The following is a 57,671-nucleotide window of genomic DNA, read 5'->3' as shown; positions in this document are numbered from 1 at the left end:
ATCTTTCATTGGGAAGCCAATCACATAAGGCTTAATCAAACGAGGGCTGACATAGTGATAAACGTTTAATAGAGGCATGTCTTGGTCAAGTTGAGCCTCGGCTTTGTTGTATAAATCGACACGCTGTTCAGGCGTCACGCCAGGTTTTAGAGTTTGTGCCATCAGGCTATCAAAGTTGGCATTTGAGTATTTGCCGTGATTATTACTGTTGCCCGTTTTTGAGATATTTAAGAAGGTTGAGGCCTCATTGTAGTCACCACACCAGCCAGCACGAGCGATCTGATAGGTACCATTACGGCGTGTATCAAGGTAGGTTTTCCATTCTTTATTAATCAAACTGACATCGACGAAGCCAAGCGATTGTTTCCACAGCGAGGCTACTGCGAGCGCCGTTTTCTTATGCAGGTCGTTGGTGTTGTATAGCAGCTCAAATTTCAGTGGATTGCTCTCACTATAGCCCGCTTCATTCAGCAGTTTTTTGGCTTCTGCAAGACGCTTCTCTTGATCCCACGTTGACCATTCTGGCGTGTTTTTTACGCCGCCATTGGTCGCCGTTGGCGTTAGCTGATAGGCGGCAGTCTGCCCTTGACCGATGACTTTATCCACCACTGTGTCACGATCTAGCGCCAAGGCGAGCGCACGGCGCACTTTGACATCATCAAATGGTGGCTTGACGGTATTAAACTCATAATAGTAGGTACATAGATAAGGAGAAACGTTTAGCTCATCGCCCAGCTGCTCTTTTAGCGACGCGAATTGCTCAGTCGGAATCTCATTGTAGGTCATGTCAATCTCACCTGCTTGATAGCGTGCCACGTCGGTCGTACTTGAGGGGATCGCTAGCATGGTGACAGTATCAATTTTGGTATTGGCATCATCATAATAAGCTGGGTTACGCGTCAAGACGATTTGGTCGTTGACTTGCCACTTACTGACTTTGTAAGGGCCGTTGACCACGATATTGGCAGGGTCTGTCCATTTATCACCAAATTCTTCGACTGTCTTTTGGTGGACGGGCTTGACCGAGTTATGAATCATCATGTCTGGGAAGTAAGGGACAGGCTCTGATAAAGTCACTTGCAATGTTTTGTCATTGATTGCTTTTACGCCAAGGGTGTCTATACCCGCTTTGCCCTCAACGATTTGCTCAGCGCCCACAATCTTGGCATCGACCAAATAGCTCGAATAAGGGGACGCAGTGTTCGGATCGACCAGACGACGCAAGCTATAAACAAAATCTTCTGCCGTCACAGGATCGCCATTTGACCACTTGGCATCGCGCAGCTTAAACGTCCATACTTTATTGTCAGGACTCTCCCAACTGGTCGCCATACCTGGAATGGTTTTGCCATCCGCATCCGTATTGGTCAGTCCCTCAAACATCTGACGGTCGATACCCGCTTCAGGAACGCCAGATACTTTGTGCGGATCAAGCGACTCTGGCTCAGCGGCATTATTGACAACCAACTCTTGAGTATCGGCCAATACATTTGGATCGATGTTTGATGATTGACTGGCAGTGCCATCGTTTGCCGATTTATCACTACAGCCCGTCATAAACATAGCAAGAACAAGGGAGGTGGGTAAAAACACAGACGTTAAAAGGCGATTAGAAGGGCGCATCATGTAATATCCTAACGGGTAAGTGGTTGAGCGGATTCACTCACTTTCAGTAAGTCCATTTAATTTATTCCGTATGCTGGTACTATCCACTCCATTAATCATTCTAAAAATGATCATTTTGTCGACCGCTCTCGTAACAACGACCATCACAGCAACGACTGCTGCACTGCTCATAAAACCGCTGTTTTGCACAGACTTGAAGGCGATATATATGGACAAAAGTTAATATATGAATACGATACCACTTATCGTTTTATTCAATTTTTAGCATATAAATATTGAACAAAAAACCCAGAATAGAGGCTTATCAGTACTAACAGAGTAACTTTGGATAATCATCAGTAACATCCTAGATAACTATTAGTAATGAAAAACAATGTGAATGTCAATGATTTTTAATGGGCTTTGGTCGACTATGAATATCAAAAAGAGATAAATAAAATATTTTTTCTGGACAAAAATCAGATGGAACCTTAATTCTCGTAAATATTTTTTTATCCAATTATTACCTTTCATCAGCAATATACTACCGTTGATAAATTTTTAATCATTGCGACTGATTCTACATTTTTAGCTAGCAACTATTGCTTTTATCTTAGATAACTAAAGGGAATTAGAGAAAGCATCTCAAAAAATCTTGTAAATTTTTCTTATAATATTGTTTTTCATAACTAATTATTAGTTATGCAAGGTTTAGGATTATGATTATTTAACAGTCATAGAATAATTCAATAAAAAACCAGACTTATTTTCTATATTAAAATAGTCTTATTGTCTTATTTTCCCTTTCTTTTATTTCATAAAACTTACATAAAATCATGGTAAAGGCATTTTATGGCGAAATATATTTTTTTAGCTACTTGGCTGAACGCTTATATCTGCGCCTATTTAATCCAACAACATTTGCTCAGTTGTATTGAGTTTTATGAAACGTACATAAGACAATCGATAATAGATATCACTGCCTCATAAAAACAGATAAGATAGTCTTCAAACTGTTTTAAATGAGAGCGTGCTATGACTCACCCACAGCGCACTATTGAGCATCTGCTAAAAAACGGTGTTCTCCCATTCAAACACGCCGATGCAGCGGCAAGTCATCTTGGCGTCTACCCCAGTAGGCGGACATGGCTGACGTTTTTTGATAAAGTGCTGCTGATTATTGGGGCGATCGCACTAGTCTTGTCGTTGGTCTTTTTTGTGGCTTATAACTGGCAAAACCTTGGCAAAATGGGCAAGTTTGCGCTGGTCGAAGGCGCGTTAGTCGTGACCATCGCCTGCTATGTTGGTCTGTGTTTTAAACGACGATTTCAGCTTATTCGCCAGTTATTATTGCTTATCGCGAGCATCATTACTGGTAGCTTGCTGGCATTATTTGGGCAGGTTTATCAGACGGGCGCAGACACGTGGCAGTTATTTTTTATGTGGGCGTTGCTTATCACACCGTGGGTCGTCATCGCGCGTTTTCCTGCGCTGTGGTTATTGTGGCTCGGTCTGATTAACGCCTGCTTGTTAGTGTATTTTGATATCGCAGGTTTGGCGTTTATCGTAGATGGCTTTCAAGATATATTTCAAGTTACGATTTTAACCTTGGTGAACCTTATCGCGCTGTACGGTTGGCTCATCAGCTTTGAGCATAACCGCGCCATCCTTTCTGGTAATTTTTCTAATACGCCTACTCATAAAAATGACACTGCTCATGGCATAAGAGATATACAAGCAAAATCCAGCTTGCACTGGAGTACATATGTCGTCGGTCTAGCCAGCACCTGCTTCACCACGTACCTTGCCCTTATCACCGTTTGGGGTGATCGTCCTATTTCAGCAACCCTTATTTCACTTATCTTGTGGCTCAGCTGGTGTGGTTTTATGCTTTGGCAATTTTACCAGCGACGTATTGATCTGTTGATGCTCACTTATCTGGCATTTTCTCTCATTACTGTGGTGATATTTTGGGCAAGTAGATGGTTATTGGACATGTTTGATGAAGGTGGCTTTTTAGTATTGGCACTGCTACTGATTGGTATAAGTTCAGCCGCAGTCGTCTGGCTGCGCAAAGTTGCCCACTTGGATAGTAAAGCAAAAACCAATGCGGTTCAGGGAGGCGCTAATCATGAGTAAAAATAAACAAGCATTGATAGCGCTTCAAGAGCTGGGATTGATTGAGACAAACGCGAATGCGATTGATAAAAGTGGACAAACAGACCTAGCCAATGGTGATTCGCAAGAGGACACACCTTGGTTTCTACAGCTGTTTTTTGGCTTCAGTGGCCTGTTAGCCAGCCTATTTTTTATTGGCTTTTTGACCTTTATATTAGACAGTACAGGTGCGCTTGATAGCGCAGTGGCAATAGGCATCATTGGCCTGTTATTAAACGTGAGTGGATTTCTCTTATTTAAGTATGAGCGTCGCCGCGATAATGTGTTTTTAAACAGCCTAGCCTTGATGATTAGCGTTGCGGGTCAGTCATACGTCATATACGCCTTGAGCGAAAGCGGTATTGCAACGCCTTTTAGTGTGTGGATATTTTTATTGCTGCAAAGCGCCTTAACGCTTATCGTTCCAAGCTTTATGTACCGCTTACTCAGTAGCGTAGTGACATTTGGCTGCGTGGTCTATTTACTCAATTATTATTATTTGCCTGAGATCAGTTTGGGTTTATTGGCACTGGTTGCGGTTGTCAGTCATTTACAGCGTTATAAATTATTGCAGCGTGTGCCTACCAAGTGGCGGGCAGGCAGTTTAGAGATTATAAAAGCCGTTGGTTATGCCAGCGCGCTCATGCTGCTATGTGTGTCTGTCTACTTTATCGCTGCTGAATATGGTCGTGGTTTTGATAGTGATGGCGAGCCTTTTAACTATAATTATTATCTGGCGCAAGGGCTGCTCACGCTTGCCAGCCTCTACGCCGCTTATCTGATTTTGAAGCGTTACCATATTAAATGGCAATCCGCGGTAGGGTTGATTATTGGTGGCGCTATCGCAATAATTGGTTTTATCTCGATTTATGTCTCAGGCTTACTGGCCACCAGTTTGATCATCGTGATTGCCATGGCCAATGGTCAGCGCACCTTACTTGGCATCGGTATTTTTGCTTTGGTTTGCTACGTGTTTTGGTACTACTATCAACTCGATACCTCATTATTGATCAAATCTGCTTCCATGCTCATCGTCGGTATGGTGCTATTGCTTGTGCGCTTTTTACTTATTAAACGGTATTTTGCAGAGAGTCTTACTGATCGTGCGAGTGATAGTCAGGAGCGTTTATTATGAAAAATAATATTTTGACTAAGCGCTTGAGTAAGGCAACCTCATCTACTCATTGGACACAAAGACGCACTGTGGCCATCGCTATTGCTGTACTTGGCTTACTCACTGTTTTGATCTTTATCAACTTCAAAGTAATGACACATGAGACGCATCTTGCCAGCGGTGAAACGGTCTTGTTAGAACTCGCCCCTGTTGATCCACGCGGGTTTATGCAAGGCGATTACATGACGCTCAGCTATGCGTTAGAAAATGAGATTTTGGACACGCTAGAAAAAAACCGTACGCGTGATAAAGCGACTGATGGATACGTGATAGTGGCATTGGACAACCATAACGTTGGGCACTTTGTGCGTTTGTCTGACGATTATAAGCCCAATGATTTAGCTGCTAATCAAAAGGCAATTCACTATCGTCTGCGTCATGGCTCGGTAAAGCTTGCGACCAATGCCTTTTTCTTTCAAGAAGGTCATAGCGAGGCGTTTGAAGCAGCGGAATACGGACAGTTCCGCGTCAATGACAAAGGTGAGCCACTGCTAGCAAATTTGGTCAATGAGCAATTTGAAGTGATTGATCCAAAAAATCTGGGTAAGAGAACTGGTCAGTCAGTAGACTAAACGAGTGCTACTGTGCGCCTGTGAGCAACTGACAACGTTACTTAACCAAATGATTACTGATAACGGCAAGGCGGACTTGTTACTGTGGTGAACAGATTTCGCGCCTTTGCCTTTATATAATTGGCCTTTATACAATTTGTCTTTATATAATTTGTCCTGACATAATGTGGCGCGTTTATCCTCAATAATCGGCTTAGCAAAGTACGATTACTCAAACAAAAATAAATAAAGGAAACTGTCATGCGCAGCGCAACTTATAATACCTTTGGTAAACCCGCTGAAGTACTTAGCCTCGGCGACACCCCTATCCCAGAGCCAAAAGCGGACGAAGTACGCGTCAAAACGGTACTGGCCTCTATTCATAATCATGATCTGCTGACCATTCGTGGTCAATACGGCTTTAAGCCAGAGTTGCCAGCCATTGCTGGTAGCGAAGCGGTTGGCGTTATCGATGCCATTGGCGATGATGTGAAAGACTTAAAAGTGGGTCAACGCGTCGCGGCGGCCAGTGTACAAGCGACTTGGGCCGAGTATTTTGTCGCCTCAAAAGACATGGTGTTTACGGTGCCTGATAGCTTAGAAGATTCAATCGCCGCGCAGCTTATCGCTATGCCGCTGAGTGCCTTGATGCTGATTGAGTTTTTAGAGCTAAAAAACGGGCAATGGGTCATTCATAACGCAGCCAATGGCGCAGTTGGCAAATCTCTTGCCATGCTGGCAGCAGCTCGCGGTATCAAAACCATCAACCTTGTCCGTAGTGCTGATGCGGTAGAAGAGCTAGACGCACTCGATATTAAAAACAACATCAACACCTCAGATGACGACTGGAAAGACCAAGTCCGTAAACTGATTGGCGATGACAAGATCAGCGCGGCAGTTGATTCTGTTGGTGGCGAGTCAAGTAACGACTTATTGTCACTACTGGGTCACGGTGGCACTTTTGCCTCGTTCGGTATCATGTCAGGCAAGCCAATGGCGCTAGACCCTACCAATATCATCTTTAAACAAGTGACCATTAAAGGTTTCTGGGGCAGTAAAATCAGTCAAGAAATGAGCGTTGAAAACAAACAACGCTTGATCGATGAGCTGATCGAACGCGCCACTGCTGGCAACCTAAAACTGCCTGTGGAAGCGACATTTGATTTGGCAGATATCAAAAAAGCGGTCGATGGTGATTTGCAGTCAAGTAAAAATGGTAAGGTGCTATTAAAGCCTTAATGATTGGCTACCCTGGACACGATTGCTAAAACCAATATCGTCAAAACACATACAAAAGCCCACGATATCGTGGGCTTTTTTTGTTTTAATGGTAACGGTAAGCCGCTAATGAGGCAGCCCATTCAATTTAAAAAGAGTGCCGCGCTGCTGGAGTGAATTTTTTGATGCCTCTGTCGGCAAAGCCGCAGCAAGCGAGGATAATTTATACCCGTATAACGCTTTTTTGTTTTACTCTTTTTTTTTGAACGGATTATAAGTATTAATATTAACCATAAATAAGGATACAACCATGTCTAATAATACAACGTCTAACAATACCACTTTTAAAGCCTTGGTCGTCGAAGAGACCAGTGACGGCAACTTTAACAAAAGCATTCAAGAACGCAGCATCAGTGATTTACCTGACAACGATTTGCTCATCGAAGTGCATTATTCATCACTCAACTATAAAGATGCGATGTCGGCATCGGGTAATAAGATGATTACCAAAAACTATCCGCATACGCCCGGTATTGATGCTGCCGGAATCGTGGTCAGCGACAAATCGGGCACTTTTAAAAAAGGACAACAGGTACTGGTATTCGGCTATGATTTGGGTATGGAGACGCCGGGCGGTTTGGGTCAAAGGATTTCAATTCCAGTAGAGTGGGCGCTACCCTGCCCACCGTCCTTGACCTTAAAAGAAGCCATGTGCTACGGCACGGGTGGCTTAACCGCAGCACTTTGTATTCAAAAATTAGAAAAAATAGGCGCAAAACCCAGCGATGGCCCAGTCGCGGTTACTGGCGCAACAGGCGGCGTAGGCAGTATCAGCATCGCGATTTTGAAACAGTTGGGCTACGAGATCATTGCCTTCTCTGGCAAACCAGAACAAAGCGAGCATTTAAAAAACTTGGGCGCAAGCGAAGTGCGTCATCGCGATACGATTAATGAGGTGGGTAAAAAACCTGTCGGTCGCGAATTATGGGCAAACGCCATTGATACCTTGGGCGGTGATTATTTGGCAAACTTACTCAAACAAACCAAGTCGGGCGGCGCGGTATCTGCTTGCGGCTTAGCCTCATCAACAGAGCTTGACATGACCGTGCTGCCGTTTATCATTCGCGGCATCTCTTTACTGGGCATCGATTCTGTGACGATACCTTTGTCTGAAAAGCAGGAAATTTGGGCACGTGTCGCAACCGATATGAAGCTGCCTGATATTGAGCAATACTGTGAAGAGATTACCTTGGAGCAGACGCCAGAATACCTAGAGCGCTTCATTGCCAATAAGGTTGTGGGTCGTTATGTGGTGAATGTGAAAGGTTAAGTTTAGAACAGTTGATGTTGGTAAGTAAAGGCAGCATTCCTTTTGGGGTGCTGCTTTTTTTGGACCAGAAGCTATTGTGAAATGATAAAGTTAGAATCTGATATCCGTGTATAGTCTATTAAAGGTTAGTACAACTTCAAAAATAGGGGGTTTTCATTGTTTAAAATAGGACAAATCTACAATCGTCGTTCTGAAATTCACGATATATATAAAGGGCAACAATATGGTGGTATATCAACACCCATCAAATATCCATATATATTTATTTTCACAAGTAATGCTGGTGAAAAATACGGTTATGTCGATAAATTCAGTCCTAACGGCACTTTCCAATACACTGGTGAAGGTCAAGAAAACGATATGAGAATGACCAAGGGCAATTTAGCCATACATGATCATCAAAAAAATAACAAAGAAATCCTACTCTTTGAATCAACGTCAAAAAGCTTTGTACGATTTTTAGGCAAGTGTAATTATCTCTCTCACCATATCGAAGAGCGACCTGACAGAAACGGTAAAGCTCGTAATGCTATTATCTTTCATTTAGATATAATTAATACTCAAACTATTCTTACAACTCAAATAATAAAAACTAATGTAGTTGAAGAACCCAAAGCAATTTATATAGCTGGGCCAACTAAACGTGATTCTTTACAACAGTTACGAGATATAGCTCTAAGTTCAACACCTATCCAAGCAAGTATCGAAGAAAAGCTTTTGTCTATTCGAAATCGTAGCAATGCAATCAAATTGTATGCAAAGAAAAGAGCAAATGGTATATGTGAAGGATGTAGTGGAAAAGCTCCGTTTCAAACTAAGTCAGGCCCATATCTTGAAGTTCATCATTTAACGAGAATAGCGGACGGCGGTGCTGATCAACCTCAAAATGTAATTGCACTATGTCCTACTTGCCATCGCAAGGCACATTACTCTTTAGAGTATTTAGAGTTTAATAACGAATTAGTACGTAAAGTTAATATTATTGAAGCTAATATTGATCAATAATATATCTAGAAGTTAACCAAAAAAAACACCCAACCAAGTTGAGTGTTTTTTAGCTATCTATCATTTAATCACAAGCTCAAACCTATCACTCTACCCAATACCAATCAGGACCCAAAAAATAACTTATTAATACTGACATCGTAACAAGCAATATCGTAAAACCGATAGCACCCAGCCACGATGTACCACCCGCTTTAGCGAGTCTTTCTCTTACTATATTTGAGTCGCAGTTGGACGACGTTATCTTTTTGATACGTTGAATACTGTGATTAAGATAAAAGTAATTACCAAAAAGACCTGTAATGACAATTCCTACACCGAGAAAGAGTGAGTTGCTCAATACATTGTATGTCTGCTCACCGAGTACATACATCAACACTGTATCTAAGAGCGATATACCAAGCATCACAAAAAACGCAATTTTATACATTTTCCGATAAGAGAGCCAAGATATGCCCAATAAAACCCCAGCTAGATTGAATTTTGGGCGCGGCGTGTCTTTTTTATCTAATGTTAAACGTGGCTGACTATTCTCAAACCATTTCTCACGATAATAACTGTCATACTTTTCACCGACAAAAGTTGCCAATAACGTATCTGCGGTATCAGAGTCAGCAGGTGATCCATGTTGTACGTTTTGCGCTTCTTTTGAGATATTGATGGGCGTTAATGGCGGCGGCGTTTGTGCTTGAGTATTAGCAAGGCGTTGGTCACAGTTTGAACAAATCAGAGCGTCGCGTGAGTTTTCTTGACCGCAATTAGTACACTGCATTGTATCCCTTATTATTATTAATCATGATAATTTTAGTGTTATCTTTAATATTTTTAGTAAATTAAAGTCGGTTAATTAAACATGGCCATATTATAAGTAATTAAAACAAATGTTCAATAAAAAAGAGAACCTATTAATATCTTATTTATTTTAAGCAAAAAAAACACCCAACCAAGTTAAGTGTTTTTTAATAATCTTTTACAGTTGCACTAAGACTTAAAGCGTACTGATGATCTCATTTAACTTTTGATTAAACGTCTCATCTGTGACGACACCCGCTTCTGAATCAAAATTATCAAAGAAATTAGGTAATGACAACGCGCCTTTTACATCGGCTGCAAAGTAAGGCGCTGAACCTTGGGCAGCGGCCAATACGCTTTGCGCGCCGCCTGGGCCGGGTGAGGTAGACAGCATAATAACGGGTTTATTTTGGAAGACTTTCATGTCTATGCGTGATGTCCAGTCAAATAGGTTTTTGTAGGCAGAGGTATAAGAGCCGTTGTACTCAGCAAATGAGATGACGATGGCATCCGCTTCATTGATAGCCTGATAAAAATCATGAGCAAGCGAAGGGATACCTGTTTCGTTTTCGCGCGCTTCGCTAAAGATTGGCATCTCAAAATCGTGGATGTCGAGCAATGTGATATCAGCATCACTGATTTGCTGAGCGGCATAAAGTGCCAGTTTTTTATTGATTGAATTGATACTATTGCTGGTACCAAAGGCAGTTACTTTCATTTTAAAGTCCTTGTGATCTGTGAACGGTTAAATTATGGAGCAAAATTCATTATGTGAGATGAGGCGTATTACAGCTTCAAACAGAGGCGTAAGGTCTATCAATTTTATGTATGTAGACGATATCATACCGTTTGCGCTCTTAACATTGCTGCGCTTGCGAGTGCCAAGACGACAGTAAACCCTGCTGTTAGCAGATAAAAATGACTATAAGCCAATATTGAGATAAGCGCGGACGATATCAATGGCGATACAAATTGCCCGATAAAAATGCTGCTCGTCAGTACGCCCGACGCCAGTCCACGTTTATCGCTTGGGACTAGTGCAAGGCCAGTGACCATAAAGTTGGGCATTACTAGGCCCATACAGACACCCATCAAGGCGCAGCCAACAATCACGCCACCAAATGTCGCGGCCTGTGACAATACCACCATGCCAGCACCCATCGCCAGAAACCCGACGAGTGCCACGCCATAGTTTTGGATTTTATTCACAAGTTTGCCAAAGCTGATCCCTGCTATCGCAGCAGCAAGCGTGCCCGCCCCCATGGCTAAACCTGATTTACTTGGATCAGAGATCCCGATATCTACCATAAAAAACGGTATCTGAGTCGGTAAGATATAGAAGATGACCAAATGACAAAAAAGAACAAGTGCGCAGCCAATCAGTGGCCATTTCCAATTGGTTTGCGTTTTAGTATTTACCAGACTATTGACTTGTTGCGGCTCATGCTCATGGCTAGTAAGGGGTGTGTCTTTAATGGCAACAAACACCAATGGCACCAATAAAAGAGCGGCAGCGTAAATAAAAAACGGCAACCGCGCGCTGATATTGGCCAAATACCCTGCGGTAACGATGAATACGATGCCACCGATATTAGAGAACGACTGCTGAAATCCCATAAACTGACTTCTTTGTGCACCAGAAAAATAATCGGTGATGAGTGCAGTAACGGCGGTCATCAGTCCCGCGACGCAAATACCCAAAATCGCACGACTAATAATGATGGCCTCTAAACTTGAGAGCAGTGCTCCTGCTGCACCTGATAACGCGAATACAGCGGTTGAGAGAAGCAACTGCTTGCGCCGGCCAAATTTATCTGCCGTCCATCCCAATATAGGCGCAAAAATAACCACAAACAGCGCGGGTATTGGTAGTAGCATCTTGACCAACAGATCAGCGGATGGCGTACCCACAAACTCACGCGCCAAACCCGGTAAAGCGGGTGCAATCGTAGCATTGGACATGACCGTTAAGGTGGAGAGCAAAAGCAGGCAGAGGGCGCTTGGTGCCAGTAGGTTAATTTTCACAGACACCGCTCATCTTTGATTGCTTGTTTTGTGGGTAGCATGGCTTGAGTTCCTGTTGATTTGCCGCTATTCTGCTACCTAAACCTAAGTTGAGGTCAAGCAAAAAATGAAAAAAAAGTTGATACCCGAATGGATATCGGTCGGTGTACTCAGTGAAAGAACAGGCGTATCGGTGTCTGCGCTACATTTTTATGAGAGAAAAGGGCTGATAAAAAGCCAAAGAAATACCTCAAACCACAGACAATACCCAAAACAGGTGATTCGCATCGTCTCTATAATCCAAGTGGCGCAGCGGACAGGGTTTTCACTCGAGGAGATTTTATTAGAGCTACAAGTGCTGCCCAACCATACCCGCATCACGCTTGAAGATTGGGAAGCACTTGGCATCAGATGGCAAGATGAGCTTGATCGCAAGATTGCGCAGTTGACTGAATTAAAAAACATGATGACCGATTGCATTGGCTACGGCTGCCTATCGCTTGAGCGCTGTAAGTTACTAAATCCTTACGATGAATTGGGTAAAAAAGGCGCAGGCCCACGTTTGATGACGCTATAAGAAATACCGCCATTTAATGAAGCTTTAACAACGATAATGACGCAGCTCTATTTAGATAGCACACACTAGGCTCGATACTTTTGACAACATCGACGAAAAAATGGCTTTACTCAACCCGAGAACCTCATCTAATTGAATAATGATTAATTACCCAATCAGCCAACCCTGCTACAGTAGCAATATTCTTCATAATTATTAATAGTCAGACGGAAACACCATGATAACTTGGCAGCTCAAATCTTTTGTTGAATTAACGACAATCCAGTTGTATGAACTCTTGAAACTCAGAGTTGATGTGTTTGTGGTTGAACAAAAATGTCCTTATCCTGAATTGGATGGTAAAGATCATCAAAAAGACGTTTATCACTTGTTAGGATATAAAGGTGACAAGTTTGTCGCCTGTACCCGCCTATTACCGAAAGGCGTGAGTTATCCATCAGTCAGTATTGGCCGAGTGGCGATTTCAGTAGATCATCGAGGTGGCGGCATTGGTCATCGACTGTTAGAGGAATCATTGAAAACCTGTGAATCTTTGTGGCCTAACGAATCTATTGAGATTGGTGCTCAAGAGTATTTAGCAGCATTTTACGAGCGCCATGGATTTGTCAGAACTTCAGATATGTATTTAGAAGATGACATTCCGCATATTGATATGATTTTGGAAAAATAACTGTTCTTACCTTTATATTGAGCGTTGAGGTATTTCTTTTTGTCATCAACTTCTCATCATTAGTAACTTTCCCAGATATAAAAAAAGCCCACATTCACGTGGGCTCTTTTATTCACAACAAGCAAGATCTTACAAGATAATTATTCCCACTCAATCGTCGCAGGCGGCTTGCTCGACACATCATACGTCACGCGTGAGACGTCTTTAATCTCATTCATGATGCGGTTTGATACGGTTTCGATCAGCTCATAAGGCAGATGAGCAAAGCGTGCCGTCATAAAGTCAACAGTCTCAACCGCCCGTAACGCAATCACCCACGCATAGCGGCGACCATCACCGACCACACCAACCGATTTAATCGGCTGAAATACAGCAAACGCTTGCGCCGTTTTTTCATACCAGCCTGAACGCTCAAGCTCTTGCATGAAGATAGCATCCGCCAAACGCAGGATATCGGCGTATTCTTTTTTGACTTCGCCAAGGATACGCACGCCCAAACCCGGACCTGGGAACGGATGACGATAGATCATTTTTTCTGGTAGTCCTAAGGTGATACCCAATTTGCGTACTTCGTCCTTAAACAAATCACGTAGTGGTTCCACCAACTCAAACGCCAAGTCGTCTGGCAAGCCGCCCACATTATGATGGCTCTTGATGACGTGCGCTTTGCCTTGATGCGACTTCGCTGATTCGATCACGTCAGGATAGATCGTACCTTGCGCCAAGAACTCAACGACTTTGCCATCGCTTTGCTCGCTCACTTCGCGCGCACTATTGGCAAATACGTCGATAAAGGTTTTGCCAATGATTTTGCGTTTTTTCTCTGGGTCCGACTCACCGGCCAGCGCATCCAAGAATAAATCTTCGGCATCGACGCGGATGACTTTAACACCCATGTTTTCGGCAAACACTTGCATGACCTGATCGCCTTCATGCAGACGTAAGAGACCATTATCAACGAATACACAAGTCAGCTGATCGCCAATGGCTTTGTGCAAAATTGCTGCGACCACTGAGCTATCAACGCCGCCTGACAGACCGAGTAATACTTGCTTGTCACCGATTTGCTCTTTTAACTGAGCCACACGCATATCGATGATGTTGTCTGGAGTCCACTCACCAGCACATTCGCATATCTGATGAACGAAACGACTGAGTAACGCCTGACCTTGCAAAGTATGCGTCACTTCAGGGTGGAATTGTAGACCATAATATTGCTTATCATCATTGGCCATAATCGCAATCGGACAGCTTGGCGTACTGGCAACGATGTCAAAACCTTCTGGCGCTTCAATCACTTTATCGCCATGACTCATCCACACATTGAGCTTGGCTGACTGTCCATCTGTGCGGCTGTCTTCGATGCCTTCGGTCAAATGCGAATGACCTGTCACCTCAATAGTCGCTGCGCCAAACTCATGAATGTCGCTGGCATGCACTTGTCCACCAAAACGATCCGCCATCGCTTGCATACCGTAGCAGATGCCCAATACTGGCACGCCCAAGTCAAACACGGCGTCATTGATACGTGGACTGTTTTCTGCATGTACGCTTTCAGGGCCACCCGATAAGATAACGCCTTTTGCGCCAAAATCGATGATGCGCTGGCTGTCGATATCATAAGGGAACATCTCACAAAACACACCAGAGTCGCGCACACGGCGGGCGATTAGCTGGCTATATTGTGAGCCAAAATCGAGGATTAAGATGCGGTCTTCTTTGATTGCAGGAGTAGCAGCGGCAGTGGTCATAAATTGATGTCCGTCAATAGAGAAATTGGTGCCCTATTTTAACAAGTTTAAGCACCATCAGGGTTACTTCATCAGCAAAATTTCGTTATTCGGCTTTTTTCCTAAATAAAGTTGTTAAGTAGCGCTTATCAGACTCATTTCATCCACTTTATACACTCATAATTTATTGCCCATAGGTTACTACTCATTTTTTGTAGCATGTGAGATATTTATTTAAATTTGGTTTTTTATGAGTCTTTTAAGCTGACAGTTACCGCTCTGCTAATATTCTAATTTTATCTCGGGTTGAAATTTTTACTTACAAATTAATATATTCTATTCCCTGATTTGACGGTGTTTTGTTAAAAATAATGGGTGATTAATAGTCGAATCTTGTTATATAACCGTGTACAGTAATGAAGTGAATATAGATTCTAGCAACTGCGGATGGTGCGGCAACTTTGACACAAAACCATCCCATGATACCAGTTGCTTACGTTTTGATATTTCACATTGGGTTGGCTTTTTAATCGCAGGACAGCGTTTAGGCCAGTCCAATACAGCTCCTTTAGTTACGTGACCAACTCTGCCAGACGGTCGTTAGGTTATTCACAGTCGAAGTGTCTTGAGACCAAGCGCACTAAGACCTCTGTTACATCCAACCAAACCAGCTACGAAGCCACTAACGCTTTTAAAAAGGATAAGAAACAATGAAAATGGAATTATTACCGCGTACAGTACTAAAGATCAGTACCCTCTCCCTTGCAATCGCCGCCGCTTCTTTCACTACTTCCACCGTCATGGCCGCTGAATGCCAACTCAGTGATGGCACTAATGGAGGCGCAACCAGTAATGGCGCCACTGCGCTTGCTTGTGGCAATGCAGCTGTCGCTGGCGGAGCTAACGATACTGTAGCCATCGGTAATGCTGCCATTGCAACTGGCGACTCTACAACTGCGGTCGGCGGTGAAGCGTTCACTGGAACTGTCGCTGCGGGCACTAACTTAAACGCAGGCTCTCTTACTTCTACTGGTGGTACGCCAGGTGCTACTGCCATTGGTTGGCGCGCAACAGCGACCGCAGAAAGAGCTACGGCAGTCGGTCATTTGGCCAGTGCTTCTGGCATTCGATCTACCGCAGTTGGTGAAGATGCTTTTGCTGGCGGGGCCAACGATACGGTGGCTGTCGGTAACAAAACTCAGGCCAATGGCAACTCTACAACAGCCATTGGCGGCGAAGCCTTCACTGGAACGGTAGCAGCAGGCACTGACTTAAACGCAGGCGGTCTTACTTCTACAGGCGAAACGGCAGGAGCTACGGCTATCGGTTGGCGTGCAACGGCTACCGCCGAGCGTGCTCAAGCATTCGGTCATTTAGCCAGTGCTTCTGGCGTTCGCTCGACCGCAGTCGGTGAAGACGCTAATGCCAGCTCAAACAATGCCATTGCTATCGGCAATCAATCAGTAGCCTCAGGTTTGGATGCCGTTGCAATAGGCGGAGATAGAAGTGGTATACGTCAAACCACTGCTTCTGGTACATCTTCAACAGCTATTGGCGCTCAAGCGCAAGCTACTCAGGCAGGCGCGACCGCCATTGGTTGGCAATCAACGGCAAGCGGTGTTCGTGCTCAAGCCTTTGGTCATCTGGCATCAGCAACTGGCGAGCGCTCAACCGCAGTCGGTGAAGCCGCAGTTGCTCAAGGCGAGCGTTCAGTTTCTCTCGGTAATGAAGCTGTCGCTGGCGGCACCAACGATACCGTTGCCATCGGTAACCTAGCCAATGCAGGTCTAAATTCAGCCACGGCTGTTGGTGGTCAAGCAAACGCGGCTGGTCTTGGCTCAACCTCTATCGGCTGGCAATCAGCTGCCACGGCTGAACGCGCTCAAGCATTCGGTCATTTAGCCAAAGCCACTGGCGAGCGCTCAACCGCAGTCGGCGAAGCTGCTACCGCACAAGGCGCAGGCTCTGTAGCGCTAGGCAATAAATCCACTGCCAGCGGTACAAACAGTATCGCTATCGGTAATGGCGCAAGTGCGGCAGGTGACAATCAAATCGCTTTGGGTAACGCAGGCCAGCTCCAAGCCAGTACAGGCTCACAGACAGGTGGCACCAATATAGTGACTACTGATGCAAACGGTACTTTGGGCACCAGCGTTGCCGTGGACTCACTGGCTACTAGAGTTCAACTGGCAAACACTGACGCTCAAGTTGCGAATTTTGGCGCAGCGACAGCCAATAACACCAGACAAATTGATGATTTGCGCAGCCAATACAATCGTCAAGAAGACCGTTTAGATGAAGCAGAAGATGGTATCGCGATGGCACTATCGATGGAAACCCCTGTTATCCCTTCAGGCAAGAGATACGCGATGGGATTTGGCACGGGTTATTACAATAGCAGCACTGCTGTGAGCGCTTCTTTTGCTGGACGAGCAAGTGACAATGTGACGATTTCAGCTGGCGCGGGCTATGGTACTGATACTGGTAAAGTAGGCGCGCGCGGCGGGGTGACTTTTTCTTGGTAAGCCGATTATAACTATCTACTGAACTGATAAGTAGGTATGAGTAAACCCCAATAGCTAAGAATGACTTTTATCAAACTAACAATAAAGCCCTTAGCGTCCAACAAAGCCCTTAGCGCTCAACAAAACCCTTAGCGCTTTTTATAAAAGGATCAACATTATGCAAATGGATTTTTCACCGCGTTTAGCACTAAAGATCAGTACGCTTGCACTTGCCATGGCTACCGCTTCTTTTGGTACTACCGCTGTAATAGCGGCTGAATGTCAACTCAATGACGCAAATGCTAAGACTATCTCAGGTGCGACTAGCAATGTCAAAATCGCCCTCGCTTGCGGCAATCAAGCAAGCGCTGGCGGCACCAATGATACGGTTGCGGTCGGTAACCAAGCCAAAGCGGGTATGAATTCCGCCACAGCTGTTGGTGGTCAAGCCAATGCAGCCGGTCTAGGCTCAACGTCTATCGGCTGGCAATCAAAAGCAACCGCTGAACGCGCGCAAGCGTTTGGTCACTTGGCCGATGCCAGTGGCGTACGAGCGACCGCAGTCGGTGAAGCCGCAATGGCTGGCGGAACCAACGATACGGTTGCTGTCGGTAATAAAGCCAATGCTGGCCTTAACTCTGCCACTGCCGTTGGTGGTCAAGCCAATGCAGCGGGCCTAGGCTCAACCTCTATCGGTTGGCAATCAGAAGCCACGGCTGAACGCGCACAAGCATTTGGTCATTTAGCCAAAGCTACTGGCGTACGTGCAACCGCAGTCGGTGAAGCGGCCGCTGCAAAAGGCGAATCTTCTATTGCAATTGGTAATATTGCAGCTGCGGGTGGTTTGAACAGCATTGCTATCGGTAATGGAGTCACAGCTGCCAATAAAAACCAGATCGTCTTAGGTAATGCAGGCCAAGTTAAATCTAGTACAGCGTCACAATCAGGAACAGTCAGCATAGTGACTATTGATGAAAACGGCACTTTAGGTACGATGCTTGTTGATTATTACAAGTCAGCTAAGTAAGCCGATTACAACTATCGACTTAACCTATCTGTCTATAAAGACAAGGCACAGTAGATAGTAGATACTTTAGTTAAGATAAATAAAAAACCCTGCCATGGCAGGGTTTTTTGTAGTTGATACTTCATAAAATCGATACGCAATATCATAATGCATGACTGGTACAAATTTTTATGGCTTGCTATGCCTACGTTGACAGAGACGACAAAAAATCTCTCCCTTTCACGCTGCCTCTTTTTTATAGTACCTGTTTTTTATAGTACCTGACTATAGCTAAATCTATGAGTGCTTCGAGTCATGACTCAAAGCTTTATGAATACGATTTAACCCTTCTGTCAGTAACGCTTTGGGACATGCCACATTAAGGCGCATTTTAAGATGCCCTTCCTTACCATAGTTGATACCCGCATTAAGCTCAACCTTAGCGGCTCTTAGCGTGTCATAAAGCCATTGATCGTCCTGCGCATACGCTGAACAATCCAGCCAAATCAAATACGAGGCTTCTGGTCGCATAACCTTGATATCAGGTAAGTGCTCCTCTAAAAAGCGCACGGTAAAATCAATATTGGCTTCAATATAAGCAAGCGCCTGCGCCAACCAGGCATCGCCTTGCTCGTAAGCACTGCGCATCGCGGTATAAGCAAATAAATTCAACTCGTACTCATCGTTTAAGTGCTGCTGCTGGCTGATTTTCTTAATCAATTCGTCATCTTTGGCAAATATCATCGAGCCTTTAATACCAGCGATGTTAAAGGTTTTGGTCATCGAAGTCAGGCTGACCACCTTGTGCTCATAGCCTGCTGCTAACGTTAAAAAAGGCGTAAATGTGTGACCGCTCGAAGTCAAATCTTGGTGAATCTCATCGCTGACAATCGCCACATTGTGTTTTTTGCAAATCGCAAGAAACGCTTCCAGCTCTTCGGTTGTCCATACGCGCCCGCCCGGATTGTGCGGATTACAGAGCAGATAAAGTTTTACGTTATGCTGGGTAATCTTGGCTTCGATATCAGCCAAATCCAGACGATACTTCCCCTCGACTTCTTTTAGTGCTGAGGTCACAAGCGTGCGACCATTTTGCTCAACCTTACTCATAAACGGCGCATAGATAGGATCATTGATCAGTACCGCGTCCCCTACCTCGGTAAAGATGTTCATCATTAGCGCCAAACTCGGTACAACCCCTGGAGAAAACAAAATGTTCTTTTTATTAAGTGCCAAGTCATAACGACTACCATGCCAGCCAATGGTCGCGTCATATAGTGCCTCAGTGGGTTTGGTATAACCCAATATGCCATGCTGTACCACTTGTTCAATCGCTTCTAAGATCGGCGGCGCGGCCTTAAAGTCCATATCTGCCACCCATAGCGGAATCGTGTCATCGCTATAGTGCCATTTGACCGATCCTGTACCCACTCTGTCGACGACCTCATCAAAGTTGTATTGCACTCGCCTTCTCCTCAATTAAAAATAATGTTTTAGGGTATATCTTAGACTATCATAAGGATACAAAATCAAATAATGGATGACAGCATGAAAGATTTAGACTTCAAGGATCATTTTTCCAAAGGTTCTGAAAATTATGCTGCCTACCGTCCTTCATACCCTACTGATTTAGTGGATGAGCTTGCTGATTTATGTCCAACTCAAAGCCGTGTTCTAGACTGTGGTTGCGGTACAGGACAGCTTTCTGTGCTCTTAGCCAAAAGGTTTGCAGAAGTGATCGCCACCGATGCCAGCTCTGCGCAAATCGCCAAAGCCAAACAAAAAGACAATGTAATCTATCGAACAGCGCTGGCTGAACAAAGTGGCTTGGCTGATGCATCCGTTGATTTGATCACCGTCGCTCAAGCCGCCCATTGGCTAGACTTAGATAAATTCTATAAAGAAGTGGCGCGCGTTGCTAAGCCTAATGGCATTTTGGCTTTGATTACCTACGGTGTTTTACACGTAGAGGGCGCAGTGGATACCCTCGTGCAAGAGTTCTATTACCAAACCATTGCACCCTATTGGCCTGCAGAACGACGGCATGTAGAGGACGGTTATCAAAGCTTACCTTTCCCATTTACAGAGATCAAAGTACCTGCTGTCACTATGCAAGAATTCTGGAATTTAGATGAACTCATGGGGTATTTTAATACGTGGTCAGCCGTCAAAGAAGCCAAAAAGGTACTGGGCTTTAATCCAGTGGATCAGCTTCGAATCACGTTATTGCCTGAATGGGGAAATCCTGACAGCAAGAAAAAAGTCTCTTGGCCTTTGTCCATTCGGGCTGGAGAAGTAAAACGCTAATCGCTTTCATTCATGATCGCGTCCTTCTCGTCTTTTAAAACCTAATACTATTGGCTCATAGTGGTGTACACTCAAAATATCAATCACGGAGACAGATGATGACCCTACCTGACCAAAAGCCGCAGACGGATACGCACGCTTACGTCCTAACGAAATCCGATATAGACAATACCCCCGAAACCAAACACGTCCATCAGTTCAATGAGCAAGCCATTCGCCATACCGTCTCGTTAAGTGACATTGTCGGTCTCACAAAATGCGGCCTGCACCTCGTGCGGGTTGAGGCAGGCGATGAGACGACGACGCATCACTATCATGAAGAGTCAGATGAGTTCATCTATATGCTGTCAGGCGAGTTGTCGCTGCGCTATGGCGATGAGCAGTATCAATTGCGCGCTGGTGACTTTGTGGGATTCCCTGCGCATGGCGCGCCGCACTCCATGCGCAATGATAGCGATGCCGATGCCACCTATCTAATGGGCGGCAGCCGGCCTGATATTGACATTACCCTGTATCCAGAGATTAAGCGCAAGATGTATAACATCCATGGCAAAAAAGAGTATGTGGATTTTGAGGATTTGGGTGAGGTTTGAGGTGTGTAATGGTAGAAAGTAGCCAATCCTGCCATCCGCTATTATCTGCTTATCTAGGCTTAGCGCATCTATTGTAAGGACAAAAAATTGTATTTTTAGCTCAATTCATATCAGCTATTTAGTTTAACATTTATCTAATTGGATAATGTACTATAAGTTAAGAAATGATCAATATCATACATATTAATTGAAAGGAAAAGATATGGATGTCGTAGGTGCCCGTTGGTGGAAATTTGATATTCATACTCATACTCCTGCTTCCTTCGATTATGGAAAAGGCGATAAAACTTTAAAAGACATCTCACCTAAAGATTGGTTAATAGGTTTCATAGAACACGGAATAGAATGTGTAGCAGTAACTGACCACAATAGTGGTAGTTGGATAGATTTGTTAAAACAAGCTGCTAGTGAACTAAGAGATGAAGGTAAGATAATACATGTATTTCCTGGTGTAGAAATTACTGCTAATTCAAATATTCATGTACTCGGAATATTTGATCCATCCTGTACATCATCAGATATAGAAGCAGTTATTACTCATTCAAGGTTCAAAGGTACAAGAGGAGATAGTGACGCGGTTGCAGAGTTAAGCGCAGAACAGATTATCAAAGTGATAAAGAGTGAAGGAGGTATTGCGATACCTGCACATATCGATTTAAAATCTGGCATCTGTACTCAAGATTCTTCTCACACAATAAAACAAATATGTGAAGTAGCTCAAGCAGTTGAAATCATTTTTCCTGATCAAGAGCGAGAAGAAGCTCCTTTATCTAGATATAGAAATACGAACATAGTTCTACCATCCGTTATAGGTTCAGATGCTCATCATCCGAACAGTATAAACCGAGCTTTTACTTGGTTCAAAATGTCAACTCCTTCTATAGAAGGTTTGAGGCTCGCTTTGATAAATCATCAATCATACGTTCAGATTCTGAAAACCAAAATCCTAATCAAACTTCAAACACTAGGCTTCAATCAATCACTATAAGTAATACAAAGTACGCTGGTCGTTCTACTCCTTTAACCATATCTTTTAGCCCATGGCTCAATACTTTGATCGGTGGTAGAGGAAGTGGCAAATCTTCAGTATTAGAGTTTATAAGATTAGGTATGGATAGAGCTCGTGATATTCAAAACTTAAATCCTAACAATGAAGTTCGCAGAACCTTTGAAAACTTTATAAAGGTTTGCAATACAAAAGGTTCAGATGGTGTGTTATTAGAAGACACTCATATTGTATGCCTATATCATAAAGATTCAGCACTGTATTCACTTGAGTGGAGTCAGGTTGATCCCAAAGTAGAAATCAAAAAGAAGGTAGAAGATAACTGGATTGTAGAAGATGGAGATGCTCACTCTCGTTTTCCAGTAAAAATATTTAGTCAAAAACAGGTCTATGATTTTGCAAAAAATCCTAATGCTCTTCTCAACTTAATAGACCAGTCTTCAAGTGTACAATATAAAGAATGGAACATGCGATGGGGAGATGAAATCAGTCGTTATTACTCATTATGCGCACAAAAGAGAGAACTAGAACTTCAAATATCTCATAAGCCAACTCTAGTAGGTCAGCTGGCAGATATCGAGCAAAAAATATCTGTTCTAGAAAACTCTTCACATCAAGAAGTATTAACCAAATATCAGAACTACGCAAATAAAAGTAGGATTATTTCAGAATATCAAAGTAGTATTGTAAATTTTTCTAATCTATTTACTAATTTAATCGATGAGCAATCGCCTAAACTAAACCTGAGTGAGTTTAAACCTGTATTAGAAAGCGAAGTTGAAATAGCCAGTCACTTGGAGCTTCTTTCAGAACAGTTAGAAACTTTCAAACAAGATATGCTAAATAACATTTACACCTTAGAAAGTCAGCTCGAAGCTTTCGACAAAAGCTATAGTCAAAGTAACTTCATATCTGAAAAATCAGCAGCTGTAGCTGCTCAGACAAACCTTAGTCAAACCTTTATAAGTCAAGGTATAGAAAGTTCTAATCAATACGAAAGCTTAATAGATACCAAGTTGTCTTTAGAAAAAAGTATCGACTCATTGAATAAAGTTGAAAAAAGAATTCAAGAAGTAAATGATCAGATTCAAAATTCGTACCAATCAATCATCGATATAAGAATTGAACTGACAGAAAACAGAATAGAATTTCTAAATAGGTATATAAATGGCAACGATGCAATCCAAATTCAGATACTCCCACTGTGTGATAGGTATCATTTAGAGATATAATCGGTAAAACTGATAACACTTTTGTTTCAGACATATATGACTCTGATAAAGAGTCAGGAATGCTTTACGAATTGAATAAAGAGTTAGAAGCTGTAGGTAAAATGAACACCTCTAGTATTGAAGATATATTTGCAATTTTGGATGCACTCAAAATGTCTCTTACAACAGATTCTTTAGATGAAGCATCTAACTTAAGGTTAAGTAAGCGTTTCAAGGACTTACTGAATAATCTAAATCCGTCTACTAAAGACTCAATTCAAACTTGGTTTCCAGAAGATAATCTTACAATAAAGTTCCATGATGGAAGAAGGTTTAAAGATGTAGCTCATGGGTCTGCTGGTCAGAAAGCTTCTGCTATACTTTCATTTCTTTTATCATATGGATCAGAGCCTCTGATTCTAGATCAGCCTGAGGATGACCTTGATAATGGTTTGATCTCAAGCCTGATTGTTTCGAAACTTCATGAGTCGAAGAAAGAAAGGCAGATAATCATTGTAACGCACAATCCTAATATAGTAGTTAATGGAGACTCTGAATACGTTGTTGCACTTGAGGAGAGAGGACAGATTAATATAAATGCATCTGGAGCTCTACAAGAAGTAAATGTTAGAGAAAATGTTTGCGAAATAATGGAGGGTGGTAAGATAGCATTGCAAAAACGGTATAACCGTATGTTCAGCATTTGATTATTTTATTAGATAACTACTTAACAAGCTCAGATAAATTAAGTAGTTATCTATACATTGCAAAAAAATTATCAATTACTAAAGTATAATCTCATATTTAACGCCCCCTAAACTCAGCTTTTCTTCTTTCAACCTTGCAGCGAGTACAATCTCAACTTACACCTCAAAATCTTGAACCCCTAACAGCCAAACAAAATCGCTTACCCAATCTATTATCGAAACAAGACTATTTCGTACTCTTTGCGTTCATCTGATCGACAATCGCTTCTAATTCATAATAATTAGATAAGACTTTTACCTTATTTACTTTCCTTAATTTGATCGCTAACTCAATGCTATCAAAGCGATTGTCATCAAACACCGCGTTATATATCTGCTGCAATATTCTCTTTTGGATAGCGAGGAACTCCTCCTGATAAGGCATGGCTTTTAACTTATGAATCGAAAAGAACAGCAGCGCCAAAGGCACTAGCATTACGTACTTATCCACACCATCTTGTAATGGTAGCAGCGGGATACAAACCATCAGCACGACAGGCAACACCCAAAGGATAAAGCGCCATTTTTTTTCATAAAAACGGATCTGTTTTCTGACGGCAATATACTCTTTCAGCTCTACAAAGTTCCGTTTTTTTGCGATATTGATATAAAAGTAATCTTCTCGTATGCCATGTTTAAAGACTTGCCGTAAGCCAACATATTTTAGCCTATCAATGTTGAAGCGCTCTTCCATAAAATCAAAAGGTATCCAGCGCAGTAATTTTTCACGCAAAACATCTGACATGCCACCTTCTTTATTAATGGACTTCAGAAACATGACCACTGACAAGCTGAGCATAAAAGTCAAAAACAGCAAAAATAATAGTAAATAAAAATGATCAGTCATAAGTGGTCGTTAGCCCTTGTGGCTCTGTTAGCATAGTTATAAAATCTTAGAATCTGAGCTTCATATATCACAAACGATGATCGCGTTACTTTCCTTTAAACTCAGCTTCCCTTCTCTCCACCATTGCCATCGCACCCTCACGCGCATCTTCTGAATAAAACAGATCTGGCAGATAGCTATGAATATTGGCCAGTGCCGCGCCGACGCCACTACGGCTGACATCTTGTGCTGACGACAGTAGGCCTTGTACACCTAGTGGCGCTGCTTGACAGATTTCTTTGGCAATCGTGAGCGCACGCTCGTATTCGGTGCCATTTTCGACCACTTCACTGACCAGATTGAGCCGATCCGCCGTCTGTGCATCAAATGCTTTGCCTGTGAGCAGATACGGCATGGCTTTTTGCCAGCCTGCTGCCGCGACAAATCGGACGGTTGCGCCGCCGAACGGCATGATACCGCGCAGTACTTCCATTTGTGCAAAGTTGCAGTTGTCACTTGCGATGACCACGTCACTGTTGAGCATCAGCTCAATACCAGCGGTAAAGCACGTGCCTTGTACCGCGACGACGACAGGTTTGCAGCGCAATTGACCACTGATGCCCCACGGATCGATTTGACCGTCATCAAACTCAAACGCGCCTTTGTCCCACTTGTCTTGTAGCTCCATTAAATCCAGACCGGCGGTGAAGTGCTCGCCATGCGCGAAGATGAGCGCACAGCGTAGATGATCGTCGTTTTCGTAGTCAGTGAGGGCGTCAGACAATTGGCCAATCATATGGCTGTCGAACGCATTGCGCTTGTCCGCGCGATTGAGTCCGATTAGGCAAATATGCCCTTGTATGTCATAAGTGATGCGATTGTCAGTGCGTTGGTCAGGGCGTTGATTGTGGTCTTTAGTCATGACTTGATCCTTGTCGAAACCAGTGTTGTTGAGCAGGGGGTATCGTCCGTTATGACGAACATAGTTTTAATACTGCCCTTTAATATAGACACCCTCGCGTGAGAACACAAGCAGTAAAGCTGCGATGTAAAAAGCATATTTTCGATAAAATCGCACCTTATTATCAGTTGACCTTACCCATGAGAAGTGCAACTATCATTGAGTCTTTATGGCGTCGATTTATTTTTTGGCAGAGTGGTATAAAGGGATAACGGTCTTATGGAATTTTGGCACGGCTTTTTGCTTATCACGGGCGTTCATTTGCTGGCAGCTGCCTCACCCGGCCCTGATTTTGTTTTGGTATCGCAGCAAACCTTATCAAAAGGTCGACGCACTGGCCTGATTTGTAGTCTCGGTATTACGTTTGGTTTGGGCATACACATCATCTATTCTGTATTGGGACTGGCGACTATCATCGCTCATTCGCAGCCGCTACTGACTGCTATTAAATGGTTGGGCGGTGGTTATCTGATTTATCTAGGGTGGCAAGGCATTCAAGCCAAACCCAAAAAGCCTATAGACTTAACAAATCCAATAGAGTCAGTAGCGAAAACAGAATCGACCACAAAGGTTTCACAAAAAACGCTTACCGACCAGACAATACCTGCTCGCAAAGACATAGCAATCAACGTAGCGTCCGACAAAACTGACTCGGCAGTTGCCATTCTACGCCGTGGCTTCTTTTGTAATGTGTTTAACCCAAAAGCGCCCGTGTATTTCGTCGCAATATTTACCTTAGTATTGTCACCCAATATACCAATCTGGCAATTGGCCATTTATGGTGTGTGGATGATGGTGTTGCAGATGGCATGGTTTAGCACGGTGGTCATGTTGCTCTCTATCCCTGCCATCCATCGCCGCTTTCAACGTTTTGAGCATTGGATAGACCGTGTATTAGGGTCAGCGATGATTGTGTTAGGATTAAATCTTATTTTACGCAGTCGATAAGCCGCTAGTCACTCGTGAAATCTGCTAAACTGACTCATTATATTCAGACATCAAAGCCCTATATTATGACAAGTAAGCCCTCAAACCAAAAACACAGAAACAGAGCGCCTGCCACCGCCAAAAAGCTCGGCCAGCTGCATCCGCGTAACCCGCACCAAGGTCGTTATGACTTTGCAATATTGACTCGCGCTTTGCCTGAGCTTGCCGACCATACCATTGCTAACCCGAATGGCGAGCCGACGATTAATTTCTCGGATCACCAAGCCGTACGCGTACTTAATAAAGCCCTATTAGCGCATTATTATGGCGTCAAATTTTGGGACATTCCAGAAGGCTACTTGTGTCCGCCTATCCCGGGACGTGCCGATTATATTCATTATATTGCCGATCTTCTTGCCCAAACCAGTCACGTAAATGCGGACAATACACCGCCAACGGGCAAAGAGATTCATGCCCTTGATATCGGCACAGGTGCCAGTGCTATTTATCCAATTATTGGCAGCCAAAGCTACGGCTGGCGCTTCACGGCAAGCGACATCGATCCCGTTTCGGTTAACACAGCAGCGCTCATTTGTGAGGCCAATCCAAAGCTAAAAAGCGCGGTGAAAGTAAAACTACAACCTGAACCAAAAGTGATCTTTAAAAACATCATTGGTCGCCAAGATTATTTTGACGTGGTCGTCTGTAACCCTCCTTTCCATGCGTCACTTGAAGAAGCGATGGAAGCCAACAGTCGTAAGCAGCACAATCTGCAAAGACATCGTGGCAAAAACGAAAATGAAAAAATAAGTCGCCATTCATCAAAAGAAGGCAATGCCGCACAGAACCTAAACTTCGGTGGTCAGCATAAAGAGTTGTGGAGTGAGGGTGGCGAGATTGCTTTTTTGACTAAGATGGCAAAAGAGAGTCAAGATTTCGCAGAACACGTCGGCTGGTTTACCACGCTTGTATCAAAATCTGAAAACGTAAAACCTTTGCAGCTTTTATTAAAACAGCTGGATGTGGCGCAAATGCGTATTATTGAGATGAGCCAGGGTCAGAAGAATACGCGCGTACTTGCATGGCGTTTCCACACTGACGAGGCATAGCTCACGTAGTCGATCTATTTTAAAAAGAGTATGATTCTACTGGAATGAATTTTACGAAACATCTTTCACGCTTGTGAGCAGCTAGTGAGGAAAATTTGTACCAGTCACGCATTATAATGTTGTGTATCGATTTTATTGAGTATCAACTATAATTACAAATACTGTATTTAAAAAGTTTCACGTGAAACAAAAAAGCACCGTTTTGACGATCAAAGCGGTGCTTTTTTATGAGTAAATTAAAAAATATAAAATCACTTAGCTAAAAAACATTACCTTTGAGCCGATAGCGATAAGCACCAACCCGCCCACTGCTTCCGCTTTTTCTTCTAACCATGTACCAGAGCGCCAGCCCAGATAGACGCCAAACGAGCAAAACCCTGCCGTTACAGCTGCAATAATTAAGCATGCAAGCCAAGCATTCAGCGCCAATAGGTTTAAAGTGAATCCTGCAGCCATCGCATCAATGCTCGTCGCAATTGAGAGCGTAAACATGGTGTGGTGATTGATACGTTTGTAATCGTCGTCGCTGATTACTCCGGTATTGCCACTAGCAGCGTTTGTAGTACTGATAGCAATATCACTATTGCTGGCATTCTCTGAGGCATCTTCTTTGTCATCGCTAAACACTTCGTACAGCATTTTGCCACCTAGTGCGATGAGAATGATACCACCAATCCAAGGCGCAGCAGCAGCTATCCACCCTAACAATACTGCACCCAATAAATACCCAATCAGTGGCATGATGCCCTGTGCAATCCCGAAATATAATGCCGCATAAATAGCCAATCGCCAAACGTATTGACGGCTTTGTTTTTGAGATTTAGCACCCAGTCCAATCGCGACAGCAAACGTATCCATCGCCAGCGCCACAGCGAGTAACAACACTTCTATCATTTTATCCTTCTCTTATCTTAAATGGTTAATACGATACGTTCTATAAAATGCAGTTTCACGTGAAACAAAAATACCGCCTTGGGGACCAAAGCGGTATTTTTATAGACAATCAAGAACAGTCACAGTATCTAGTCAGCACACCTAGATGTCTAAGTTAGAAACCGTCAATGCATTTTCTTCAATAAAGATACGACGTGGCTCAACATGATCTCCCATCAAACAGGTAAACATATGATCAGCAGCGATCGCGTCTTCAATGGTAACGCGCAGCATACGGCGATTTTCAGGGTCCATTGTCGTATCCCAAAGCTGGTCAGCATTCATCTCACCCAGCCCTTTATAACGCTGAATAGCCAAACCACGACGCGCATCAAGCATCATTTGTTGCCACAGATAATCAAAGTCACGTATTGGCATGTCTTTTGTCGTACCTGCACTGGCTTCACGGCGGATAAAGGCATCGTCCGCCAGTAAGGTATTCCACTCGCTTGATAAACGCAGCAGCTTACTGTATTCACCAGAATTAATAAAGCTAGAATCTAACAGATAATGATGCGCCAACTGATGCACATAGACCGTGACGCGTGGTAACCACTGTGCCTTAGTAGACAATGCTTCGCTATCAGAACCTACTTCAACTTCTACTTCTGGTTTCATGCCCAATAAATCGGCAGCAGCGGCATCCATATTTTTTGGCTGAGGTGCATGGATATTGACCAGTTCAATTTCAGGGCTTAGATCACTACCGAAATGATCAAGCTGGGTCTGCATGGTCTCTTTCCATGCTTGCATGGCAGACTTATCATGCGTCATGTCCGTACTGAGCTTCGGCGTATGCGTCAACGCATCCAAAAGCACAGCTGGGAAACGTATCTGCAAACGCGCTTTGATCAGCTGCGTCTGGTTATAGTCATTTAGTAAGGTTTCAAGCGCTTGACCTGTGATGGCAGGCGCATCTGCACTGATATGCAGCTTAGTATTGTCAATAGTTGACGACAATAAGTAGGCTTTAAGTGCTTCATCGTCTTTTAAATACAGCTCTTGACGACCTTTTTTCACCTTATACAGCGGTGGCTGGGCAATATAAACATAGCCACGTTCGATCAGCTCAGGCGTTTGACGGAAAAAGAACGTCAATAGCAAGGTACGAATGTGTGAACCATCCACATCGGCATCGGTCATGATGATGATTTTATGGTAGCGGACTTTATCAGGGTTGTATTCATCAGGGCCAATACTGCACCCAAGCGCAGTAATCAAGTTACCCACTTCAGCAGACGATAGCATCTTATCAAAACGGGCACGCTCTACGTTTAGGATTTTACCTTTTAGGGGCAAGATAGCCTGAGTTTTACGGCTACGGCCTTGCTTGGCTGAGCCACCTGCTGAGTCACCCTCCACAATGTATAGCTCTGACAATGCCGGATCTTTTTCTTGGCAATCCGCCAATTTACCTGGCAGCCCTGCGATGTCTAATGTGGTCTTGCGACGTGTCATCTCACGCGCTTTGCGAGCTGCATCACGAGCGCGAGCCGCATCAAGAATCTTGTTGGCAATCGCTTTACCTGCACTTGGGTTTTCTAACAAGTAGTCATTGAACTTATCGCTCATCGCTGATTCAACCGCCGATTTTACTTCGCTCGACACCAGCTTGTCTTTGGTCTGACTTGAAAATTTTGGATCAGGGACTTTTACAGAAACGATGGCGGTCAATCCTTCGCGCGCATCATCGCCAGTCGCGACGACCTTCTCTTTTTTGAACAAGTTTTCACGATCTATATAGCTGTTTAGACCGCGTGTTAGTGCAGATCTGAAACCTGATAGATGCGTACCACCATCGCGCTGCGGGATGTTGTTTGTGAAACACAATACTTTTTCATTATAAGTGTCTGTCCATTGCAGCGCGACTTCAACACTGATGCCGTCATCTTGTTCACTGTTGAAATGAAACACTTCATTGACGCCATCTTTGCCAGCATTGATATAGCTGACGAACTCTAATAGACCGCCTTTGTGCTCGAACTCGTGACGCTTATCAATGCGCTCGTCGGTCAAAACAATACGCACGCCTGAGTTTAGGAACGACAGCTCACGCAAACGCTTGGCCAAAATATCGTACTCGAAGATAGTACCCGTAAAGACATCAGCACTTGGGTAAAAACGAATCTGCGTACCCGTTTTGTCCGTGGCTTCCATCTGCTGGATATCTGCGTCTGGCACACCATCAGTGTACGTTTGATGATAATGATAGCCTTCACGCCAGATGTTCATCTCAAGCTTTTTCGACAAGGCATTAACAACCGATACCCCAACGCCGTGTAGGCCGCCTGATACTTTATAACTGTTATCATCGAACTTACCACCAGCATGAAGAACTGTCATGATGACCTGTGCTGCTGACACGCCTTCTTCTGGATGGACATCGACGGGCACGCCGCGACCATTGTCCATCACACTGACAGACTCATCTTCATGGATGATAATATCAATCTGGTCACAATGACCAGCAAGTGCCTCATCAATAGAGTTGTCCACCACCTCAAAGACCATATGATGTAGACCAGTCCCATCATCCGTATCGCCGATATACATACCTGGGCGCACGCGTACCGCCTCTAACCCACGCAATACACGAATGTCTTTGGAGCTATAATCAGAAGGTAACGCTGCAGGAACAATCGTTTCGGCAACGCTGTCTGATATCAATTGTTCGTGGTCTGTAGGTAATGAATCACTCATGTGTATTCCTTAATCTAGCCATAATCAGCGGTTTGTCATTGGCGCATCATTAAGATGCTACTCAATAACGTTATTTGGACGTAATTTTTATTGTGAAAACCTTGGAGAAGTATCCTGAATAGGTCGCTATTAACTGTTGCTATTGATCTAGGCATCTTGAGAGATGATCTATATTCAAAAATATATCAGTCAGCGCTATGGCTTCTCATATTGGCTTTCTTTCTTTACTATTATTCAAACTAAAAGACAGTCAATAAAACCTATAGATATCAACCATCTAAAATCTGCCAAACCAAAAAAAGCATGGCATAACGTCATAAAATAACTTGCTGAGAATAGGACAAAAATAAAGTCGTATTTTAGCATTTTTTTGCTTCTAAGTCACTGTTTACTGGCAGTTTTATGGCTATTAAACGGCTCTCTACAGACGATGAACAGTATAAGAGGATAATAGACTGAGTAGGGAAAAATATGGAGGATTGGCTAGGCGTTAACGAAGTCAAAAAAAGCATCAAACAGTCAATTTATCTCAAAGATAATGCTATGCAAATAAGATAAAATCGTTGAGCATTAGGACTGCAAACAGAAGAGTAACCCAAAGGTATTTATCTGGGTATAACGCTACTCTGATGAGGTTCATTCAATTTTGGATTGACTATAAAACGATAATTTACATTGATTTAAGTCAGTGAAATCTGACCTTGTTTCACATGAAACATACTAGGCTCTGACCACAGCTCTTGAACCAAAGGTAATATATCATCGGTCAAGCTGGTCATAAATACCTGACACGGCAGTTGCGCTAACGTTGATAACAAAATGTTTACCGCTCTATCATCAAGCTCTGCGGTGATATCATCTAGCAATACCACGGGCGTAATTTGCGGCTTAAAGTGGTCATTGGATCTTTTTTCATTAAGTAATAACGGCAACTGTGACAGACGCAGCGCTGTGATTAACAGCTTTTTTTCACCGCGAGAAAGTACATTTGCCGCTTGTTCTTTTAATACGGGCAACGCCCTATTTACATCAGTCTCTGACACAGGACTGGTGATAGTTGTCTGTGGATCATTCGATTTTACTGTATCAGTAGAGCGCCAATGTACGTGAGTATCTGCACGATGATTACCAATACGGGTATAGCCCAGTTGCAAATCCTGCTCTAATCGCTCATTCAACTGCACATCAAGTGCGATACTGGTGTCGTAGCCAGCGTTATAACTCAAGCTTAATTGTTCAGCGTAGCTAGGCAGTAACTGTGCAATACTTTCAGAAAAATAGGGCTGCCATTCTACAAATATGCGTTCACGATAATGATGGATAAGCGCCGCATGATTGCTCAGTCCTTTGTCCCATGATTTCAGCTCAGCGAGCTGTACTTGGGTCAGGTGGCGCGTCTTTTTTAGCAAACTATTGCGCTGTTTTAATAGACGCTGATATGCAACCCACTGTGGATGGAAACCCTGTTTCATGTGAAACACTAGCCAATCTAACAGCTGTCGACGACTGGCACTACCCTGCTCTAGCATGTCCATTGTCGATGGATCTATCAATAAAGTGGGTAGCTGTTCGGTTAAGATGCTTTGGTTGTAGACAGTGGTTTGATTGAGGCGTAGTACTGTTGTGGCGTCCGCTTGCTTTTGGATGGCCAACGTACTACCGTCATTGATCTTAGCGTGGACAGTAGCAGAATCTTGGTGATGCTGAATATAGCGTTTTGGCTGATGATGGCGGAAGCTCTTACCTCTTGATAACAAGAAGATCGCTTCAAGCAAAGAGGTTTTACCACTGCCATTAGCGCCAATAATGACATTGCAAGAAGCAGAATGCAGCGTGACTTGTGTCAGATTGCGAAGGTGTGAAATTTGTAGACGTTCAATCATGATATCGACAGCCGCCTATTGAGGTTATCTATTTTTAAAAGGCAAAAGTTTGTTTTATAACAATGAGATAAGAATGCTTAAGTAGTGGGGATTTGTGGCAGAGAAGCTAAATGTCGTTTGGTTCAGCCTACTCTGCCACTCAACAATGAGTCTTAAAAAACACTATATACGCATTGGCATAATGACATACTGATGGAACTCATCGTTTAGCTGATTGACCAGTACAGACGCATTAGATTGACTCATGTGCATTTGTAAGTCACCTTGAATGACACCTAGTACGTCCTGCAAGTACGCAGCGTTAAATGACAGCTCCATCGGCTCACCCTGATACTTCGCTTGTATCATCTCAACCGCCTCATCTTGCTCAGCGTTATTGGCACGTACTTCTACCATGCCGTCACTAGCAAAATTAAATACCACACCACGAGATTTTTCATTACTTAAGATAGCCACACGGCGCAGGACATCTGCCATTTTTTCTTGATTAAATAAAGCCAGCTTGTCAGTGTTGCTTGGCATGACACGGCGATAGTCAGGAAACTTACCATCAATCAAACGTGCGGTAAAAGTAACCATCAAGTTTTGATTCATCTGCCCTGCACTATCAACTTCGCCAAATGGCAAACTGACTTGCAAAAACTCACGGCCAAAACTTAAGGTGACCTGATTGTCTTGATCGCCAAGCATTTTACCCAGTTCAGTGGCCAATCGCTCAAGTTCAATCACAGCCTTACGTGGCAAAATAGATTGCATGTTGAGATCGGCACTCACGTCGATGACACTGCGTGCCAACGCCAGTCTGTGACCATCGGTCGCAACCGTCGTCAACTGCTGCTGTGAAACATCGAATAACATACCTGTCAGATAATAACGGACATCTTGAATCGCCATCGCAAACTGAGTCTTGTGGATCAAATCGATAAGACGATTTCGGCTGATAGTCAATGGTGTAATGTTTTCTGGATTGCCCAAACTTGGATAATCTTCACTAGGCAATGTGCCTAAGGTAAAACGACTCTTACCGCTGGTCAGTAGACAGCGCTCATTTGCTTGAGTGGCAAGATTGATCTGTGCTTGTGATGGCAATGACTTACAGATATCTTTTAACTTAGTGGCAGGCAGTGTGGTCGTACCTGCCTCAACACAAGCACCTACAGGCAATTTCAATGTCGACGTCAGCTCTACTTCTAAATCAGAAGCTGTCAAAATAAGCGTTGACTCGGATAGCTGTAGCTTGATGTTGCCCAAAATAACCATGTTATGGCGCTTATCAGCGGCCTTGGCAATCAAGTTAATGGCTTTTAGTAACGACTCTCGATTGATCGATAATTGCATGCTTAATTACTCTTGTTGGTTACTCTTACTTGGATGATTCTTTTTATGTATAAATTTAAAATAGTGGCTTAATAATACCTTGTCTGCTAACGATAATCCATTAGGTATCTGTTCGCTTATATATCCAATATTATAAACCATTTATCACTATAGCTGAGTTACTCTAAAACTGACACAGTGCTACTGAGGTAAGTTTTTTGCAGCCTTTTAACCTGCTTGCAACATGAGCGCTAGCGTCTTGTAATCTTTGTCAAATGAAGGGTCTGCTACTCTTAGCTCATTCACTTTATCGCAAGCATGCATCACTGTCGTGTGATCACGCCCACCAAACGACTGACCGATTTCAGGAAAACTATCGCCCGTCAATTCACGTGACAACGCCATTGCTATCTGGCGCGGCCTAGCAATACTGCGCGTGCGCTTTCGTCCCATAATATCTTTTACTGTCACATCATAATATTCAGCGACAACTTTACGGATATTATCCATATTCACGGCTTGGACACGCATGGCAACGATGTCTTTTAACGCATATTGCACCATCTCAAGCGTAATCTGAGCACCCGTCAAATTGGCATTGGCAAAGACTTGGTTTAACGCGCCTTCCAAACGCCTGACATTAGAAACCACATTTTGAGCGATAAACAACGCGCATTCTTTTGGCAGGGTCATGCCATAAGAGGCCGCTTTTTTTTGTAAAATCTGTACACGAGTATCAATCTCAGGTGGATCGACGGCGACGGTTAATCCCCAAGAAAAGCGTGATCTAAATCGCTCGTCAAACTCAGTCATTTGCGAAGGATGACGATCAGAGGCCAAAATCAGTTGTTTGTCACCGCTGGTAAAATCAGCAAATAAAGTCAAAAACTCATTACTACTTTTTGTCTTTCCTGCTAAGACATGAATATCATCTACAATCAATAAATCTACTTTTTTAATTTTCTTTTTAAAATCTTCTATTTTATTATTTCTTAATGAATAAACCAATTGATTAATAAATTTTTCAGAAGTGAAATAATAAAAACTTTGATTATTTTTTAAATAGCGATGTGCTACAGAATGCATTAAATGCGTTTTTCCTAAACCAGAAGGTCCATATATAAATAGAGGATTGTGTCGATTTTTTGATTGACGCTTACCAAGCTCATAACAAGCTTTGTAAGCCAGATTGTTGGACTTGCCTGTGACAAATGTTTCAAAAGTAAAGTCAGGGTTCAGATAGCTCAACGATTTTGCATCTGCTGACTCGATAGATTCTGCATGACGCATATTGGCATCAATGTCTGCTTTTGCATTGTTATGATGAATGGTTTCAAATTTATGATCTGAAGGGGTAGGGGAGGGCTTATCTTCTACAAACAAAAACCCAGACTGCGTTTGACTATGGTCGTCTCTATCACGATCAGCATTATCGACGCGTACGATGACTTCTTCAATACTACCTTGACTGTGCTTGGCAACCAACTGCTGAATATCTTGCAGATGGTTCTTTTTGATATAAGTCACAAAGTAATCGTTAGGGGCAAGTATGATAAGCGTTTGCGCTTCTTGGTGTGCCGACAACGGCCTCAGCCACATAGTAAATACGTTGTCTTTAACGTTATACCGTAAGTCGTTGAGACATTTATCCCAAATATTTGCTGTGTCTATCATGAACAATACTGACCCTATAATTCAAAACAATAGAAGCGTCTAAACGAATTAAGCCATGACTTAAATCCGAACGCTATCGATAATTATTAAACCAAAAAACGCTTAGCAAACTGCAAAAAATCGTCTGTCAAACAGGATGCTAATCTAACACAATCAGCCTGTGGATAACACCTTGTTTTTTGTGGATAAGGCTGTGGATAGTTTTGGGGATAAGTACAATAGTTAAGTTATCCATATTTAACCCACAGGTTATCCACAGGCTTACCCATAGCCTAGTGTTTTGATAATAAAAGCAAATTGATACTTAACCACAGATAATACAGGTCCCAATAACAACAATATCTATATATATTAATTAAATTATTATTATAGAGTTCGAAACAAACTGTGGATAACTTCTAAAAAAGACTGAATCACTCTCTATTTCTAAATACTTAATTCAACAGTAACAAATAGACCTCAATTAAAATCATTCTTAGTTCTCAGCAAAATATACAGCTATGTGCATATCCCAAATAAGTTTATTGACCAAAATCATATGGGGTGATATAATCCTCCGTTATTACGAATTTAGTCCATTATTTTGATAGGTGAGTTATGAAACGTACATTCCAACCAAGCGTGATCAAGCGTAAACGTACTCACGGTTTCCGTGCTCGTATGGCAACTAAAAAAGGCCGTCAGGTCTTAGCCCGTCGCCGCGCTAAAGGACGTCATCGTCTTACTGTATAATCAGTAAATGATGATAAGCATGGCTAGTAACGCTTGTTGTGTTCCTGTCATCTATAGATCGCGATAGTTAAGCATCACAACTGATACGTAGCCATATATTAAAAGCGCCCACATAGGCGCTTTTTTTGTCTCTATCGTTTACTATTATTCCTAATTTTGTCATTTGCTCTTATACTAGGTTGTAATATGCCCAATACCGTTCCAGCGACACCTACCGCCTGCTTCACCAAAGAGCAGCGTCTGCTCACACCAGCAGCGTTTCGTGATGTTTTTGACGCCCCTGAGCGTAAACTACATCAGAGTCATCTAATGGCCTTTGTACGTGCTAACACTCACAATAGACCGCGAGTTGGTATGGCCATCACGAAGCGCAAGGTACCGACGGCTGTCGCTCGAAATCTTATCAAACGTCAAATACGTGAGCATTTTCGTATCAAAGCTTTTAAAATAGAAAACAAAGACATTGTTTTTATTGTTAAAAAATCTATAAAAGATATAGATAATAAAGAATTAAAAAATCAAATAAATAATATTTTTAAAAAATTAGAAAAAAAATAAAATGAATTTTATTTTAAATAACAAAAATAAAATTTTTAATAAAGTTTTATTTAAAATAATTATTTTTTATCAAAAAGTAATAAGCCCTATATTGCCTGCTCGTTGTCGATACTATCCAACTTGTTCAAATTATGGCAAACAAGCGTTGGCATGGCATGGCGTTCGAGTAGGTGGTTGGTTGCTATTGAAGCGTATTGGTAGATGTCACCCTTTAGGTGGATATGGTGTTGATTTTGTTCCTGTACCTTTATCGTCTTACTATTATAATTATCTGTCTTCTACCGCTTTAAACAATTTAAGAGGTCGAGGACTGGGTGTATATCGAGACAATAACAGCTATGTTTCACGCCTCAATGACTTAATGAGGTCAGAGCCGAGTTAGACACTGCTTAGTTTGAATGAGTTACCCACAAGTTATCCACACTCTTGGTATCATTCAAAGCAGATTTTTAGTAAAATGATGCACATTTTATGTAGATGACCATCAATACGGTTGTTAAGTATGAGGATAATTGGGTTGGACGGTTATGACACATGCCCTAATTTTTCATTCCCTAATTTTTTAATCTAGGAAAGGTTTATGCAAAAGATATTTCGGGTGATGATCATCATTGCGATGCTAATCACCGCTTATCTGCTGATTTTGGCATGGCGAGATGATTATGCCGATGCGCCAGCTGTAGATGCGGTGCCAGGAACGACCACGTCAATAGGTGCTGACATCCCTTCTACGACGGGTGCTGCGGGAGATATTCCGGTACAGACGCTACCTGTTGATAATGGTACTGTGACTGCTACCCCTGCTCCTGCTGCAGACACTGGTTTGATCACAGTAACGACTGATCGTTATGACATCCAAATCAATCCAGAAGGCGGCGACATTGTTTATGCAGCGCTCAAACAATATGATGCGACGCTCAATAGCGATAAGCCTTTCGTATTGCTAGAAAACAATAGCAATCGTGTGTATGTAGCACAATCTGGTCTCATTGGTCCAAACGGTATTGATACAGCAGAAGGCCGCGCTATTTATAGCCATACTGCAAACAATTATGTAATGGAAGAAGGGCAACAAACGTTGTCTGTACCGCTGACATATAAAAAAGACGGTGTGACAGTCACGAAGACTTTTACCTTTACAGAAAACAAGTACCCGATTGATATCAGCTATCAAATCCAAAATGCCTCTACAAATGCATGGCAAGGTCAGATGTTTGCGCAGCTCAAGCGTGATGACAGTAAAGACCCTGGTATGTCAGATAAAGGCGCGCTAAGCATGGCGACTTATTTGGGCGGTGCTTGGGGTACGCCTGAAGATCCTTACAACAAGCTAAAATTTGGTAAGTTTGGCGATGGCGAGTTGAACACGACCAGTGATGAAGGTTGGGTCGGCATCGTGCAGCATTACTTTGTCTCTGCATGGACACCTGAGAACTTTACAGGTAAGTTCTTTAGTCGTGAAGCTGGTAATGATTACTTTATTGGTTTCAATAGCCAGCCGGTAAATGTCGCACCAAACAAGCAAATTACTTTGAACGCCACATTATATGCGGGTCCAAAAGTACAGTCTGAGCTCAAAGACGTCGCAGTAGGTATGAATAAGACGGTTGATTATGGTCTGCTTTGGCCAATATCTAAGGTCTTGTTTGCTATCTTGGATGGTGTTCATAAGGTCGTTGGTAACTGGGGTTGGTCAATTATTATTCTGACTATCTTGGTTAAGATTGCGTTGATGTGGTTCTCTAATAAGAGTTACTATTCAATGGCGAAGATGCGCGCTATCGCACCAAGGCTCAAAACGCTTAAAGAAGAGCATGGCGATGATCGAATGAAGATGTCCCAAGAGATGATGGCCATCTATAAAGAAGAGAAGGTCAATCCGATGGCGGGTTGCTTGCCTATCTTGATGCAAATGCCGATTTTCTTAGCGCTATACTGGGTGTTGGTCGAAAGTGTCGAGCTGCGCCATGCGCCTTGGATATTATGGATTCAAGATTTATCAGCGATGGATCCATGGTTCATTTTACCATTGCTCATGGGTGCATCGATGTTTGTACAGCAGCAGCTGAATCCACAGCCAGCTGATCCGATGCAAGCAAAAGTAATGAAGTTTTTACCGATTATTTTCACTGCTTTCATGTTGTTCTTCCCAGCAGGTTTGGTGCTTTACTGGACAGTGAATAATCTGTTTAGTATGACTCAGCAATATATCGTGAATAGAAAAGTCGAAGAAGAGCAAAAGCGTCGTACCGTGAAAGTGATTGATTAATCAGCAGTCAGTTGACATTACGATAGACAAAGATAAATAGAACCATCGCGTAAGCGGTGGTTTTTTTATGCCTGATAGTTACAGATCGTATTTCATTACTAGCTAATAGAGGACCTAAAATAAAAGCAAAGCAGGTTAAGTATAGAGACTAGTATGATCAATCCACTATGAAAGTGGTAAATACCTTCATAATGTTTTACGGGCGTAAATTTTCCTTACTGGCTATTCGCAAGCGTGACAGATGCTTCGTAAACTTCCCTCCAGTAGAACCATGCTTTTTTTTAATGGATCGACTATAGAGTTATGTAGGCATCTGACCATACAAAGTTTGCTTTGTCAGTCTGAGCTCAGCCGTCTATAATGGGGTTTTTAGCTATTGAGAGTGATTGTGGATTCTTTAGAGATGGCGTTAACCGTATCTAATTCGTCTGAAAAGCCAAACGCAACTGGACTCGCTACGATTGCTGCCATTGCAACGCCACTAGGCCGTGGAGGCGTAGGTATCATACGTCTGTCAGGCACACGTGCTTATGCCATTGCTTGCGCCCTTACTGGTAAGTCAGCATTCACGCCGCGTATGGCAAGTTTTTGCCGCTTTTATCAAGCCGATGGTACGGTCATTGACGAAGGGTTGGTATTGTACTTCAAAGGGCCGCATTCGTTTACTGGCGAAGATGTGATTGAGCTACAAGGTCATGGTGGCATAATTTTACAGAATCAATTGCTGGCACGTGTCTTTGAGCTGGGCGCAAAACAGGCGAGCGCTGGAGAGTTTTCTTATCGTGCGTTTGATAATGATAAGTTAGACTTGGTACAGGCAGAAGCCATCGCTGATGCTATTGATGCCACCAGTGCCGCCGCTGCCAGTAGCGCCATTCGCTCACTAAGCGGTGAGTTTTCCCAAAAGATTAATCAGTTATTAGAGCAGCTTATCCACCTGCGTTTGCATGTTGAAGCGGCGATTGATTTCCCTGATGAAGAAGACGTAGACTTTTTGTCTGACGGCGTCATACAAGCAAAACTTGAACAAACCCAAGCAAAAATTCAACAAGTATTGGCGACAGCCAAACAAGGTCAGCTGTTGCGTGATGGTATACATGTCGTATTAGCTGGCAGACCCAATGCAGGCAAATCTAGCTTACTCAATCGTCTGGCAGGACAAGAGCGAGCGATCGTGACTGATGTGGCTGGTACCACGCGTGACACGCTGCAAGAGACAGTCGTGCTCAATGGTTTGACTCTGCATTTGACCGATACAGCAGGACTGCGTGAAACTGAGGATACAGTTGAGCGCATTGGTATTGAGCGAGCGCGTACTGCCATTACTCAAGCTGATATGTTGCTGATGGTCTATGATGTGACACGTGATCTTAAAGAAGAGAGTACGCCACTAGAGCTTGCTGAACAGTTATTTGGTGAGCTGCCAGCGCCCAAACGTTTATTAATTATCGCGAATAAAAGTGATTTATTAAACGATAATGATAGCGCAAAAACCGCTTCTCCCTCACAAATTGAGATAAAAAACCGTGGTTATGAACAAGTGAATGTTTCATGTGAAACAGGCGCTGGTATCGACGCACTGGTTGAAACGTTATGTGCTAAAGTAGGTTTTCATCCACCAGAAAACAGCTTAATCGCTCGTACAAGGCATTTAGATGCACTGCGTCGGACAGCTGAGTATCTAGCAGAAGCGCATGAGCAGCTTACTGTGTTTATGGCGGGAGAGCTGGTGGCAGATAGCCTACGCCAAGCCCAGCATAGTTTGGGAGAGATCACGGGTGAGTTTAGCGCTGATGACTTATTGGGTAAGATATTTGGTAGCTTTTGTATTGGTAAGTAACGTTTTTATTTTCAAATAATGAAAGTTATTGCTTTGAAACTGTAATAAGGAAATGGTAATGCACTGTCCGTATTGTAATGCATCAGACACGAAGGTAATTGACTCGCGTCTAGCTGCGGAAGGTGCTCAAGTACGCCGCCGCCGTTCTTGTAATAGCTGCCAAGAGCGTTTTACGACCTTTGAGATGGTAGAGGTGGTAATGCCAAGGATCATCAAATCGAGTGGTAAAATTGAGCCTTATGACAATGAAAAATTGCGTCGCTCTATTTTATTACCGCTACAAAAGCGTCCGATCACTATTGACGAGCAAGAAGCGATGATTAGCCGTGTTGAAAAACGCGTCAGACAAATGGGTGAGCGTGAGGTCAGCAGTAAGGTTTTGGGTGAAATTATCATGAGTGAGCTCAAGGCGTTGGATGATGTTGCTTACGTACGCTTTGCTAGTGTGTATCGCGATTTTCAAGATATCGATGCTTTTCATCAAGAGATTGCCAATATTCGCCCAAATGAGAAATAGCAAGCAGTTGGAGTTATACCTAAATACTCAGCCACTGCTCAATCGTATAAGTTCACTTTAAATTTCTTTGAACCACAATCCTATAGACATCATTTATCCAATCTGATTAAGCCGCCTTTATGTTGACCCAAAACCACGCTCAAGATGCTCAAGACCGCTACTTTATGATGCTTGCCATCCAGCAAGCCAAGCGCGGCCTTTATACCACAAGACCCAACCCAGCAGTTGGCTGTGTCATCGTCCAATCAGAGTCAATCGTCGGTCAAGGATTTCATCCCAAAGCAGGCGAGCCTCACGCAGAAGTATTTGCGATTAAAGACGCAGGCGCGCGCGCAGTAGGTGCAACTGCATATGTAACGCTAGAGCCATGTAGTCACACAGGGCGCACGCCACCTTGCGCACTTGCTCTTATCAAAGCAGGCATAAAACGGGTCGTAATTGCAGGGCTTGATCCCAATCCACAGGTGGCAGGTCGCGGCGTAGCCTTGTTAGAGCAGGCAGGAATTGAAGTCAAAGTAGGGGTGTTGACCGCACAAGCCGAAGCGCTAAATCGTGGATTTTTAAAAGCCATGCGCACGCAAATGCCTTATGTACGTCTCAAAATCGCCACCAGTCTTGATGGGCGTACAGCAATGGCTTCAGGCGAATCAAAATGGATTACCTCAGCTGCCGCTCGCGAAGATGTACAAAAACTACGCGCTCAGAGTGGCGCCATTATCACTGGCAGCGAAACAGTTATTACTGACAACCCGCAGCTCAATGTACGCTCCAATCAATTGGATGTCGCATGCGATCAAATACCACCGCCAATGGTCATCATACTTGATAGACGCCAACGCTTACATTACAGTCCGGACTCTGAATATCAGCTTTGTCGTCGTTCAGAAACGCTGTACTGGCGGACTGATGATTTGACCGCTTTATTAAAGGAGTTGGTAAGTGACCATCAGTGTTATGACGTCTTGATAGAGGCTGGTGCTGGCATTGCTGGGAGTTTTTTGAGTCAGCAGTTGGTAGATGAGTTGATTGTTTACCAAGCGCCTTGTCTGTTGGGCGCCAATGCAAGGTCAATGGTTGCTTTTAATCCGTTGTCTTTGTCTCAGCAATTGCGCTTTGATCTGGTTAGTCATGAGCAAGTGGGTTCTGACCTCAAGTTAACATTATTGCCTTTGTAGAACTTATATATTCGTCAATTACTTATCCACAATCTATATACACTGTGTGTGAAGTGTGGATAAGTTAATATCGATACACATTGTTTCACATGAAACTGTGCATAACTTTGTTTCACATGAAACAAGGAATATGTGTTTCAACAGAATATATCGAATATTAATATATAAATCAATCACTTAATAGGTGTTTTCTACCTGAGTTAATTATGTGGCAAATATATGCCTATTGTGGATAACTTTTAGTCAGGATAAGTATTTGAAGGCTTGAGGATTGATTTATCTTTACTTATCCACAACTTATCCCATATAGAGCTGGAAATCAGCGTATGCTTCCCTATGATACTAGGTTCAGCAACGGCTGCTAATTTTGCAAAAAATATAAAATATAATGTCTATCTCGACAATATAATCATGAAATGAGGTCTATATGTTTACTGGAATCATAGAAAGTGTTGGAAAAGTCAAATCCATGCAGCCTACAGGCGGTGATATACGTCTGACGATAGAGTCTGACGCATTGGACTTCAGCGATGTAAAATTGGGAGATTCAATTGCATCAAATGGTATCTGCTTGACGGTCGTTGAGTTTGGTAGCAATCATTACTCTGTCGATGTTTCTCGTGAAACCATCGCGCGTACTGCTCTTGAGACATTGAAACCGGGTTATATTGTCAACTTGGAAAAAGCGATGCTACCTACCACTCGTTTTGGTGGTCATATTGTTGCCGGTCACGTAGATGGCGTAGGTATAGTCAGCAAACTGCAACAAGATGCGCGTTCTATTTATATTGAGATTGAGATACCACAGGAGTTAGCACATTACACAGCGACCAAAGGCTCGATTACGGTTGATGGTATTAGCTTAACGACCAATCTGGTACGCGATAATATTGTCTCGTTAAATATCATTCCGCATACCGCTCAAGTGACCAATATCGCCAAACATTGGCTGGTTGGTAGCAAAGTCAATATTGAGGTGGACATCGTCGCACGCTACTTAGAGCGATTACTGAACAAATCGCAAACTGGCGGCATGAACGCGCCAAGTCCGCAAAGCCAAATTACGGAAGCGTTCTTAGCAGACAATGGTTTTATGAAGTAGCTTTTAAATGAAGTAGCTTTTAAATTAAGTAGTTTTTGAAATTGGTTGTAGATACGATTATTGAAACAGCTCAACGTTTAAGATAGAAGAGTTGCGCTGTAGCTTCGTTCTAACTATGACGCCAAGATTTTTTGTAAAACCATTTCTAGCTCGTTTTTATTGATGGGTTTTGATAAAAACTCGTCCATCCCTGCTTGTATGCAAGCATCACGATCTTCTTTCGTGTTGTTTGCTGTCAATGCCACGATAGGAATGCCATCACCTTGCGCACGAATGGCTTGGGTTGCTTGTAGTCCGTCCATGACTGGCATTCGGCAGTCCATTAGAATCAGGGTAATATCCTGACGCTGATGTTTTAAACACGCTAGCGCTTGCTGACCATCTTCTGCAACCACACTACGATAACCAAGCTTGCTCAATATTTTGCACGTTATCTTTTGATTGGTTGGACTGTCCTCCACCACCAAAATCAGCGGCGAGAGCGTTTCGCCGGCCGATTTATCAACTTCTGCGGCTGACGAGCGACTTTCTTTTTCAAGAATTACTGGTTGGATAAGTTTTTGCCTTCCTGTTGACGTTAAGCGCAACATTTCTGAGAGCAATAAAGTGGTGTCTAATGGTTTGTTCAAAAATCCATTGTACTTATCTAATAATACAGAAGGGATGCGGCGCTCAGGTTTCATGCTAAACAATATCTTTGGTAACGACGGGTGAGCGAGCAGGGTGTTTAATGCCCGTTGCTGGTCAAGGTTGACGAAAATCTTATCTGTCGACTTTTTACTTTCTGCTTGTATACCTTCTGCTTCTATACTTTCTAATCCTACGTTCTTTACTTCTTCAATGATCTCTTTATTATCAAAGGTCTTATTACTAGAGACGGCAGTAGTGATGGTTTCATAATATTCATAATCCAACAGTAATAGCGGTACAAGCGTCTGCTCAATTTGCGTTAATTTATCCATCAACGGCTGGATAGTGGCGAGCTCTACAGAGGTATAAATACTCGCTGATATAGACAAATGCTTGCATAAACGCTGAAATTTTTCAGCAACCAGCGGTTGATTGACGATTGCAATCAGATGAATATGAGTCAAATGCTGACTGCGATGATAGATCGATTGATAATTTGGGTGGCGACAAGGCAGATATAGAGTAAAAACACTGCCTTTATCTACTGTGCTCTCTAGGTCAATAAAACCGCCGAGTAGATGAGCAAAACTATTGGCGTTATTCAGTCCAACGCCTGTCGCTGATGTATCTTGTTCAATTGGGTCATTGGCTTGATGACTGGCTTTGGCAAAATCTGTCAGGAGTTGGCGTTGTTTGTCAGCTGCAATGCCAACGCCAGTATCTTTTACACTAAAACGCACCCAATGAGACGGTAGTTCTGCTACCTTACGGCCACTGATGGGAGGGATAAGGGCGTTGGCTATTTGGGCGACTTGCGCGTTAGGTACGCAATCGATAATGAGAGCGACATAGCCTGATGTTGTGAACTTTATAGCATTTTTTAATAAGTTTGCGAGAATCTGGCGCAAACGAGTGTCATCAGTGTCAATGCAACGTGGACAATCTGGCGCAAAGAAGTAAATTAGCTCTAGTCCTTGCTGTCTTGTATTGCTTACTAGTAAGTTACTGGTGTCTTGACCAAGTTTATAAATATCTACAGGTTCTATGCTAAGGCGTGTTTTTCTTACCTCAATTTCTCCTATATTCAGTGTGTTATTGAGCGTCGTCAGCATACTTTGACTGGTGTTGATTAATGATTTTAATATCTCGTTCTGATAGGTGCTCAAAGTCGCAGGATCGATCGGTTCAAGCGTATCAATCATGGCCTCAAGTGGTGTGCGTAGTTGATACCCTATGCGTGCTCGAAGCTTGTCTAAGTCGTCAATTTTTTGCTGTAGTTGTTGGTTTTGTCTTTGCAGCTGCTCGGTCTGGTTGGCAAACTCGTGAATATTATTAAGAAGCACGGTAAAACCATGGACTTGTCCATGTTCACCAAACCAAGGTGTGACATGCAACTGATAGACCTGTTTGTCTTGCAATCCATAGACGGTCAATGTACGAGTCAGACGTAAATTTGATAATGTTTGTAGCATCAACTGAGTGGATTCGTCCTTGCCTACAACAAAATCCGTCAATTTAGAATCCGTTAATTTATAGTCACCGTTCTGGGACGAGGACATAAACGTTTGCTCAAAACGCTGATTAAAAAAACTGATTTGACCATGACGCATTATCATCAGCATGGGTAAGGGATTTTGGTCAACCAAACGCTCAAGACGGTGATTTAGGGTCTTGATACGGCGATAATCATTGTGCAATTGATAACTTACGCGGCTGAGCGCATGACTCAAATACAAAAACTCCGTCGTAGAGTCTTTGTTCAAAAAATTTGGCGGGCTGTAAGCTTCTTTTGCATGACTACTCAAATCTTCGGTATAACGTAGCAGCTGCTCCCAATTGGTGCGACGACTGAGCATATACATAAAAGCGATGATAAAAAGTATGATTGCGGTCATCAGTGGCAGCCAATAACGATAAGATATCCAGTCAATGGCAAGTGGTTTATGACGCAATAAAACGTAAAACTGATGTCCGCTTTTAAGCTTGATAGTACCTGCTAAACTGCGATTGCTGACTGTATAGGCACTATGACTGCTGTTATCAGAGGAAGATAAAACCGCAGGAAAGGTAACAGTGGCAAAAGCAGGTTCATTAGGACGAGCGTGGCGATGGATGTAGGTTTGCCCAGACGGCATCATAAAAATAACCTGATAACTTGTACCGTCAAACATGGGTTCTTCTAAAATTTGCTTGATCTCAGCATTTACGGGAACTGCGTGTTTAATGATTTTTTGCTGTAATGCAGAAAAGGTATCGACGCTTTGTTGTTTACTGTTCTCTTTTATCTCATGAAACAACGTGAAATAGTATATAGCCAGCATCACCAGTATTGTTAGCCCATAAAAGGCAAGTAAGCGTTGTAAGGACTGAAACTGTGGCATGAAAGCGTGGTCCTCTGTCGACATAAGGAAACATCAAGAATCAATAATAAGCTTGGCAAAATAGTAGGCTTGCTCAATTCACTCAAGGTTTTTTATTATAAAGACAAACCGTGTCATTAGTCACGTTTGATTGCCACTCTTACAATCATGGCACAACGTCGCAAACTTCCCTATAATGGGCAAATCACTCACACATACTGCCTGACTATGATTACAATTGCTTCGACTACCATTGCTTCGGCCTCAGATTTGTCTGCTGCCTCTATTACTACTCATAGTGAATCCAGCCCGCGCTTAAGAGTTGTATTTGCTGGCACGCCTGAGTTTGCTGCCATTAGCCTTGAGTCGCTCATCAATCAGCAAGAGTCACTAAATATCGACATCGTTGCCGTGTACACCCAGCCTGATCGCAAAGCAGGTCGTGGACAAAAACTGTCGGCTTCTGCGGTCAAGCAAGTGGCGTTAAATCATAACATTGCCATTGAGCAACCAGCCACCTTTAAAAAGTCTAGTACAGAAGGTATGGCCGCGCGGCAGACCTTGCGCACATATCAGCCAGACGTCATGATTGTGGCAGCTTATGGTCTGATCTTGCCGATTGGGGTACTGACGACGCCTGTTCATGGTTGTCTGAATATCCATGGCTCCTTATTGCCACGCTGGCGCGGGGCTGCGCCTATTCACCGTGCTTTATTGGCTGGCGATGATGAGACGGGTATCACGATTATGCAGATGGATAAGGGCTTGGATACAGGCGACATGCTGTATAAAGTCAGTTGTTCAATTGAGCCAGAAGACACAGCCGCAAGCTTGCATGATAAGCTGGCAGCGCTTGGTGCGACGGCTATTACGACGGTATTAAAAGACTTGCCGAGTTATCAAGCGCAGGCGATTGCTCAAGATGATACGCAAGCCAATTATGCCGAAAAGCTCGTCAAAACCGAAGGCGAAATTGACTGGACACAGCCTGCTACTGTGATCGAACGCCAGATTCGTGGATTGACGCCTTGGCCTGGTGCTTATACTTTTTTGGAAGGACAGCGCGTCAAAGTTTTGGCCAGCTTGCCGGTGAATACCTCACAGCAAACGGATAAGCCAGCTGGCACGGTGATCAGCGTAGGGCGTAAGGCGATTTTAGTGGCCTGTGGTAAGGACGATCAACCATTAGCCAGTACTCTAGCAATTACTGATGTGCAATTCGCTGGTGGTAAACCAATGACGGCCGAACAAATCTGTCATGGCAACCAGTTAAACGATGGTGACCAGTTCACAGCAGATGCTAAATAATTTGATATAAGTCAGTTTGAAGTGCCTTTATTATCCGTATATTCATAAGAAATAACTTTACTTGCATAAGACGCTACCAATGATGCGTCAAGGAAATCCAATTTAATGAGACATGCCACTTCTGCGCCTAAAAACAATGTAAATAGAAACAACAAACTTAAGCCATCAAGCAACCTTATCATGAATGGTAGCGTACGCGTGCGTGTGATTCGCACGTTACTGGCTATACAAAATGGGCAATCGCTCTCAAGTGTTCTTGACCCGCTACTCAACAGCTTACACGATGGTGATAAAGGTTTTGCCCATGCGCTATTATTAACGACGCTACGTCAATGGCATGCGCTTGCACGATTGCTCGACACGTTAGCAGACAATCCTATTGATGAGATTGAAGTTCGTACCACTATCCAAGTGGGTTTGGTGCAGTTATTGTATTTAGAAGTGGCTGATCATGCCGCGATTCATGAAACCGTTGAAGCGGCAAAAGAGATTGAGTTTGCTCATGCGACTGGTTTAATCAATGCCATCTTGCGTAAAGTCGCCAAAAATACTAACAAATTTCGTAAGAAATGCGATAAAAAGCATAGCCTGCCGAATTGGCTCGCTTATCAGCTTAAGCAAGATTGGAGTGAGCAGTATGACGAGCTAACCCAAGGCTTGCGCCAAGCTGCACCCATATTTTTGCGAGTGAATACAGCCGTCACGTCGGTTGATAGCTATCATAAAGCATTGGCAGACGCAGAGATTGAAGCCGACTTGGTTGAGCTAACAAGCGGTCTTAATTTACCTCAATATTCAGATGGCACTGTCTCCGAGACATTATCGACCCAAGGGTTACGGTTACATCAAAGTACGGCAGTTAGTGCTTTGCCCCAGTTTTCTGAAGGTGCGGCGAGCGTGCAGGACGTGCATGCTCAGCTCGCAGCACCGCTTATTCATAAAGCGTTCATGAATAAAGTAAGCGCTGATAATGACAATAGCAATTTGCACATTTTAGATGCCTGTGCTGCGCCCGGCGGTAAACTTGCCCACTGGTTAGAGTTACTAAATTCAGATGAGCAATCGCCCTTGTTTCACGTGAAACAAAGCGACGAAAAATCGACGCCTGCGATTTCTAACATCAAGATCACCGCTATTGATAATGAAGCACCACGTATTGAACGTATTTATGAAAACTTGCAGCGTTTGAGCTTCACGCAGCAGGATTTAAAGCAGTCTGAGAAAAACAGCATTGAGCTAAATGTTGTTTGTGCCGATGCAACCAGATGGCAGCATGGAAAAAATAAAAAAGCGGCTACAAATGAGCCAGTATTTGATGCAATATTGCTTGATTCTCCTTGTACTGCGACGGGCGTAATTCGTCGTCATCCTGATATTAGTATCCTGCGTACCGAAGAAGACGTCGAACAAACCGCGTTGTTACAGGCCGATATATTGCACAATCTGTGGCCACAGCTCAAAGCGGGTGGCTATCTACTCTACGTGACCTGCTCAATTTTAAAGCAAGAAAACGTCGAGCAAATGCAGGACTTTATCAGCTATCATGATGATGCGGTTGCTATTGAATTTACCGAGGATTGCAGCTGGGGTATTGCGCAAGCGATTGGCCGTCAGTGCTTGCCGATCGATAGCGAGAGCGGTGATGGTTTTTATTATGCGTTGTTGCAGAAAGCTGCTGAGTAAACTGTTTTACCTATTCAATAAACTTATTGTAGACAGGACAATCCAATGAAATATATCAGTACCCGGGGTCAGACAGCGCCGATGGATTTTAGTGATGTGCTTTTGATGGGTTTGGCACCAGACGGTGGTTTGATGCTGCCTGAGCATTACCCAACCGTTGACGACGCCGTACTTGAAGAATGGCGTACGCTGAGCTATCCACAACTTGCGATGGCGATTATGCAGCGTTTTGCGACCGATATTCCTGCGGCAGATCTGCAAGACATTATCGAGCGCACCTATACCGCTGACGTGTTCGGTAGCAAAGACATTGTTCCTGTCCGCAAACTGGAAGACAATTTATACATTTTAGGGTTGTCAAATGGCCCAACGCTAGCTTTTAAAGACGTTGCTATGCAGTTTTTGGGCAATGCGTTTGAATATGTGCTCAAAAGAAAAGACGCCCGTATCACGATTATTGGTGCAACCAGTGGTGATACGGGTAGTGCAGCAGAATATGCCTTACGTGGTAAAGAAAATATTGAAGTCTTTATGCTATCGCCACATGGTAAAATGAGCGAGTTTCAGCGCGCGCAAATGTATAGCTTAACGGATGACAACATTCATAACATCGCCATTAAAGGCATGTTTGATGATTGCCAAGATATCGTCAAAGCGTTGCAACAAGATGCTGAGTTTAAGGCAGCCTATAACTTGGGCACAGTCAACTCTATCAACTGGGGCCGCATACTGGCGCAGATCGTTTACTACTTTAAAGCGTATTTTGCCGTTACGACGAGCAACGATGAAAAAGTAAGCTTTAGCGTGCCATCAGGTAATTTTGGTAATATTTGCGCGGGTCACATCGCACGCGAGATGGGTTTGCCTATCGAGCGTTTGATCGTTGCCACCAATGAAAACGACGTATTAAATGATTTCTTTAATAATGGTGCGTATCAACCGCGCCCGACTGAAAAAACTTACGTTACTTCAAGCCCTTCAATGGACATCTCAAAAGCGTCAAACTTTGAGCGCTTTGTTTATCTGCTGCTTGAAAAGGACAGCCCGCGCGTTCATGAGTTATTCGACGGTGTGAAATCTGGTCAGGGTTTTGATTTGTCTGATGTGATGGAAGCGGTCAATACCCGTTATGGTTTTGCTGCTGGCAAGTCTACTCATAGTGACCGTCTACAAACCATCAAAACACTTTATGAGCAATATGGTGAGCTGGTTGATCCACATACTGCTGATGGTATTAAAGTCGCTAAAGAGTTGCAGTTAGAAAACGAGGTGATCATTTGCGCCGAAACGGCATTGCCAGTGAAATTTGCCGACACTATCGTTGAAGCCATTGGTGAGATAGACATTGAGCGCCCTACACACACAAAAGGATTGGAGAGTTTACCGCAGCATGTAGTGATACTAGACAATAACGCTGAGCTAGTCGCTGAGCAAATACGTCAACATGTCACACCAAACCCAGCGTAAGTACTCGGCAGTGATAGCTTTATCTTTCAGTAAAAATAAGATGCGAGTATCTCCAATAAGGTTACACCATTGTAATAAATTGTTTATGATTGTGTTATGGTAGATATGATTGTAATATTAGAAACGGCGTCGGCGGCTCATCATAGTGTCAGACGCTTTTTTAGGAATCATGCCCGCCCAAACAGTGGTACATATTGTGGATATAATAATGAAGATGAGCTTAAAAAAGATAGCAAGCGCACTGTTACTCACGACAGTTAGTAGTGCCATGCTGATGACCACGGCCTACGCTAACAATCCACCTCCAGCCATCAAAGCGGATGCACCCAATCGCTATATCGTCAAAAAAGGCGATACGTTGTGGGACATCTCAGGACGTTACCTAGACAGTCCATGGCGCTGGAAAGAAATTTGGGCGACCAACAAACAAATTAAAAACCCAAACCTTATTTACCCCAATGACATTCTCATCCTGTGTGTGATTCAAGGTAAAACGCTCATTGGGGTAGATACGGGCGAGGGCTGCGCTGGGGTCGAAAAACAATTGATAGGTACTGCGGTCGCGAGTACGGTCACTGTTACGTCAACGGCCAATAGCATTCCTCCTATTCCATTGTCTGCTATTCAGCACTGGCTAAATAAGACTGTCATCGTTGATCCCAAAGATTTCAATACCACGCCTTATATTTTGGCGTCTAAAAACCGTAACCTAATCACGGCAAGTGGTGATAAGGTTTATGCCAAAGGCGTGCCACTTATCGTCGGTCAGCGTTATGGCATCTACCGCGAAGGTGAGCTGTATGTTGAGCCTAAAACGCAAGAAGTTATCGGTCTAGAGGTTACGCAAGTAGCAACAGGATTGGTCACCTCTACAGAGAGCAATGGTGTGACAAGCTTGCAGCTTACGGACAGTTACGGTAAAGAAGTGCGTGAGGGCGATCGTGTATTCGTTGAGCTTAACAACTCTATCCCGCCCGTGTTTTATCCTGCTCCTGCGTCTGTCAGCCGCGGAGGATTGATCGTACGCGTGATGGACTCAATCAGTTCTGCTGCAAAAGGTAGTGTGGTGGCGATAAACTTAGGCAGAACACAGGGTGCTAAACCTGGTGATGTACTGACGGTCTATCAAAAAGGCCCATTGGTACGCGATATCAGAGACAACGATATGCCTGTCCGTTTGCCGAACGAGCCAAGTGGTATGGTCATGATTTTTAATACGTTTGAGCATATTAGCTATGCCTATGTGTTGGACTCTGAGTTACCCATCAACGTTGGCGATCAGCTGCTGCCACCGCCTTACTTATAATTGTATTAAATATATACCGCTGGTTTATTGAATGAGCCACTTTAAGTCCGCCTGTATGAGATAACTGACTATGACGGCAGTCTCTTCTTTATTGACCGATGATCAGCGTGCCGTATTGGCATTATGGTTTGAGGTAAATGCGTCACTCTCCGCGTATCATAAACTCCTCACATCCTTTGGTCATGCTCGGCTTGCTTGGCAGGCCAAAGTGGATGCTTGGCGGCAATTGGGTTTGCATCATACCCATCTCAAACGTCATGAACAGCCTGAGCAAACGCAGGCCAATATCGATAGCATTCAACAGGCATTAACAGAAGGGCGTTATGGTCTACTATTTGCCGACCAGCCTGATTATCCTGCGCAGCTTTTAGAGATCTACGATCCGCCGCCTTTGCTGTTTTACCGTGGTAATAGCATGCGCTTGCAGCAAGCACAAATCGCTATCGTCGGTAGCCGCAAACCCACCGCTCATGCACAAAAAACCACTTATGATATGGCGCAATACTTGGCGCAAGCAGGTTATATTGTTACCAGCGGGCTTGCCATGGGTGTGGATAAGCGTGCTCATTCAGGTGCCTTGGCGCAGGCAGATTCAGCCTACCAAGGTCGCACGGTTGGTGTGATGGGCACAGGCATTGATGTAAATTACCCCAATCATCATGACCAATTATTTGCCCACATTGTTGAGCAAGGTGGCTGCATTATCAGCGAATTGTTGCCGCATACCCAGCCGCATAAGCATACTTTTCCGCGGCGCAATCGTTTGGTTGCGGGTTTGAGTTTAGCGACGATTGTCACAGAAGCCGCTGTTCAAAGTGGCTCGCTGATCACCGCGCGCCTAACTTCTGAGCAAGGCAAACAGGTCTTTGCGATTCCAAGTCATATTGACAATAATAACGCTGAGGGCTGTCACCATCTGATACGTGAAGGCGCGACGTTGGTTTATCATCCACAGCAGGTCATCGAGGATGTCAACAGTCAGCTGGCTTATACCGCTTATTCACATAATTCAGTCAGTGGTACTGATGCATCTATATCTGGTAGCCATAACAATAGCCACAGTAATCCAGCGGACAATAACCAGTCTTCTCAGTCTACAGAAACGAGGCAAGCAGCAGCCACTAGCCAGCTGCCGCCATCACATATCAAATCTCAACGTAGCGCCATCGATATACCTGAGCATTTAAAAGCAGTTTATGAGCAGCTTGACTGGCATGGGCAAGATTTGGACGCACTCATTACTGCTACTAAATTATCTGCACCGCAACTGATAGGACAGTTGATGGAGCTTGAGCTATTGGGCGCTATTAATGTACAAGGTGGACGTTATTCACGTATTTAAAGACCGGTTTGTCTTTCTAATCAAATGACACTCAATATGTTTTAGCCAGTTGTCATTTTTGCTATCTGAGCCAAGGTGGCGGCTGTGCTATTATTCATACCTATTCTTTTACCTTTTTAAATTATTCAAGCCATGAACCAATTCGCTCCCATGACGACCTCTTCGGTGATTCAAGCAGCCAGCTGTTTAAAAGCAGGTCAACTGCTTGCTTACCCAACCGAGAGCGTATGGGGAATAGGCTGTGATCCTTATAATAAATCAGCTGTTCAGTGTATCTTAGCCATCAAACAACGCCCACAAGCCAAAGGTATGATTGTCATTACCGACAGTGTCGCGCGTTTGACACCGTTACTATCACCATTAGATGACGAGCAGCGCGATCTGATTCTAGCGAGTTGGCACACAGATAGTGAGCATGCAGAACCGCAATACAAGCAAGCCCATACGTGGCTACTACCTATTCCGCCAGCCTTTGCTGGCGTCATTCCTCCGTGGATCACAGGTCAGCATCAGACAGTAGCCGTTAGAGTCATTGCTCATCCCATGATTCGTGAACTTTGCGAGCAACTGGTCAGCGAATCCAATCCATTTGGATTGCTCGTCTCTACCAGCTGTAATCCATCGGGACAGCCGCCTGCCATGACTTTTACCGAAGCCCGCGACTATTTTGGGGAGCAAATCAGCTATTTGCAGGCCGAGACATTGGGTTATACGTTACCAAGTCAAATACGAGATGCCACGACAGGACTGATCTTCCGTTAGAAGTATTATAATTACCTTATCCCTTATAGCTTTCTTAGTTTCAGTCTTGACAGAAATAAAAGAAAGGCGCAGTATGTTTTAAGAAGTCAGTAGAAGTTTATAACCAATAAAGTGAGCCCCCGTCATGAAACTCAATCCCGTTACAGAAAAATTTATCTTACATTGGGGTGAGATGGGTACGCAGTGGGGCGTCAATCGCACCATGTCACAGATTCATGCGCTGCTCTATATCATTGGCAAGCCAATCAACGCGGAAGAAATCACTGAGACACTTGGGGTTGCTCGCTCTAATGTGTCAAACAGCATTAAAGAGTTACAGCATTGGGGTTTGGTACAAAAGGTTTCCATATTGGGCGATCGCCGTGATCACTTTACTACCAATACGGATGTCTGGGAGCTGGCGCGTATCATCGTGATTGAACGACAAAAGCGTGAACTGGATCCAACTGTACAGTTTTTACAAGAGCTGATGGACAGTCCTGAGTTTGAACAAGAAAGCGATGAGGTAAAAACCCGTATCCGTGAAACGCAAGAGTTTGTGGCAACAGTGACCACTTGGTCGTCTGAGATGCTTAAATTGCCAACGAAGGCGCTTAAGAAGATTTTGAAACTAGGCGCTAGTATCAAAAAGGTTTTACGCTAATTAAGGTAAATCTAATAAAAAAAGAACTATAAATAGACAAGTACCCTTTAGACGCTAAAAAATTTGGATGGTTATTTCTGTTTTGACAGAAATAAATGAAATTAATATACCGCTCTTTAAGTACCGCATAGCCCTTTAATAGCAACAACAAATGGATGTGTAAAATGAAAACAGATACCGCCCATGACAAAAACAGAATCATTAAGAATGCAGTTAACTTGGTAAAGTGGCAAGATTTACGCCAGCTAACACGTGGCCAAATTGCATATAACGTGGTTTTACCTTATCCGTTTTTGTTGTTGTCATGGTGGTTTGCTAGCCACTCATGGTATGTGCTGGCATGCGGCGCTTCTTACTTGTTTTTTGCGGCAGCCTTCCGCCAAGCGCATGATGGTTATCATCATAGTTTGGGGACAGGCAAACGTACGACCACCGCTCTATTACTGTTGCTGAGTGTGCTGTTGCTGACCAGTTTGCACAGCATCCAAGCCACTCATAGAGAACATCATCGCAATCCACTAGGCGACAGTGATATCGAAGGCAGTTTAGCAAAAATGACGTGGTGGCAAGCGATGTTGAGTGGCGTGACCTATCGTCTTGCTATCTATCGTCAGGGATGGCATCTAAGTAGTCGTCTCAATCAACGTCTTATTTGTCTAGAGTTTGGTCTAATAGCGTTATTACTTGTGGCTGTCTTTGGAGTGATCGCATTTACTGTCTCTGCTTTTACCGTTTTAGCACAAGTATTGCTCTACCATATAGTGGTGATGATCCTAGCAAATGCCAGCGTCGGTATTATCGCTGTGTGGAGCGTGCATCATGATTGTGATGAGACAGTAGCCCGTACTGAGCGGAACCCGCTGGCTAATTTCTTCACTTTTAACCTGCTGTATCACGTAGAGCATCACCTATTTCCTGCCGTACCCTCCAACCATTTACCTAAGCTGGCAAAGCGTTTAGATACGCTCGCGCCGCATCTTACTAAACAGCGGGTATTGCCCAGTATAGATACTGTGGTTGGCGGCATTTATCATCAATGGCGAAAAGTAACAGATGGTCATCATAAGAATACTAACGCAAATGATTGTCCTATTCGCAAACATTTTACGTAGGAGGATTTGGCAATGTTGACTCTGTACTCGTAAACTGCATTATCTTACCAAAAGTATGTAAAAGTCATTTTGATATCGCTGTCAAAAAAGACGACGATATATATTAAGATTCCAGTTCTAATGAATGACCAATAACCGATATAGGGAGTAGGGCATGAATATTTTAATCAGTGGCGGTTCAGGGTTTTTAGGCAGCGCGTTTAGTGACGCACTTCTAAGACGCTATCAGAAAATGGGCAAAGACTTACATATTACTTGGCTGACGCGTGATAGCAGTCAAGCGCACCCTGATAATATTAACATGATGACTTACGATGAACTGGCTAAGTTTGATGACGCAGGTCAGGGA

At 43.4% G+C, this 57,671-nt stretch carries 48 protein-coding genes (2 of these 48 cut by a window edge); 34 read left to right on the top strand and 14 right to left on the bottom strand.

What is annotated here, in order from left to right:
* Positions 1-1,626, bottom strand: the 5' portion of a protein-coding gene (locus ACT3TH_RS11095) for an ABC transporter substrate-binding protein (RefSeq protein WP_444755888.1). It extends 48 nt beyond the left edge of the window; the window shows 1,626 of its 1,674 coding nt (coding positions 1-1,626); the start codon lies at positions 1,624-1,626; the stop codon falls past the left edge of the window.
* A 1,014-nt stretch (positions 1,627-2,640) separates the two neighbouring features.
* Between ACT3TH_RS11095 and ACT3TH_RS11090 the strand changes: the two genes are divergently transcribed.
* The 6 genes from ACT3TH_RS11090 (at position 2,641) to ACT3TH_RS11065 (ending at position 9,040) form a co-directional block, all read left to right on the top strand.
* Positions 2,641-3,744 carry a DUF2157 domain-containing protein gene (locus tag ACT3TH_RS11090; protein WP_444755887.1) on the top strand — a complete coding sequence of 368 codons (1,104 nt, stop codon included), beginning with the start codon at positions 2,641-2,643 and terminating at the stop codon, positions 3,742-3,744.
* Entirely contained in the window at positions 3,737-4,897 is a 1,161-nt protein-coding gene (locus ACT3TH_RS11085) for a DUF4401 domain-containing protein (protein WP_444755886.1), read from the top strand. The genes ACT3TH_RS11090 and ACT3TH_RS11085 overlap by 8 nt, the downstream gene beginning before the upstream one ends.
* Positions 4,894-5,508: a GDYXXLXY domain-containing protein gene (locus tag ACT3TH_RS11080; protein ID WP_444755885.1), complete on the top strand. Its 615-nt coding sequence runs from the start codon at positions 4,894-4,896 to the stop codon at positions 5,506-5,508. Before ACT3TH_RS11085 ends, ACT3TH_RS11080 begins: the two co-directional genes overlap by 4 nt.
* Before the next feature lie 240 nt (positions 5,509-5,748).
* Entirely contained in the window at positions 5,749-6,726 is a 978-nt protein-coding gene (locus ACT3TH_RS11075) for a zinc-binding dehydrogenase (protein WP_444755884.1), read from the top strand.
* Positions 6,727-7,015: 289 nt separating this feature from the next.
* Positions 7,016-8,035 (top strand): oxidoreductase, encoded by a 1,020-nt coding sequence (locus tag ACT3TH_RS11070; RefSeq protein ID WP_444755883.1) that lies wholly within the window; start codon positions 7,016-7,018, stop codon positions 8,033-8,035.
* Positions 8,036-8,191: 156 nt separating this feature from the next.
* A complete protein-coding gene (locus ACT3TH_RS11065; RefSeq protein WP_444755882.1) occupies positions 8,192-9,040 on the top strand; it encodes an HNH endonuclease in 849 nt (282 codons plus the stop codon).
* A gap of 85 nt (positions 9,041-9,125) precedes the next feature.
* Here ACT3TH_RS11065 and ACT3TH_RS11060 read toward each other — a convergent pair whose 3' ends face one another.
* From ACT3TH_RS11060 to ACT3TH_RS11050, 3 genes are all read right to left on the bottom strand, one after another.
* Positions 9,126-9,812, bottom strand: coding sequence for a DUF2628 domain-containing protein (locus ACT3TH_RS11060; RefSeq protein WP_444755881.1), 687 nt, complete (start codon positions 9,810-9,812; stop codon positions 9,126-9,128).
* Between the two features lie 216 nt (positions 9,813-10,028).
* Entirely contained in the window at positions 10,029-10,550 is a 522-nt protein-coding gene (locus ACT3TH_RS11055; protein ID WP_444755880.1) for an NADPH-dependent FMN reductase, read from the bottom strand.
* 122 nt (positions 10,551-10,672) lie between these two features.
* Positions 10,673-11,863 (bottom strand): MFS transporter, encoded by a 1,191-nt coding sequence (locus tag ACT3TH_RS11050; protein ID WP_444755879.1) that lies wholly within the window; start codon positions 11,861-11,863, stop codon positions 10,673-10,675.
* Positions 11,864-11,963: 100 nt separating this feature from the next.
* Here ACT3TH_RS11050 and soxR point away from each other — a divergent pair, with 100 nt between their 5' ends.
* Both soxR and ACT3TH_RS11040 read left to right on the top strand, forming a co-directional pair.
* A complete protein-coding gene (gene soxR / locus ACT3TH_RS11045; RefSeq protein ID WP_444755878.1) occupies positions 11,964-12,413 on the top strand; it encodes a redox-sensitive transcriptional activator SoxR in 450 nt (149 codons plus the stop codon).
* A gap of 217 nt (positions 12,414-12,630) precedes the next feature.
* Complete coding sequence (locus tag ACT3TH_RS11040; RefSeq protein ID WP_444755877.1) at positions 12,631-13,083, top strand: GNAT family N-acetyltransferase; 453 nt, start codon at positions 12,631-12,633, stop codon at positions 13,081-13,083.
* Between the two features lie 140 nt (positions 13,084-13,223).
* Here the strand turns inward: ACT3TH_RS11040 and guaA are convergent, their stop codons facing one another.
* Positions 13,224-14,834: a glutamine-hydrolyzing GMP synthase gene (gene guaA, locus ACT3TH_RS11035; RefSeq protein ID WP_444755876.1), complete on the bottom strand. Its 1,611-nt coding sequence runs from the start codon at positions 14,832-14,834 to the stop codon at positions 13,224-13,226.
* Positions 14,835-15,523: 689 nt separating this feature from the next.
* Here guaA and ACT3TH_RS11030 point away from each other — a divergent pair.
* Together ACT3TH_RS11030 and ACT3TH_RS11025 are read left to right on the top strand one after the other, a co-directional pair.
* Positions 15,524-17,338: a YadA-like family protein gene (locus tag ACT3TH_RS11030; protein ID WP_444755875.1), complete on the top strand. Its 1,815-nt coding sequence runs from the start codon at positions 15,524-15,526 to the stop codon at positions 17,336-17,338.
* Positions 17,339-17,495: 157 nt separating this feature from the next.
* A complete protein-coding gene (locus ACT3TH_RS11025; protein ID WP_444755874.1) occupies positions 17,496-18,344 on the top strand; it encodes a hypothetical protein in 849 nt (282 codons plus the stop codon).
* A 276-nt stretch (positions 18,345-18,620) separates the two neighbouring features.
* On the opposite strand, the gene ACT3TH_RS11020 is transcribed toward ACT3TH_RS11025, so the two are convergent.
* Entirely contained in the window at positions 18,621-19,787 is a 1,167-nt protein-coding gene (locus tag ACT3TH_RS11020) for a MalY/PatB family protein (RefSeq protein ID WP_444755873.1), read from the bottom strand.
* Between the two features lie 84 nt (positions 19,788-19,871).
* Here ACT3TH_RS11020 and ACT3TH_RS11015 point away from each other — a divergent pair, with 84 nt between their 5' ends.
* From ACT3TH_RS11015 to ACT3TH_RS10995, 5 genes are all read left to right on the top strand, one after another.
* Positions 19,872-20,630, top strand: coding sequence for a class I SAM-dependent methyltransferase (locus tag ACT3TH_RS11015; RefSeq protein ID WP_444755872.1), 759 nt, complete (start codon positions 19,872-19,874; stop codon positions 20,628-20,630).
* Positions 20,631-20,725: 95 nt separating this feature from the next.
* Positions 20,726-21,223: a cupin domain-containing protein gene (locus tag ACT3TH_RS11010; protein ID WP_444755871.1), complete on the top strand. Its 498-nt coding sequence runs from the start codon at positions 20,726-20,728 to the stop codon at positions 21,221-21,223.
* A 202-nt stretch (positions 21,224-21,425) separates the two neighbouring features.
* Complete coding sequence (locus ACT3TH_RS11005) at positions 21,426-22,211, top strand: hypothetical protein (RefSeq protein WP_444755870.1); 786 nt, start codon at positions 21,426-21,428, stop codon at positions 22,209-22,211.
* Between the two features lie 122 nt (positions 22,212-22,333).
* Positions 22,334-23,461, top strand: coding sequence for a hypothetical protein (locus ACT3TH_RS11000; RefSeq protein WP_444755869.1), 1,128 nt, complete (start codon positions 22,334-22,336; stop codon positions 23,459-23,461).
* 59 nt (positions 23,462-23,520) lie between these two features.
* Positions 23,521-24,147 carry a hypothetical protein gene (locus ACT3TH_RS10995; RefSeq protein WP_444755868.1) on the top strand — a complete coding sequence of 209 codons (627 nt, stop codon included), beginning with the start codon at positions 23,521-23,523 and terminating at the stop codon, positions 24,145-24,147.
* A 226-nt stretch (positions 24,148-24,373) separates the two neighbouring features.
* Here the strand turns inward: ACT3TH_RS10995 and ACT3TH_RS10990 are convergent, their stop codons facing one another.
* Together ACT3TH_RS10990 and ACT3TH_RS10985 are read right to left on the bottom strand one after the other, a co-directional pair.
* Positions 24,374-25,033: a hypothetical protein gene (locus tag ACT3TH_RS10990; RefSeq protein ID WP_444755867.1), complete on the bottom strand. Its 660-nt coding sequence runs from the start codon at positions 25,031-25,033 to the stop codon at positions 24,374-24,376.
* Between the two features lie 85 nt (positions 25,034-25,118).
* A complete protein-coding gene (locus ACT3TH_RS10985) occupies positions 25,119-25,934 on the bottom strand; it encodes a crotonase/enoyl-CoA hydratase family protein (RefSeq protein WP_444755866.1) in 816 nt (271 codons plus the stop codon).
* Between the two features lie 258 nt (positions 25,935-26,192).
* Between ACT3TH_RS10985 and ACT3TH_RS10980 the strand changes: the two genes are divergently transcribed.
* Positions 26,193-26,921 (top strand): LysE family translocator, encoded by a 729-nt coding sequence (locus tag ACT3TH_RS10980; protein ID WP_444755865.1) that lies wholly within the window; start codon positions 26,193-26,195, stop codon positions 26,919-26,921.
* 65 nt (positions 26,922-26,986) lie between these two features.
* Positions 26,987-28,009 carry a 23S rRNA (adenine(1618)-N(6))-methyltransferase RlmF gene (rlmF, locus tag ACT3TH_RS10975; RefSeq protein WP_444755864.1) on the top strand — a complete coding sequence of 341 codons (1,023 nt, stop codon included), beginning with the start codon at positions 26,987-26,989 and terminating at the stop codon, positions 28,007-28,009.
* Between the two features lie 255 nt (positions 28,010-28,264).
* Here the strand turns inward: rlmF and ACT3TH_RS10970 are convergent, their stop codons facing one another.
* From ACT3TH_RS10970 to dnaA, 5 genes are all read right to left on the bottom strand, one after another.
* Positions 28,265-28,903: a manganese efflux pump MntP gene (locus tag ACT3TH_RS10970; protein ID WP_444755863.1), complete on the bottom strand. Its 639-nt coding sequence runs from the start codon at positions 28,901-28,903 to the stop codon at positions 28,265-28,267.
* A 141-nt stretch (positions 28,904-29,044) separates the two neighbouring features.
* Positions 29,045-31,642 carry a DNA topoisomerase (ATP-hydrolyzing) subunit B gene (gyrB, locus tag ACT3TH_RS10965; protein ID WP_444755862.1) on the bottom strand — a complete coding sequence of 866 codons (2,598 nt, stop codon included), beginning with the start codon at positions 31,640-31,642 and terminating at the stop codon, positions 29,045-29,047.
* Positions 31,643-32,322: 680 nt separating this feature from the next.
* Positions 32,323-33,525, bottom strand: a complete 1,203-nt coding sequence (gene recF, locus ACT3TH_RS10960; RefSeq protein WP_444755861.1) for a DNA replication/repair protein RecF — start codon at positions 33,523-33,525, stop codon at positions 32,323-32,325.
* A 162-nt stretch (positions 33,526-33,687) separates the two neighbouring features.
* On the bottom strand, positions 33,688-34,863 hold the full coding sequence (gene dnaN, locus ACT3TH_RS10955; protein ID WP_444755860.1) for a DNA polymerase III subunit beta: 1,176 nt from the start codon (positions 34,861-34,863) through the stop codon (positions 33,688-33,690).
* Positions 34,864-35,070: 207 nt separating this feature from the next.
* Complete coding sequence (gene dnaA / locus ACT3TH_RS10950; protein ID WP_444755859.1) at positions 35,071-36,516, bottom strand: chromosomal replication initiator protein DnaA; 1,446 nt, start codon at positions 36,514-36,516, stop codon at positions 35,071-35,073.
* Positions 36,517-37,113: 597 nt separating this feature from the next.
* Here dnaA and rpmH point away from each other — a divergent pair.
* The 8 genes from rpmH (at position 37,114) to ACT3TH_RS10910 (ending at position 44,709) form a co-directional block, all read left to right on the top strand.
* Entirely contained in the window at positions 37,114-37,248 is a 135-nt protein-coding gene (gene rpmH / locus ACT3TH_RS10945) for a 50S ribosomal protein L34 (RefSeq protein WP_007394757.1), read from the top strand.
* 186 nt (positions 37,249-37,434) lie between these two features.
* Positions 37,435-37,806, top strand: a complete 372-nt coding sequence (gene rnpA / locus ACT3TH_RS10940; protein WP_444755858.1) for a ribonuclease P protein component — start codon at positions 37,435-37,437, stop codon at positions 37,804-37,806.
* A 1-nt stretch (position 37,807) separates the two neighbouring features.
* Positions 37,808-38,188: a membrane protein insertion efficiency factor YidD gene (gene yidD / locus ACT3TH_RS10935; RefSeq protein WP_444755857.1), complete on the top strand. Its 381-nt coding sequence runs from the start codon at positions 37,808-37,810 to the stop codon at positions 38,186-38,188.
* Positions 38,189-38,386: 198 nt separating this feature from the next.
* A complete protein-coding gene (yidC, locus tag ACT3TH_RS10930; protein WP_444755856.1) occupies positions 38,387-40,075 on the top strand; it encodes a membrane protein insertase YidC in 1,689 nt (562 codons plus the stop codon).
* 403 nt (positions 40,076-40,478) lie between these two features.
* The gene (gene mnmE / locus ACT3TH_RS10925; protein WP_444755906.1) at positions 40,479-41,915 is read left to right on the top strand and encodes a tRNA uridine-5-carboxymethylaminomethyl(34) synthesis GTPase MnmE; all 1,437 of its coding nucleotides are present in this window, start codon (positions 40,479-40,481) and stop codon (positions 41,913-41,915) included.
* Between the two features lie 58 nt (positions 41,916-41,973).
* Positions 41,974-42,432, top strand: a complete 459-nt coding sequence (gene nrdR, locus ACT3TH_RS10920; protein WP_193006427.1) for a transcriptional regulator NrdR — start codon at positions 41,974-41,976, stop codon at positions 42,430-42,432.
* Positions 42,433-42,551: 119 nt separating this feature from the next.
* On the top strand, positions 42,552-43,607 hold the full coding sequence (ribD, locus tag ACT3TH_RS10915; protein ID WP_444755855.1) for a bifunctional diaminohydroxyphosphoribosylaminopyrimidine deaminase/5-amino-6-(5-phosphoribosylamino)uracil reductase RibD: 1,056 nt from the start codon (positions 42,552-42,554) through the stop codon (positions 43,605-43,607).
* Between the two features lie 427 nt (positions 43,608-44,034).
* Positions 44,035-44,709 (top strand): riboflavin synthase, encoded by a 675-nt coding sequence (locus ACT3TH_RS10910; protein WP_444755854.1) that lies wholly within the window; start codon positions 44,035-44,037, stop codon positions 44,707-44,709.
* Between the two features lie 113 nt (positions 44,710-44,822).
* On the opposite strand, the gene ACT3TH_RS10905 is transcribed toward ACT3TH_RS10910, so the two are convergent.
* A complete protein-coding gene (locus ACT3TH_RS10905; RefSeq protein WP_444755853.1) occupies positions 44,823-47,720 on the bottom strand; it encodes a response regulator in 2,898 nt (965 codons plus the stop codon).
* Between the two features lie 207 nt (positions 47,721-47,927).
* On the opposite strand from ACT3TH_RS10905, the gene fmt reads away from it, so the two are divergent.
* The 9 genes from fmt to ACT3TH_RS10860 all read left to right on the top strand — a co-directional run.
* Positions 47,928-49,007 carry a methionyl-tRNA formyltransferase gene (fmt, locus tag ACT3TH_RS10900; RefSeq protein ID WP_444755852.1) on the top strand — a complete coding sequence of 360 codons (1,080 nt, stop codon included), beginning with the start codon at positions 47,928-47,930 and terminating at the stop codon, positions 49,005-49,007.
* 105 nt (positions 49,008-49,112) lie between these two features.
* Complete coding sequence (locus ACT3TH_RS10895; protein WP_444755851.1) at positions 49,113-50,690, top strand: transcription antitermination factor NusB; 1,578 nt, start codon at positions 49,113-49,115, stop codon at positions 50,688-50,690.
* Between the two features lie 45 nt (positions 50,691-50,735).
* Positions 50,736-52,157 (top strand): threonine synthase, encoded by a 1,422-nt coding sequence (gene thrC / locus ACT3TH_RS10890; RefSeq protein ID WP_444755850.1) that lies wholly within the window; start codon positions 50,736-50,738, stop codon positions 52,155-52,157.
* Between the two features lie 208 nt (positions 52,158-52,365).
* A complete protein-coding gene (locus ACT3TH_RS10885) occupies positions 52,366-53,463 on the top strand; it encodes a LysM peptidoglycan-binding domain-containing protein (RefSeq protein ID WP_444755905.1) in 1,098 nt (365 codons plus the stop codon).
* A gap of 70 nt (positions 53,464-53,533) precedes the next feature.
* Positions 53,534-54,805: a DNA-processing protein DprA gene (dprA, locus tag ACT3TH_RS10880; protein WP_444755849.1), complete on the top strand. Its 1,272-nt coding sequence runs from the start codon at positions 53,534-53,536 to the stop codon at positions 54,803-54,805.
* 132 nt (positions 54,806-54,937) lie between these two features.
* Positions 54,938-55,567: an L-threonylcarbamoyladenylate synthase gene (locus ACT3TH_RS10875; RefSeq protein WP_444755848.1), complete on the top strand. Its 630-nt coding sequence runs from the start codon at positions 54,938-54,940 to the stop codon at positions 55,565-55,567.
* 124 nt (positions 55,568-55,691) lie between these two features.
* Entirely contained in the window at positions 55,692-56,210 is a 519-nt protein-coding gene (locus tag ACT3TH_RS10870; RefSeq protein WP_444755847.1) for a GbsR/MarR family transcriptional regulator, read from the top strand.
* Positions 56,211-56,374: 164 nt separating this feature from the next.
* Positions 56,375-57,322, top strand: a complete 948-nt coding sequence (locus tag ACT3TH_RS10865) for a fatty acid desaturase family protein (RefSeq protein WP_444755846.1) — start codon at positions 56,375-56,377, stop codon at positions 57,320-57,322.
* A gap of 154 nt (positions 57,323-57,476) precedes the next feature.
* Positions 57,477-57,671, top strand: the start of a protein-coding gene (locus ACT3TH_RS10860; protein ID WP_444755845.1) for a TIGR01777 family oxidoreductase. The gene runs 786 nt beyond the window's last position; the window shows 195 of its 981 coding nt (coding positions 1-195); it begins with the start codon at positions 57,477-57,479; its stop codon lies beyond the right edge, outside the window.

Origin of the sequence: Psychrobacter sp. AOP22-C1-C5 (assembly GCF_052378885.1) — a bacterium.
GTDB lineage: Bacteria > Pseudomonadota > Gammaproteobacteria > Pseudomonadales > Moraxellaceae > Psychrobacter.
The sequence above is the reverse complement of the archived record's forward strand: the minus strand, read 5'-3'. Positions and strand labels throughout refer to the sequence as shown.

Bases quoted from the DNA above. Each gene is read 5' to 3' on its own strand.
- ACT3TH_RS11090 (WP_444755887.1), top strand. From the start codon at position 2,641: ATGACTCACCCACAGCGCACTATTGAGCATCTGCTAAAAAACGGTGTT.
- ACT3TH_RS11085 (WP_444755886.1), top strand. From the start codon at position 3,737: ATGAGTAAAAATAAACAAGCATTGATAGCGCTTCAAGAGCTGGGATTG.
- ACT3TH_RS11080 (WP_444755885.1), top strand. From the start codon at position 4,894: ATGAAAAATAATATTTTGACTAAGCGCTTGAGTAAGGCAACCTCATCT.
- ACT3TH_RS11075 (WP_444755884.1), top strand. From the start codon at position 5,749: ATGCGCAGCGCAACTTATAATACCTTTGGTAAACCCGCTGAAGTACTT.
- ACT3TH_RS11070 (WP_444755883.1), top strand. From the start codon at position 7,016: ATGTCTAATAATACAACGTCTAACAATACCACTTTTAAAGCCTTGGTC.
- ACT3TH_RS11060 (WP_444755881.1), bottom strand. From the start codon at position 9,812: ATGCAGTGTACTAATTGCGGTCAAGAAAACTCACGCGACGCTCTGATT.
- ACT3TH_RS11055 (WP_444755880.1), bottom strand. From the start codon at position 10,550: ATGAAAGTAACTGCCTTTGGTACCAGCAATAGTATCAATTCAATCAAT.
- soxR (WP_444755878.1), top strand. From the start codon at position 11,964: ATGAAAAAAAAGTTGATACCCGAATGGATATCGGTCGGTGTACTCAGT.
- ACT3TH_RS11040 (WP_444755877.1), top strand. From the start codon at position 12,631: ATGATAACTTGGCAGCTCAAATCTTTTGTTGAATTAACGACAATCCAG.
- guaA (WP_444755876.1), bottom strand. From the start codon at position 14,834: ATGACCACTGCCGCTGCTACTCCTGCAATCAAAGAAGACCGCATCTTA.
- ACT3TH_RS11030 (WP_444755875.1), top strand. From the start codon at position 15,524: ATGAAAATGGAATTATTACCGCGTACAGTACTAAAGATCAGTACCCTC.
- ACT3TH_RS11025 (WP_444755874.1), top strand. From the start codon at position 17,496: ATGCAAATGGATTTTTCACCGCGTTTAGCACTAAAGATCAGTACGCTT.
- ACT3TH_RS11015 (WP_444755872.1), top strand. From the start codon at position 19,872: ATGAAAGATTTAGACTTCAAGGATCATTTTTCCAAAGGTTCTGAAAAT.
- ACT3TH_RS11010 (WP_444755871.1), top strand. From the start codon at position 20,726: ATGATGACCCTACCTGACCAAAAGCCGCAGACGGATACGCACGCTTAC.
- ACT3TH_RS11005 (WP_444755870.1), top strand. From the start codon at position 21,426: ATGGATGTCGTAGGTGCCCGTTGGTGGAAATTTGATATTCATACTCAT.
- ACT3TH_RS11000 (WP_444755869.1), top strand. From the start codon at position 22,334: ATGGATAGAGCTCGTGATATTCAAAACTTAAATCCTAACAATGAAGTT.
- ACT3TH_RS10995 (WP_444755868.1), top strand. From the start codon at position 23,521: ATGCTTTACGAATTGAATAAAGAGTTAGAAGCTGTAGGTAAAATGAAC.
- ACT3TH_RS10990 (WP_444755867.1), bottom strand. From the start codon at position 25,033: ATGACTGATCATTTTTATTTACTATTATTTTTGCTGTTTTTGACTTTT.
- ACT3TH_RS10985 (WP_444755866.1), bottom strand. From the start codon at position 25,934: ATGACTAAAGACCACAATCAACGCCCTGACCAACGCACTGACAATCGC.
- ACT3TH_RS10980 (WP_444755865.1), top strand. From the start codon at position 26,193: ATGGAATTTTGGCACGGCTTTTTGCTTATCACGGGCGTTCATTTGCTG.
- rlmF (WP_444755864.1), top strand. From the start codon at position 26,987: ATGACAAGTAAGCCCTCAAACCAAAAACACAGAAACAGAGCGCCTGCC.
- ACT3TH_RS10970 (WP_444755863.1), bottom strand. From the start codon at position 28,903: ATGATAGAAGTGTTGTTACTCGCTGTGGCGCTGGCGATGGATACGTTT.
- gyrB (WP_444755862.1), bottom strand. From the start codon at position 31,642: ATGAGTGATTCATTACCTACAGACCACGAACAATTGATATCAGACAGC.
- recF (WP_444755861.1), bottom strand. From the start codon at position 33,525: ATGATTGAACGTCTACAAATTTCACACCTTCGCAATCTGACACAAGTC.
- dnaN (WP_444755860.1), bottom strand. From the start codon at position 34,863: ATGCAATTATCGATCAATCGAGAGTCGTTACTAAAAGCCATTAACTTG.
- dnaA (WP_444755859.1), bottom strand. From the start codon at position 36,516: ATGATAGACACAGCAAATATTTGGGATAAATGTCTCAACGACTTACGG.
- rpmH (WP_007394757.1), top strand. From the start codon at position 37,114: ATGAAACGTACATTCCAACCAAGCGTGATCAAGCGTAAACGTACTCAC.
- rnpA (WP_444755858.1), top strand. From the start codon at position 37,435: ATGCCCAATACCGTTCCAGCGACACCTACCGCCTGCTTCACCAAAGAG.
- yidD (WP_444755857.1), top strand. From the start codon at position 37,808: ATGAATTTTATTTTAAATAACAAAAATAAAATTTTTAATAAAGTTTTA.
- yidC (WP_444755856.1), top strand. From the start codon at position 38,387: ATGCAAAAGATATTTCGGGTGATGATCATCATTGCGATGCTAATCACC.
- mnmE (WP_444755906.1), top strand. From the start codon at position 40,479: ATGGCGTTAACCGTATCTAATTCGTCTGAAAAGCCAAACGCAACTGGA.
- nrdR (WP_193006427.1), top strand. From the start codon at position 41,974: ATGCACTGTCCGTATTGTAATGCATCAGACACGAAGGTAATTGACTCG.
- ribD (WP_444755855.1), top strand. From the start codon at position 42,552: ATGTTGACCCAAAACCACGCTCAAGATGCTCAAGACCGCTACTTTATG.
- ACT3TH_RS10910 (WP_444755854.1), top strand. From the start codon at position 44,035: ATGTTTACTGGAATCATAGAAAGTGTTGGAAAAGTCAAATCCATGCAG.
- ACT3TH_RS10905 (WP_444755853.1), bottom strand. From the start codon at position 47,720: ATGCCACAGTTTCAGTCCTTACAACGCTTACTTGCCTTTTATGGGCTA.
- fmt (WP_444755852.1), top strand. From the start codon at position 47,928: ATGATTACAATTGCTTCGACTACCATTGCTTCGGCCTCAGATTTGTCT.
- ACT3TH_RS10895 (WP_444755851.1), top strand. From the start codon at position 49,113: ATGAGACATGCCACTTCTGCGCCTAAAAACAATGTAAATAGAAACAAC.
- thrC (WP_444755850.1), top strand. From the start codon at position 50,736: ATGAAATATATCAGTACCCGGGGTCAGACAGCGCCGATGGATTTTAGT.
- ACT3TH_RS10885 (WP_444755905.1), top strand. From the start codon at position 52,366: ATGAAGATGAGCTTAAAAAAGATAGCAAGCGCACTGTTACTCACGACA.
- dprA (WP_444755849.1), top strand. From the start codon at position 53,534: ATGACGGCAGTCTCTTCTTTATTGACCGATGATCAGCGTGCCGTATTG.
- ACT3TH_RS10875 (WP_444755848.1), top strand. From the start codon at position 54,938: ATGAACCAATTCGCTCCCATGACGACCTCTTCGGTGATTCAAGCAGCC.
- ACT3TH_RS10870 (WP_444755847.1), top strand. From the start codon at position 55,692: ATGAAACTCAATCCCGTTACAGAAAAATTTATCTTACATTGGGGTGAG.
- ACT3TH_RS10865 (WP_444755846.1), top strand. From the start codon at position 56,375: ATGAAAACAGATACCGCCCATGACAAAAACAGAATCATTAAGAATGCA.